This window comes from Paenibacillus rubinfantis (assembly GCF_001486505.1).
GTDB classification, from domain to species: domain Bacteria; phylum Bacillota; class Bacilli; order Paenibacillales; family Paenibacillaceae; genus Fontibacillus; species Fontibacillus rubinfantis.
Genome location: NZ_LN909063.1, coordinates 1 through 57,671, shown reverse-complemented (window position 1 = coordinate 57,671; position 57,671 = coordinate 1). Strand labels below are relative to the sequence as shown.

Annotated in this window: 52 protein-coding genes, 1 tRNA gene and 1 pseudogene (1 of these 54 running past the window's edge); 15 read left to right on the top strand and 39 right to left on the bottom strand. The window is 51.6% G+C overall.

What is annotated here, in order from left to right; all coding sequences use genetic code 11:
• The 6 genes from walK to BN3277_RS05275 all read right to left on the bottom strand — a co-directional run.
• Positions 1 to 1,659, bottom strand: partial view of a cell wall metabolism sensor histidine kinase WalK gene (gene walK / locus BN3277_RS05300; protein WP_059041255.1) — the 5' portion only. Its footprint begins 165 nt before the window's first position; the window shows 1,659 of its 1,824 coding nt (coding positions 1–1,659); its start codon is at positions 1,657 to 1,659; the stop codon falls past the left edge of the window.
• 1 nt (position 1,660) lies between these two features.
• Positions 1,661 to 2,377, bottom strand: coding sequence for a response regulator YycF (gene yycF / locus BN3277_RS05295; protein WP_059041254.1), 717 nt, complete (start codon positions 2,375 to 2,377; stop codon positions 1,661 to 1,663).
• A 172-nt stretch (positions 2,378 to 2,549) separates the two neighbouring features.
• On the bottom strand, positions 2,550 to 4,103 hold the full coding sequence (locus BN3277_RS05290; RefSeq protein ID WP_082691332.1) for a M23 family metallopeptidase: 1,554 nt from the start codon (positions 4,101 to 4,103) through the stop codon (positions 2,550 to 2,552).
• A gap of 239 nt (positions 4,104 to 4,342) precedes the next feature.
• Complete coding sequence (locus tag BN3277_RS05285) at positions 4,343 to 5,065, bottom strand: hypothetical protein (protein WP_059041253.1); 723 nt, start codon at positions 5,063 to 5,065, stop codon at positions 4,343 to 4,345.
• A gap of 175 nt (positions 5,066 to 5,240) precedes the next feature.
• The gene (locus BN3277_RS05280) at positions 5,241 to 6,527 is read right to left on the bottom strand and encodes an adenylosuccinate synthase (protein WP_059041252.1); all 1,287 of its coding nucleotides are present in this window, start codon (positions 6,525 to 6,527) and stop codon (positions 5,241 to 5,243) included.
• A gap of 322 nt (positions 6,528 to 6,849) precedes the next feature.
• A complete protein-coding gene (locus BN3277_RS05275) occupies positions 6,850 to 8,346 on the bottom strand; it encodes an MDR family MFS transporter (RefSeq protein ID WP_059041251.1) in 1,497 nt (498 codons plus the stop codon).
• A gap of 154 nt (positions 8,347 to 8,500) precedes the next feature.
• Between BN3277_RS05275 and BN3277_RS05270 the strand changes: the two genes are divergently transcribed.
• The gene (locus tag BN3277_RS05270) at positions 8,501 to 9,196 is read left to right on the top strand and encodes a helix-turn-helix domain-containing protein (RefSeq protein WP_059041250.1); all 696 of its coding nucleotides are present in this window, start codon (positions 8,501 to 8,503) and stop codon (positions 9,194 to 9,196) included.
• A 125-nt stretch (positions 9,197 to 9,321) separates the two neighbouring features.
• Here the strand turns inward: BN3277_RS05270 and dnaB are convergent, their stop codons facing one another.
• From dnaB to rpsF, 16 genes are all read right to left on the bottom strand, one after another.
• Positions 9,322 to 10,683, bottom strand: a complete 1,362-nt coding sequence (dnaB, locus tag BN3277_RS05265) for a replicative DNA helicase (protein ID WP_059041249.1) — start codon at positions 10,681 to 10,683, stop codon at positions 9,322 to 9,324.
• A gap of 1 nt (position 10,684) precedes the next feature.
• Complete coding sequence (gene rplI / locus BN3277_RS05260; RefSeq protein ID WP_059041248.1) at positions 10,685 to 11,128, bottom strand: 50S ribosomal protein L9; 444 nt, start codon at positions 11,126 to 11,128, stop codon at positions 10,685 to 10,687.
• Entirely contained in the window at positions 11,125 to 13,107 is a 1,983-nt protein-coding gene (locus BN3277_RS05255; protein ID WP_059041247.1) for a DHH family phosphoesterase, read from the bottom strand. Before BN3277_RS05255 ends, rplI begins: the two co-directional genes overlap by 4 nt.
• Before the next feature lie 11 nt (positions 13,108 to 13,118).
• Positions 13,119 to 14,039, bottom strand: a complete 921-nt coding sequence (locus tag BN3277_RS05250) for a DUF2232 domain-containing protein (protein WP_059041246.1) — start codon at positions 14,037 to 14,039, stop codon at positions 13,119 to 13,121.
• A gap of 6 nt (positions 14,040 to 14,045) precedes the next feature.
• On the bottom strand, positions 14,046 to 14,348 hold the full coding sequence (locus BN3277_RS05245; protein WP_059041245.1) for a MazG-like family protein: 303 nt from the start codon (positions 14,346 to 14,348) through the stop codon (positions 14,046 to 14,048).
• 88 nt (positions 14,349 to 14,436) lie between these two features.
• A complete protein-coding gene (locus BN3277_RS05240; RefSeq protein WP_059041788.1) occupies positions 14,437 to 14,862 on the bottom strand; it encodes a CBS domain-containing protein in 426 nt (141 codons plus the stop codon).
• Between the two features lie 184 nt (positions 14,863 to 15,046).
• Positions 15,047 to 16,123, bottom strand: coding sequence for an LCP family protein (locus BN3277_RS05235; RefSeq protein WP_059041244.1), 1,077 nt, complete (start codon positions 16,121 to 16,123; stop codon positions 15,047 to 15,049).
• 306 nt (positions 16,124 to 16,429) lie between these two features.
• Entirely contained in the window at positions 16,430 to 17,470 is a 1,041-nt protein-coding gene (locus tag BN3277_RS05230; protein ID WP_059041243.1) for an ABC transporter ATP-binding protein, read from the bottom strand.
• Positions 17,464 to 18,495, bottom strand: coding sequence for an ABC transporter ATP-binding protein (locus BN3277_RS05225; RefSeq protein ID WP_059041242.1), 1,032 nt, complete (start codon positions 18,493 to 18,495; stop codon positions 17,464 to 17,466). The genes BN3277_RS05230 and BN3277_RS05225 overlap by 7 nt, the downstream gene beginning before the upstream one ends.
• Entirely contained in the window at positions 18,462 to 19,478 is a 1,017-nt protein-coding gene (locus tag BN3277_RS05220; protein WP_059041241.1) for an ABC transporter permease, read from the bottom strand. The genes BN3277_RS05225 and BN3277_RS05220 overlap by 34 nt, the downstream gene beginning before the upstream one ends.
• Positions 19,475 to 20,446 carry an ABC transporter permease gene (locus BN3277_RS05215; protein ID WP_059041240.1) on the bottom strand — a complete coding sequence of 324 codons (972 nt, stop codon included), beginning with the start codon at positions 20,444 to 20,446 and terminating at the stop codon, positions 19,475 to 19,477. The genes BN3277_RS05220 and BN3277_RS05215 overlap by 4 nt, the downstream gene beginning before the upstream one ends.
• A gap of 127 nt (positions 20,447 to 20,573) precedes the next feature.
• On the bottom strand, positions 20,574 to 22,310 hold the full coding sequence (locus tag BN3277_RS05210; protein ID WP_059041239.1) for an ABC transporter substrate-binding protein: 1,737 nt from the start codon (positions 22,308 to 22,310) through the stop codon (positions 20,574 to 20,576).
• A 662-nt stretch (positions 22,311 to 22,972) separates the two neighbouring features.
• Positions 22,973 to 24,391 carry a group II intron reverse transcriptase/maturase gene (gene ltrA / locus BN3277_RS05205; RefSeq protein WP_059041238.1) on the bottom strand — a complete coding sequence of 473 codons (1,419 nt, stop codon included), beginning with the start codon at positions 24,389 to 24,391 and terminating at the stop codon, positions 22,973 to 22,975.
• Between the two features lie 456 nt (positions 24,392 to 24,847).
• On the bottom strand, positions 24,848 to 25,117 hold the full coding sequence (gene rpsR / locus BN3277_RS05200) for a 30S ribosomal protein S18 (RefSeq protein ID WP_009223360.1): 270 nt from the start codon (positions 25,115 to 25,117) through the stop codon (positions 24,848 to 24,850).
• A 21-nt stretch (positions 25,118 to 25,138) separates the two neighbouring features.
• Positions 25,139 to 25,627: a single-stranded DNA-binding protein gene (gene ssb, locus BN3277_RS05195; RefSeq protein ID WP_059041237.1), complete on the bottom strand. Its 489-nt coding sequence runs from the start codon at positions 25,625 to 25,627 to the stop codon at positions 25,139 to 25,141.
• Positions 25,628 to 25,667: 40 nt separating this feature from the next.
• The gene (gene rpsF / locus BN3277_RS05190; protein ID WP_059041236.1) at positions 25,668 to 25,952 is read right to left on the bottom strand and encodes a 30S ribosomal protein S6; all 285 of its coding nucleotides are present in this window, start codon (positions 25,950 to 25,952) and stop codon (positions 25,668 to 25,670) included.
• A gap of 249 nt (positions 25,953 to 26,201) precedes the next feature.
• Here rpsF and BN3277_RS05185 point away from each other — a divergent pair, with 249 nt between their 5' ends.
• The gene (locus BN3277_RS05185) at positions 26,202 to 26,399 is read left to right on the top strand and encodes a YjzC family protein (RefSeq protein ID WP_059041235.1); all 198 of its coding nucleotides are present in this window, start codon (positions 26,202 to 26,204) and stop codon (positions 26,397 to 26,399) included.
• Between the two features lie 364 nt (positions 26,400 to 26,763).
• On the opposite strand, the gene BN3277_RS05180 is transcribed toward BN3277_RS05185, so the two are convergent.
• The 4 genes from BN3277_RS05180 to BN3277_RS05165 form a co-directional block, all read right to left on the bottom strand.
• Positions 26,764 to 26,854 (bottom strand) — tRNA-Ser (locus BN3277_RS05180).
• A 70-nt stretch (positions 26,855 to 26,924) separates the two neighbouring features.
• Positions 26,925 to 27,167, bottom strand: a complete 243-nt coding sequence (locus BN3277_RS05175) for a DUF951 domain-containing protein (RefSeq protein WP_059041234.1) — start codon at positions 27,165 to 27,167, stop codon at positions 26,925 to 26,927.
• Positions 27,168 to 27,202: 35 nt separating this feature from the next.
• The gene (locus BN3277_RS05170) at positions 27,203 to 28,066 is read right to left on the bottom strand and encodes a mechanosensitive ion channel family protein (protein WP_059041233.1); all 864 of its coding nucleotides are present in this window, start codon (positions 28,064 to 28,066) and stop codon (positions 27,203 to 27,205) included.
• Positions 28,067 to 28,127: 61 nt separating this feature from the next.
• Complete coding sequence (locus BN3277_RS05165; RefSeq protein WP_392396619.1) at positions 28,128 to 28,382, bottom strand: putative Se/S carrier protein; 255 nt, start codon at positions 28,380 to 28,382, stop codon at positions 28,128 to 28,130.
• Between the two features lie 129 nt (positions 28,383 to 28,511).
• Here BN3277_RS05165 and yyaC point away from each other — a divergent pair, with 129 nt between their 5' ends.
• Positions 28,512 to 29,120 (top strand): spore protease YyaC, encoded by a 609-nt coding sequence (yyaC, locus tag BN3277_RS24950; RefSeq protein ID WP_082691330.1) that lies wholly within the window; start codon positions 28,512 to 28,514, stop codon positions 29,118 to 29,120.
• Here the strand turns inward: yyaC and BN3277_RS05155 are convergent.
• The 12 genes from BN3277_RS05155 to rpmH all read right to left on the bottom strand — a co-directional run bounded on the left by BN3277_RS05155 (position 29,071) and on the right by rpmH (position 41,057).
• Positions 29,071 to 29,592, bottom strand: coding sequence for a DUF4446 family protein (locus BN3277_RS05155; RefSeq protein WP_059041231.1), 522 nt, complete (start codon positions 29,590 to 29,592; stop codon positions 29,071 to 29,073). The two genes, yyaC and BN3277_RS05155, sit on opposite strands and share 50 nt — an antisense overlap.
• A 28-nt stretch (positions 29,593 to 29,620) precedes the next feature.
• Positions 29,621 to 30,781: an aminotransferase class V-fold PLP-dependent enzyme gene (locus tag BN3277_RS05150; RefSeq protein WP_059041230.1), complete on the bottom strand. Its 1,161-nt coding sequence runs from the start codon at positions 30,779 to 30,781 to the stop codon at positions 29,621 to 29,623.
• Between the two features lie 107 nt (positions 30,782 to 30,888).
• Positions 30,889 to 31,728: a ParB/RepB/Spo0J family partition protein gene (locus tag BN3277_RS05145; protein ID WP_059041229.1), complete on the bottom strand. Its 840-nt coding sequence runs from the start codon at positions 31,726 to 31,728 to the stop codon at positions 30,889 to 30,891.
• Positions 31,721 to 32,482, bottom strand: coding sequence for a ParA family protein (locus tag BN3277_RS05140; protein ID WP_059041228.1), 762 nt, complete (start codon positions 32,480 to 32,482; stop codon positions 31,721 to 31,723). Before BN3277_RS05140 ends, BN3277_RS05145 begins: the two co-directional genes overlap by 8 nt.
• A gap of 241 nt (positions 32,483 to 32,723) precedes the next feature.
• Complete coding sequence (gene noc, locus BN3277_RS05135; protein WP_059041227.1) at positions 32,724 to 33,548, bottom strand: nucleoid occlusion protein; 825 nt, start codon at positions 33,546 to 33,548, stop codon at positions 32,724 to 32,726.
• A 311-nt stretch (positions 33,549 to 33,859) separates the two neighbouring features.
• A complete protein-coding gene (gene rsmG / locus BN3277_RS05130) occupies positions 33,860 to 34,582 on the bottom strand; it encodes a 16S rRNA (guanine(527)-N(7))-methyltransferase RsmG (protein ID WP_059041226.1) in 723 nt (240 codons plus the stop codon).
• 3 nt (positions 34,583 to 34,585) lie between these two features.
• On the bottom strand, positions 34,586 to 36,472 hold the full coding sequence (gene mnmG / locus BN3277_RS05125; protein WP_059041225.1) for a tRNA uridine-5-carboxymethylaminomethyl(34) synthesis enzyme MnmG: 1,887 nt from the start codon (positions 36,470 to 36,472) through the stop codon (positions 34,586 to 34,588).
• Positions 36,473 to 36,559: 87 nt separating this feature from the next.
• A complete protein-coding gene (gene mnmE / locus BN3277_RS05120) occupies positions 36,560 to 37,939 on the bottom strand; it encodes a tRNA uridine-5-carboxymethylaminomethyl(34) synthesis GTPase MnmE (protein ID WP_059041224.1) in 1,380 nt (459 codons plus the stop codon).
• Between the two features lie 810 nt (positions 37,940 to 38,749).
• A complete protein-coding gene (jag, locus tag BN3277_RS05110; RefSeq protein WP_059041222.1) occupies positions 38,750 to 39,484 on the bottom strand; it encodes an RNA-binding cell elongation regulator Jag/EloR in 735 nt (244 codons plus the stop codon).
• The gene (locus tag BN3277_RS05105; RefSeq protein ID WP_059041221.1) at positions 39,481 to 40,380 is read right to left on the bottom strand and encodes a YidC/Oxa1 family membrane protein insertase; all 900 of its coding nucleotides are present in this window, start codon (positions 40,378 to 40,380) and stop codon (positions 39,481 to 39,483) included. Before BN3277_RS05105 ends, jag begins: the two co-directional genes overlap by 4 nt.
• 75 nt (positions 40,381 to 40,455) lie before the next feature.
• Positions 40,456 to 40,806 (bottom strand): ribonuclease P protein component, encoded by a 351-nt coding sequence (gene rnpA / locus BN3277_RS05100; protein ID WP_059041220.1) that lies wholly within the window; start codon positions 40,804 to 40,806, stop codon positions 40,456 to 40,458.
• Between the two features lie 116 nt (positions 40,807 to 40,922).
• The gene (gene rpmH, locus BN3277_RS05095) at positions 40,923 to 41,057 is read right to left on the bottom strand and encodes a 50S ribosomal protein L34 (protein ID WP_009223341.1); all 135 of its coding nucleotides are present in this window, start codon (positions 41,055 to 41,057) and stop codon (positions 40,923 to 40,925) included.
• A 374-nt stretch (positions 41,058 to 41,431) separates the two neighbouring features.
• On the opposite strand from rpmH, the gene gnd reads away from it, so the two are divergent.
• The 10 genes and pseudogenes from gnd to gyrB all read left to right on the top strand — a co-directional run bounded on the left by gnd (position 41,432) and on the right by gyrB (position 52,344).
• Positions 41,432 to 42,331: a phosphogluconate dehydrogenase (NAD(+)-dependent, decarboxylating) gene (gene gnd / locus BN3277_RS05090; protein ID WP_059041219.1), complete on the top strand. Its 900-nt coding sequence runs from the start codon at positions 41,432 to 41,434 to the stop codon at positions 42,329 to 42,331.
• Positions 42,332 to 42,460: 129 nt separating this feature from the next.
• On the top strand, positions 42,461 to 43,132 hold the full coding sequence (locus BN3277_RS05085; protein WP_059041218.1) for a GntR family transcriptional regulator: 672 nt from the start codon (positions 42,461 to 42,463) through the stop codon (positions 43,130 to 43,132).
• A gap of 186 nt (positions 43,133 to 43,318) precedes the next feature.
• Positions 43,319 to 43,651, top strand: a pseudogene (locus BN3277_RS05080) (GntT/GntP/DsdX family permease); the annotation flags it as partial.
• Positions 43,652 to 43,800: 149 nt separating this feature from the next.
• A complete protein-coding gene (gene gntK / locus BN3277_RS05075) occupies positions 43,801 to 45,348 on the top strand; it encodes a gluconokinase (RefSeq protein ID WP_059041216.1) in 1,548 nt (515 codons plus the stop codon).
• A 512-nt stretch (positions 45,349 to 45,860) separates the two neighbouring features.
• Complete coding sequence (dnaA, locus tag BN3277_RS05070) at positions 45,861 to 47,207, top strand: chromosomal replication initiator protein DnaA (protein ID WP_059041215.1); 1,347 nt, start codon at positions 45,861 to 45,863, stop codon at positions 47,205 to 47,207.
• Positions 47,208 to 47,561: 354 nt separating this feature from the next.
• Positions 47,562 to 48,704, top strand: coding sequence for a DNA polymerase III subunit beta (gene dnaN, locus BN3277_RS05065; protein WP_059041214.1), 1,143 nt, complete (start codon positions 47,562 to 47,564; stop codon positions 48,702 to 48,704).
• Between the two features lie 34 nt (positions 48,705 to 48,738).
• Positions 48,739 to 48,963, top strand: a complete 225-nt coding sequence (gene yaaA, locus BN3277_RS05060) for a S4 domain-containing protein YaaA (RefSeq protein WP_059041213.1) — start codon at positions 48,739 to 48,741, stop codon at positions 48,961 to 48,963.
• 57 nt (positions 48,964 to 49,020) lie between these two features.
• On the top strand, positions 49,021 to 50,133 hold the full coding sequence (gene recF, locus BN3277_RS05055; protein ID WP_059041212.1) for a DNA replication/repair protein RecF: 1,113 nt from the start codon (positions 49,021 to 49,023) through the stop codon (positions 50,131 to 50,133).
• A gap of 16 nt (positions 50,134 to 50,149) precedes the next feature.
• Positions 50,150 to 50,398, top strand: a complete 249-nt coding sequence (gene remB / locus BN3277_RS05050; protein WP_059041211.1) for an extracellular matrix regulator RemB — start codon at positions 50,150 to 50,152, stop codon at positions 50,396 to 50,398.
• Between the two features lie 41 nt (positions 50,399 to 50,439).
• Positions 50,440 to 52,344, top strand: coding sequence for a DNA topoisomerase (ATP-hydrolyzing) subunit B (gene gyrB, locus BN3277_RS05045; RefSeq protein ID WP_059041210.1), 1,905 nt, complete (start codon positions 50,440 to 50,442; stop codon positions 52,342 to 52,344).
• Positions 52,345 to 52,425: 81 nt separating this feature from the next.
• Here gyrB and BN3277_RS05040 read toward each other — a convergent pair whose 3' ends face one another.
• Entirely contained in the window at positions 52,426 to 53,217 is a 792-nt protein-coding gene (locus BN3277_RS05040) for a YheC/YheD family protein (RefSeq protein WP_059041209.1), read from the bottom strand.
• 338 nt (positions 53,218 to 53,555) lie between these two features.
• Between BN3277_RS05040 and gyrA the strand changes: the two genes are divergently transcribed.
• Both gyrA and BN3277_RS05030 read left to right on the top strand, forming a co-directional pair.
• Positions 53,556 to 56,078, top strand: a complete 2,523-nt coding sequence (gene gyrA / locus BN3277_RS05035) for a DNA gyrase subunit A (RefSeq protein WP_059041208.1) — start codon at positions 53,556 to 53,558, stop codon at positions 56,076 to 56,078.
• A 212-nt stretch (positions 56,079 to 56,290) separates the two neighbouring features.
• Positions 56,291 to 57,415: an HD-GYP domain-containing protein gene (locus BN3277_RS05030; protein ID WP_059041207.1), complete on the top strand. Its 1,125-nt coding sequence runs from the start codon at positions 56,291 to 56,293 to the stop codon at positions 57,413 to 57,415.
• The last annotated feature ends 256 nt before the right edge of the window (positions 57,416 to 57,671 follow it).

Here is a 57,671-nt window from a genome sequence, read left to right as displayed (position 1 = left end):
ATCGACGCGATAGAAACGTTCAAATATCCGGTCCAGATCCTTCTTCGGAATGCCGATCCCGTTATCCTGCACCGAAATCGCCAGCTGACGGTCCTCGGTCAACCGCGCTTCCAACGTAATGGTGCCGCCCTCCGGCGTATATTTCATCCCATTGGAGATCAGGTTGTCCAGCACCTGGTCAATCTGATCGCGGTCAATCCACGCCGTATCCACATCACTGGCGATAAACAACGTAGGCTTGATCCCTTTCTCCTGCATCTGAAAAGAAAACCGGTCCGCCACATCCTCCAGCATCTCCATCACATTGGTCGGCTGCTTGCGCAGCTCCGCTTCTTGCGAATCGAAGCGGGACAGATGAAGCAGGTCCGTGACGAGGCGGATCATCCGCTCGGTCTGGTTCTGGATCACGGACACGAATCGGGACCCGAGCTCCGGATCCTCCATCGCGCCGTCCTCCAGCGCCTCGGTATAGCTCTTGATCGTTGTCAGCGGCGTCCGGAGCTCGTGCGACACGTTGGCCACGAACTCCCGCCGCGACGCCTCCAGCTTCTCCTGCTCGGTGACGTCCTGGAGGACGGCGATCGTGCCGATGATTCCGATTTCCCGCCGATGAATCGGCGTAAACGTCACCCGGATCAGGAAGACATCCCCGTCTGATCCGATATTTTCGAGGATCGTCGAGTGCATCGTCCCTTGCTCCAGCACATCCTTCTCCTCGTCCGGCAGGTTCAGCAACGACATGATATCGCCCCGGTCGGGCCCCGTATCCGACGTCCCCAGCATTTCGCTCGCGCGCCGGTTCATCAGAATAACCCGTCCAGTCTCATCCGTCGCGATCACCCCGTCGCTCATGTTCGTGAGGATCGAAGCAAGCTTCTCCTTCTCTTCCTCGTTCTGCGCCAGCGCATCGCGCAGCCGGCTCGTCATGTAGTTAAACGCCTTGCTAAGCTGACCGATTTCGTCGTTGCCAAGCACCGGCATCTTCTGATGGAACTCCCCTTCGGCCACCGCCGTGGCGCGCCGGGTTAGCTCCTTGATCGGCGAAGTAATCGTATGGGCCAAAATAACGCCCAGCACCGCCGTCAACCCCAGCGCCAGCAGTATCCCGGAAATAAAAATATTATTAATCCGCTCCATCGTATTATAGAGCTCGCTCATCGACGCCGCGATGTAGATGGCCCCGACGATTTTCCCGCCGCTGACCACCGGCTTGGCCACAACCTTCTTGCGGACGTTATCCTCGTCTATGATATATTCCTCGTTATCGCGAATGCCCTGCAGGGCCCGGCTCACAACCGTCTGCGTATTCTTCGTGCCCACATAATCGGCGTGGGAAGGCTTGGACGTCGTCAGCACCTTGCCGCTTGCATCCAGCACCTGAATCTCCGCCCCGCCGATATTAAACAGGTTATTGACCAGTACGCGCAGATTCTCCAGCGATTCCTCCGCCGACTCTCCGGTCACGCCCAGGTTTTGCGCCGCCAACACGGAGAGCAGCTCCGCCCGCTCCTGCAGTTCCTTCGTGAAGTTGCTGGTCAGCGAGGTCTTCATCGCGCTCACGAAATACACCCCGATCAACTGCATGGCGATCAGGATCAGCAGCACGTAAATGATGATCAGTTTGGCCTGGATCGTGCGAAAAAAAGAGGGCAGATTCATTCTAGAGTCCACCCGCCTTGGAGCTCCGCATCATATACCCCAATCCCCGCCGCGTCAAAATGTATTCCGGCTTGCTCGGATCCTTCTCGATCTTCTCGCGCAGCCGGCGAATCGTCACGTCCACCGTGCGGACATCGCCAAAATACTCGAAGCCCCACACCGCCTGCAGGAGATGCTCGCGAGTCATCACCTTGCCGGCATTCTTGACCAGGTAATGCACAAGCTCGAACTCCCGATGCGTCAGATCCAACGGTTCGCCATTCTTATGCACCGTGTACATATCCGTGTCGATAAACAGCTCGAACAGGCTGATCCCCTGCTTCGTTTCCTCTGCACCTTCGGCCGCCGCGGCCTTCTGTTGACGGCGCATCTGCGCCTTCACCCGGGCCAGCAGCTCCCGCGTACTGAACGGCTTGGTCACGTAGTCGTCGGCGCCCAGCTCCAGGCCCAACACCTTATCGATCTCCCCGTCCTTGGCCGTCAGCATAATGATCGGCGTCTCGAGCTTCGCCCGCACCTCGCGGCACACGTCCATCCCGTCCTTGCCGGGCAGCATCAAATCGAGCAGAATCAGGTCCGGTTGTTCGGAGAACGCCAGCCGGGTAGCTTCAATCCCGTCGAAGGCGAGCACGACCTCGTAGCCCTCTTTTTCCAAATTAAATTTCAAAATATCCGCAATGGGTTTCTCGTCATCCACGACCAGAATTTTTCCTTGCATGAATCAGGTTCACCCCAACTTTCAGCCATGGGCTTTTGCTCCCTCTATCTTACCATATCTAACGCCGCATCAGCTATCCGCCGATCCGGTAACGATTGACAACTCACATTTTGGGGTAATAAGGTCTGAGGCAAAAAAAGCCCGCCTCCCTCAAGGGTGGCGGACTCGCATCTTATAGATATTTCATCGGGTTCTGAATGCTGCCGTTCTTATGAATCTCGAAGTGCAGATGCGTGCCGGTCGAGCGGCCGGTGCTGCCCATGACGCCGATCTTGTCGCCCTTCTCGACGACCTGACCTTTCTTCACGCTGATTTTGCTTAAATGGCCGTACAGCGTTTCATAGCCATTCTTGTGGTCGATGATGATGCAGTTGCCATAGCCCGTCTTCGTCCCCACGAACGAGACAACGCCGTCATCGGCGGCGAGGATGTTGCGTTTCGAGGACACCAGGTCGATCCCTTTATGCGTCCGTCCCCAACGCTCGCCGTAGCTGCTTGTCATCTTGGCGCTGGATACCGGCCAGGCGAATTGCCCGCTTCCTTCACCCAACACAACCTTCGTGCCGCGCACGACGATTTTAGGCGACGATTTCTTCGTCACTTCTTGGCCGAGCCATTCTTCGTCTACGACCATCCCATTTTCCTTCGTAATCCGATATTCCATCGTCTTCAGGCCGCTGGAGCCCGGCGAGATTACCTTGGTCTCCCCCGCCCGCATGCTGGCGTTCTTCTTGACGATGACCTGGGGTTCGGTCACGATCTCCTCCATCACATGCTCAACGGTGCGAACCGTAAGAGCCGGCTGCACTGCCTTTACGTTCAGCAGTGTCCCGATTTGCAGCGTCCGCTCTTCAACCCCCGGGTTATTCGCGAACAGCTCCTTCTGCGACACATCAAAACGGGCCGCGATCGACGAAATCGTGTCCCCTTCCTTCACCTCATACTGAATGGCTTCCTCGTCCCCTTGGAGGATCTTGCGTACGGCTTCCTCGGAGCTCATCACCTTGTTGGGATCCGATTTGACCTCGCCCTGCGCCACGTCTTCGGCAATCTCTACCGTTTCCAACGTCGCGCTGGAAGCCTTTGTCTTGGCTCCCGCCGTTGCGCTGCCGCCGGTCCGTTTCACTTTCGCGGCCAGGGTGCTGGCAGCCACGTCCGGCTCCGGTGCATATTGCGATTTAACCCGCTCCAGAACTTCCCGGGCGGCCTGCTGGTCCTTCACGACGGCGATCACTTTGCCGTCCACCTTCAGCTCTACGCCCTTGGCATAACCGGTCAGCATCCCGTACAACTCGCTCAGGGTTGATTCCGCATCCACTTCGGCTTTGTAGGCCTGCTCCGGTTTGGTGCTAATCCCCTCGGTATGTACCGCCATATCCACATCCGGGTACTTCTGTTTATATTCTTGCTCTTTGCGTTCAATAAGAGCCTGTAATTGCGATTCGCTCGCGATCGTGCCAATTTCCTTCCCGCCGACGTAGACCCGGTAATAAGATACCGTATTGGCCTTCACGTATTGCTGTCCTGTCAAATAGACCGCGCCTGCGATAACAACCACGGCGACCCCAGCCAGGACCATCTTGCGGGATTTCAGAAGATCGGACCATTTTCGTCCGCTCTCCAGTTCGGATCTCTCTGAATCGTTTTCCGGGCGGCTGTGTTGCTCCTGCGTTCGAGAGTTGTCTCCGCGCCACAGCTGCCAACGTTTTCCCGTAAAACCTTTCATACCGATCTCCTTTATTCATCGACTCGATTCGACTTTAAATGGTTTCAAAATTTTAACCTTTTGCCGCTATTGTTTACTTTAACACAGCCCAGCAAAGAATTTCAACTTTGGTCCCAAATGCAAACAACCCGCTGAATAAGCGGGTCCTCACGGTTTTAGCGGCGGTGTAACCGCTTTTTTTAATTTACAATCCTGTGAATGTTAGCGCTGACATTCCCTTTTGACAGGGGATGAAGCGATTATTTTTTTAACAGCTCCATCACCTTGGAATACTCCGTTTTATCTAAATGTTTTGACAGAATTTGCTCGATGTTAATCATTTCGATTTCCGTCAATCCGCCCTCCAGGGCCACGGTCAACTTTTGCATATCCTCCTGCGGCAACTTCTTCATGAGAATCGCAAAAATCTCCTCTTTCTGCTGATCGGGCAGCTCATCCTTCTTTGCAACGAGATCGTCCGGCGTCACCACCACCTGCTGGTCTTCGCCCAACGCATCTCCCGCATTCATTCCGCCCATCACCGGCAAGGCATCTTCCGGCGCGTCGGCCTCCGTTCCGTTGGCATCTGTGTTGGTACCGCCGGTCGGACTTCCGTTCGTCTCCGTCGTCGGATCCTTCGGGCTACCGTTGTTGCTCTGCCCATCGCCTGATGGATCTGTCTTCCCCGAGCCGGTATCGACCGTGCCGGATTTGCCTGTATCGGACTTGCCTGTACCGCTGCCGCTCGAATCGGTATCGGTTTCTCCTTCCGCTTGATCGGTACCCCCTCCGGTCCCGCCAAACCCCAGCATCCCCTTCATAATCCCGCCGATACCAGGAGCCTGCGCGGTTATAGGCAGATTGTAGCTGCTCAATAACGTTTGGATGTACGAATTAACGATGTATCCCGTCGTGGCAACGGTCAATAGGCTAACCGCTACGATCGTTACGACTAATTTCAAGATCCATCCGAGCCATTTCATCGCTTTGTCCTCCTACTGCCTAAGAATCTAGTCTCTCAACCTCCAGTATGGACGGCGAAACCCGATTTCAACCTTAGCTAGGAGCTAAAACTAGAAAAAGAAACCGCCGGCAGAGCGATGTTCCCATCCTCTATCGGCGGCTCAGTGATAGCCTCATAGTCTATCCTTTTGTTTCTTATTCGTAGATCGGCAGCACCTGGTTCGTTTGGCTGCGGTTGCGGCCGACCGAGAAAATCGCAATCGGAACGCCGGTCAACTCAGACACGCGCCGAACGTAATTACGGGTCGTTTCCGGGAGATCCTCCAGCGTCTTCGCACCGGAGATATCCTCCGTCCAGCCCGGCATTTCCTCGTACACCGCTTCGCATTCCGCGAGCATTTTCAGGCTGGCCGGGTAGTGCGTGATGATCTCACCGCGGTACTTATAACCGGTGCAGATTTTTACGGTTTTGAGACCGGTCAGCACATCCAGGGAATTCAGCGACAGCCCGGTCAACCCGCTGACACGGCGCGTATGGCGGACCACCACGCTATCGAACCAGCCCACCCGGCGCGGACGTCCGGTCACGGTGCCGTACTCATGACCGGTCTCGCGGATCAGGTCGCCAACTTCGTCAAACAACTCAGTTGGGAACGGACCATCACCGACACGTGTCGTATACGCTTTGGCCACGCCGATGATTTGGTGAATTTTCGTAGGTCCTACGCCGCTGCCGTTGCAGACCCCGCCAGCCGACGGGTTGGACGAGGTGACGTATGGATATGTCCCTTGGTCGATGTCGAGCATGACACCTTGCGCACCTTCGAACAGCACCTTCTCGCCCGCATCAATCGCTTCGTTCAAAATCACCGACGTATCCGCTACGTACGGACGAATAAATTCCGCGTATTCCAGATATTGTTGCAGCACTTCCTCCACGTCGAGCGGCTGCCCGCCATAAACGGTCTCGATCAGATGATTTTTCTCCTTCATGATCTGACGCAGCTTCGTCTCGAACTCCTCCGCATCCATCAAATCAGCGATCCGAATCCCGCTGCGAGAGGCTTTATCCATATAGGCCGGCCCGATCCCCTTCTTGGTCGTCCCGATCTTGTTCTCGCCCTTGCGCTCTTCCTCCAAAGCGTCCAATACCAAATGATACGGCAGAATCACGTGAGCGCGATCGCTGATCACCAGATTTTTCGCGCTAAACCCGTTCTCCTCCACATATTTGATCTCTTCGATCAACGCGGCTGGATTGATGACAACCCCATTACCGATGACACAACGTTTATTTTGGTTAAAGATGCCTGACGGAATCAAGGTGAGTTTGTACTTCTTGCCGTCGATAAGAATGGTGTGACCGGCGTTGTTGCCGCCTTGATAACGGGCCACCACATCGGCGCTTTCCGCCAAGAAATCCGTGATTTTACCTTTACCTTCGTCTCCCCATTGCGTTCCTACAACGACTACCGTTGACATGTACATTCCCCCGCTTGGTGCGTCAAGCACCTGTATTTGAACATTGCAAAAGACAGCCCTCCGATTGCATCCTGCATATGCAACCCCTAGGCTGATCCGACACTTCATCTTGTTGTACGCGCTAACAAACACGCCGCTGCCGTCAACCTGCGACTGACTGATCTATCGCTTTAACGCAGCAATACCAGTTTAACAGTCTCTATTTTTAAAGTCAAATTAAAAAGCGAACGATTGTCCGGTGCTATTTTACAAATGTTCGGAATTACTGCGGGTATGCGCTTTGAACCTCAAATTCATTGCTTTTTTGCAGCTCTAATCATCGTCACGCGGCGGATTCGGATTCTTTTTTTGCTAAAACCTCCTTCTTCAGAAACCAGCAGACAAAAAAGGCCGCGACGATAAACCAAAGGGATATAGCGAAAATATGCTGAAAGGCACTAACAAATACCGTCTGCACTTGGTTCAGCAACTCCGGGTTCAAGCCTTGGGGAATCCCGCCGCTTGCGATTTGACCTAGCGTATCACTCGAAAACTGGTCGGTAAGCGCGGTAACCCCACCTTTGATTTGCCGGGCGAGCAAGCTGCCAAACACGCTGAGCCCAATCGTCGTTCCGAGAGATTGAAACAGCTGCACTGTCCCGAGGGCAATGCCGCTGTGTTCTTTTTCAACCGATTCCTGCACGATCAGATTATCGGCGCCAAACAGCGCTCCAAACCCGATCCCAAGAACGAAGAACGTGAGAATGACGTACACCACGGTCGTGGTGATCCCGATCTTTGACAGCAGGAAGAAGCTGATGATTGGAAGCGTAAAACAGATGATGAATAAATACCGGTAAGGAAGCTTGGTTATCAGGAACCCGTTCAGAAGGCTAGAGGGTACCACCCCTGCCATAAAAGCGAGCATCAAATACCCGGCCTCTGTTGGCGTTAGTCCCATCACATTTTGGGCAAAAAGCGGAAAAGCGGAGGTGCTCCCCATGGCTCCAAGCATCAAAATGAATACAAGCAGCGACATCACCACCAAGTTGCGGTTCCGGAATAAATGCAGCGGAATAATCGGTTCCTCGGCTTTCGATTCGATGCGGACAAACCAAGCGATCAATAGCCCAGACAACACAAGCAGTCCGAGGATCACCGGGGACGACCATGTAAATCCTTGATTGTCGACGAGGATCGGAGTTAATAACAAGGACAGGAGAGCGAGCACAAGTGTAGCGGCTCCCGCCCAGTCAATTTTTCTGCTTTCGTCACTGCGGGATTCGCGCACCCCAAAGGACAGCAGCATTGCCGCAAGCACCCCAACGGGGATATTGATCAAAAATACCCAGTGCCAGCTGATATGTTCTACGAAATAGCCGCCAACGGTTGGACCCAGCAGCTGGGGCAGGATGAGGAGCGGCCCGATCAGGCTCTGGATTCTGGCCCGTTGTTCCAACGGGTAAGCATCGCCGATCATCGCAAGGGCAATCGGCATCAGTCCGCCGGCTCCGATGCCCTGAATGCCACGCCCTGCCAGCAGCACTCCGATGGAGGGCGCCATTCCACTAATAAGCGATCCCAGAATGAATAGTCCCATGCAATATAGGTAAACGCGTTTGCGTCCATAGATATCGGCGAGCTTCCCCAGAATCGGCATGAACATGGAGGCCGCAAGCATATAAATGCCGGGAACCCAACCATAGAACGCTAGTCCATGCAGCTGCCGAATAATGCTTGGCATGGCCGTCGAAACGACGGTTTCATCCAGCTCGGCAAAGATCAAGCCGGTAAATACACCAATTAACATAAAGCTTTTCTTGTTTTTCACCAAAGTCATTCCCTTGTTCTCCCCTTCACCTCATTTTGTTTACTGGAAACATATATGTTTACAGGAATCAATATACACTCTTGTTTCCTCCTCGTCAAACATGTTTCCAGGAATCTTTCCTGTGATATACTAAGTACAGTAAATCACTAAGGGAGATTCGTTCATGAAACGATCAACATTATACAAAGATGAATTAATTGTTCAGATTATGGGAATGACCGACAAATTACAGAGGCGATTCCAATCGGAGGGCGTGGATGAAGAGCGAAGTTGGATGCTTCAGCAAACGGATAACCCAGCCGTGATCTCCTTCCTGAAACGTGCAACGATGATGATGCTCCATGTCATAGACGCAATCGTTGCGCTGGAGCCGGTCAACGGGATTCGCATTGCCTCGCATTTGGGAATTCCCCGGGGGAGCGTTTCGAAAATTACGAGAAAGCTGGTCCAAGAGCATGTGATTCAAATGGAGTATCTGCCGGACAATAAGAAAAAGATTATGTTTCGCACCACTTCCTTGGGAAAGGAAGTATCCAAAGTTCATCAAGCGCTGCATCGGCACGTCGATATGAACGTTCATGCCTTATTAAATAGGTATACCCCGGAACAATTGACCTTTCTCGCCCAGGTGCAAAGCGATATCCTAAATACATCGTTAGTGAAAGAGGATCTAACGTCCATCAAGGATGATCACCCCCCCGCTGCGGAGAATCCGCCTGAGGCAATGGACATGAGGCAAGCTGCACAAGAGGATCCGATACGGGATCTGATGGACATGCTTCATCAGTTAGATACGGCCAATCTCAGCAAGGCCAAAGATCTGCTGCAGGTCGTATTCTTTGCGGAGCACAACAGATGATTGTTAGATACGATTGAGATGGGAGTAGCCTTTCCGAACATACAAAAAAAGGGTCCACGGCATCCGTGGGCCCTTTCAATTCGTATGAGATGATACCTTAAATCCATATAGCAGTTCTTTACCGCCTAACCGGCAAACGCATCCGCATGCGCCCGCTCATAATTGGCAAACTTGTTGAAGTTCTTCAAGAAAACGAGCTCAACGGTACCCACTGGGCCATTCCGCTGCTTGGCGATGATGATCTCAATGATGTTCTTCTTCTCCGTCTCCTGGTTATAGTAATCGTCCCGGTACAGAAACGCCACGATATCGGCATCCTGCTCGATGGAACCGGATTCCCGAAGGTCGGACATCATCGGACGCTTGTCCTGCCGCTGCTCGACGCCCCGGCTTAACTGAGACAAGGCGATGACCGGCACTTCCAGCTCCCGGCCGATTTGCTTCAGCGTACGGGATATCTCCGAGACCTCCTGCTGCCGGTTCTCGCCGGGCTTGCCCCGGCCTTGAATCAGCTGCAGGTAGTCGATCACGATCATGCCCAGGCCGCGTTCCTTCTTGAGCCGGCGGCATTTCGCCCGGATGTCTGCCACCGTGATCCCCGGGGTATCATCGATATAAATCTCCGCTTCCGACAAGGCGGCAATGCCCATCGTCAGCTTCGACCAATCGTCATCGCTCTTGAAGTCCCCCGTCCGCATGACGCTGGCGTCGAGGTTGGCCTCGGCGCAGATCATCCGCTGTACCAGCTGGGCCGCGGACATCTCCAGACTGAAGATCGCCACGGTCTCTTTGGCGCGCACCGCGACGTTCTGCGCGATATTCAGGGCAAACGCCGTTTTACCTACGGAAGGCCGTGCGGCGACGATAATCAAGTCACTGCGCTGGAATCCCGCCGTCATTCGGTCCAAATCTACGAACCCCGACGGGATCCCGGTGGTCGTTCCGCGATTCTGATGCAGCGTCTCGACGCGATCAAACACTTCCATCAGCACGTCGCGAATCGCAATGAACCCGCTGCCCGAACGGCGGTTGGAAATCTCCAAAATGCGCCGCTCGGCATCGCTGAGCATATCGGCCACGTCTTCGCCGCCGGTATAGCCGTCGCTGACGATTTGCGTCGCCGTGCGGATCAACCGCCGCAGCATCGATTTCTCTTCGATAATCCGCGCGTAATAATCCACGTTGGCCGCCGTCGGCACCGCATGAGCCAGCTTGGCCAAATAACTGACGCCGCCGATCTCCTCGAGCTCGCCGCGATCCTTCAGCTTGGCGGTTAGCGTGACGAGGTCGATCGGCTTGCCTTCCTCGCCCAGTTGAACCATCGCTTCAAAGATCAATTGATGGGGCTTGTCATAAAAATCCTCGGTCCGCACCCGCTCCATCGCGGAAATGAGCGCTTCCGATTGCAACAGGACGGCCCCCAGTACCGCCTGCTCGGCTTCTAAATTTTGCGGGGGGATCCGGTCAAAAAACAGATCTCCGCTCATCTTATTCCTCCGTGACGTGAACCTTAAGCGTCGATTTCACTTCGGGGTGAAGTTTTACCGGCACCTGGGTTACGCCCAGCGTCCGGATCGGATCATGCATTTCGATTTTACGCTTATCCAGCTTCACGCCGGCTTTTTCCAGCGCCTCTGCAACTTGCTTGCTCGTAATCGCACCAAACAAGCGGCCGCCCTCGCCGGCTTTGGCTTTCAACTGGACGGTCATTTCCTCCAGCTTCTTGCCGAGCTGGATGGCATCTTCCTTCTCTTGGGCTTTGCGCTTCAGCTCGGATGCCGTTTGCTGCTCCAGCGTCTTCACGTTGCCCTCCGTTGCCGGGCGAACCAAACCGCGCGGCATCAGGAAGTTTTGTGCATACCCTTCGGATACCTCTTTGATTTCCCCTTTTTTCCCTTGGCCTTTGACATCCTTCAAAAAGATTACTTTCATTCGAATAACCCCTCTTCCTTCTCTATTTCATCCAGGACGGCGAGCAGTCGTTTCTCCGCTTCCGCCTGGGTTCCTTCCAACTGAACCGCGGCATTGGTCAAATGTCCCCCGCCGCCAAGCCGCTCCATGACTACCTGCACGTTCATGCTCCCAAGCGAACGGGCGCTGATTCCAATCAGACCGTCCGGCCGCTCGCTGATGACGAACGAGGCGAGCACGCCCGTCATATTTAGCAGCGTATCCGCCACTTGGGCAATCAACAGCTGCGGGATCTTGCGGTTGGGCTCCGTCACCGCCAAGGCGATATGCCCATGGATCATACGGGCATGCTTGATGATGTCGGCCTTGGCGATGTACTCTTGCAGGTCTTCCTTCAGCAATCGCTGCACCATCACCGTGTCCGCCCCATTGCGGCGGAGGAACGCCGCGGCTTCAAACGTCCGCGAACCGGTATGGAGCGCGAAATGCTTCGTATCGACGGTGATACCCGCGAGCAGCGTCGTCGCCTCCAGCGGGCTGAGCTCCACCTTCTCGTGAATGTACTGCAGCAGCTCGGTGACGAGCTCGCAGGCTGAGGAGGCATAAGGCTCCAGGTAGACCAGCACCGCATCGGCTACGAATTCCTCGCCGCGGCGGTGGTGGTCCACGATGACGACGCGGCTGGCTTCCTCGACCAGCCGAGGCTCCATCGTGATGGAGGCCTTATGCGTATCAACGAGCACGAGCAGCGTGTGCTCGGTCATCAAGTTCATGGCCTGCTCCGGTGAGATAAACCGCCGGAGCAGGGCCTCCTCTTTGCCGATGCGATCCATCAGGCGATCGATCGCCGGGTTCGGGCCATCCAGCACGACGTGGGCCTCGACCTTGTACATATCGGCGGCCTTCAGCACGCCGATGGAGGCGCCGATCACGTCGAGGTCCGGTACGCGATGGCCCATGATAATGACGCGGTCGCTCTCCTGCATCAAATCGCGCAAGGCATGCGCGATGACGCGGGCGCGGACGCGCGTCCGCTTCTCTATGGCGCCGGATTTGCCGCCATAGAAGGACAACCGCTGACCGGCCTTGACGGCGGCCTGGTCCCCCCCGCGGCCGAGCGCCATATCCAAGCTGGACTGGGCGAGTTCGCCCAGCTCGCTAAAGCGCTCGGCACCAAAAGCGAGGCCGATGCTCAGCGTAATCGGCACCTTCAGGTCCGCGGTCATTTCGCGGACCTCATCCAGAATGACGAACCGGCTTTGCTCGAGTTCGTCCAGCGATTTCTGATTCAGAATCATCAGATATCGCTCGGAGGACAGCCGCCGCAGGTACACGCGGTACTGTTTGGCCCATTCCGTGATCGCCGTCGCTACGCGGGCGATCAAGGCGGTCCGCTGCTGGTCGTCCATGCCCTGGGTGGCTTCATCCAGATTGTCCAGCAGCACGATGCCCAGCGCAGCCCGTTCGTCTTCGTATCGGGTGCGCAGCACCGCCAGCTCTGTCATATCGTGGATGTAAATCAGCCGCTCGTTGGCGTCGATGGTCAGCTCGTAGTAACGATCCCCCACCATCATTTCCACGGTGGTCCGGGCGCCGCTTCCGTCCTTCTTGTCGCGGCTAAGCGCCGGAAGCTGGGGCAGCAGCTCGGACAACGGCAGACCCACCACGGAATCTTTGCCGTACATCCCGGCTACGAAATGATTATGCCATTCGACCGTCCGCTCCTCGCTGAACAGCATCAGACCAAACGGCAGCTTGCCGACCGCCTCGCCCTCCACCCGCTTGATCCGGTAGTTCAGGTCGGTCACATAGCGGACCAGCTCTTTCCGGAACTGCCGCTCCGCCCGCAGCATGCTGTAAGTCAACACACCAACGAGACATAAGCAAATCAGCCCCAAAATCCAGTTAAAGTAGGAGATGAAGATGACGAGCAGCAATTGAAGCATGAACATCCATACGGTTTGGTACCCGTACCAACGTTTTTGCAGAATATTAGGCATGCCTTCTCACCCTATCGTCTTGATCTCGTAATCATGTCCCGCAGCGGAAACGCAATGTCCAGAATCCCCACGATCCGCAGCGGTGGAATAAACAGCATCGCCACGATAAGCAGAATCGGAATCACCGGATTCCACTTGCGGTGATAGGCCGCAAAGAAGAAGAAACTTGCCGTTTGCACCATAAAGAGAAATTGCAACAGCGGCATCAGATTCAGCAGTATCGTGCCCATGAACCCCTGCGATACCGCCTCTCCTCCGAACCACTGCAGCAGCACGCCGATGAGATAATACCAAATCAACGAGCGCGGCAGACGCCAATCGCGTACCAGCGGCAGCTTCGGCACCGCATGCCCCAAGCTCGATAATGTAGGCCGGGAGATCGCATGGGCTACCGCGGCAATCACAAGCGAGCAGACGATCATCGTAAACGGAATCATCCGTACCGTCAGGCTGGAGAATTGCTGGCTCATCTCCGGCGACCACACGAGACCTCCGGCCAGCGAGCTGTCAGCGACATTCGTAAACGGAGCCATCGCCGAATTCACCAGTTCCTCGATCGCGGAAGCCAGATTGAAGTCGAAGAAGACCGTGCTGATCAGAAGGATCAGCAAAAATTCCAGCAGAATGGTGCCCGCTCCCGCCATCATCGTACGGAAAGCTGGGCCTCTCTTCTTATATAAATAGCCCATGACAATCGAAGGGATAATGAAATACAGGGCCTGCAGCAGAATAACCGGTCCGAAGATCAGCGAAGCCGCCAGCCAGACCACCGCCACGTGCACGAGAAACACCCTTGTCGATAAAGTCGTGTACAGCAAGATACCCGGCACGATCAGAAAAAACATCGTTATCACGGTAAGCGGAGTTGCAAGTGACAACAGAAGCAGCAAATATGCGGCGCTCCAGGCCACCGATGTCCAGCGTAACTTCAAATGGGTTCACCTCTTACGCATATGTTCTTCCAGGGTAGAAATATCTTGATACCAATCCTCGAGCTGGTGACCCTCCTGCTTATGTTTTCTTAGTTTTTCCAAGATGCTGTCATCCATATCCCGATAGGAAACGCCTAGTCTCCGCCCCAAAATATAACTGCTGACGATCAAGCTGGCAAGACTGTCCGTTACCCGTGTCGTGCTGCCTTCCCATAATGCCTTAAACAAACGGGATACGTGATCGACTACTTCCGTTTTGAGCCATTCAATCACCTTGGCACGTTTGGCCACATCCATTTCCTTTTGCATGGCGGACAGCTTCCACCCTCCCCGAAAAAAGCTTTATTCTTCATTATAGCATAATGCAATCGCGACAAAAGACGCAAACCTTTAGGATTTATTGGGTTTGTGCCGCATTTCGGGTCACGAACTTTTCGCAATATTCGATGATCTGGCTGCGCCGAACGATCCCGATGAATCGCCCCCGGTCATCCACCACGGGCACGAAGTTCTGCACCTTGGCCAGATTAATCAGGTCCTCCATATCCGCGTCGATCCGCACGGGCTTGATGTCCATCTTAAGCGGAACGTCCTTCAGCAGAAATTTTGAAGCGGTCTCAAAATTAATTTTGCCGTTCGAGTTTTTCATGTGCCATAACAGATCGCCTTCCGTAACCGTGCCGACATACGCCCCATCGTGATCGATGATCGGCACCGCCGTATAGCGGTGAAACTCCATCCGCTCCAACGTCTGCCGTAGAGTGGAATCCAGGGTCACCGCCACCACGTCATTTTTCGGAAGCAAAAAAAACGCTATATTCATGAGAACAAAATCCTCCTCATCCTTCATTCAGACTCCCCTATTTGATACGTTTCGAAACGGGATATGTTCCGGGACGAGCTGCGTGAAATCGGCAGCCGGAACACCGGACTGCCGAGGTCAGAAATAAATCTATAAAAGCGGGTTAATCTAAAGTATGATGCCCCAAGATGACTCATTCTTACGATCACGGGTTTGTCGCCGTTTCCTGCGGACCATTTTGCTCCGAATCTGCCTTCTCGGCATCGCGGGATTCCGGTGTAATCAGGGCGGACGCCTCTGTCTCCGGGTTCAGCCAGTTGTCGATCATCTCTTTGGCAAAGTCCACATCCTCTTCATTGGCCTTGTCGTAATAAATGCCATTGATCCGGATTCCTTCGCCCATGATCGTAAATCCGCTAATTTGCGGGGAAGCATCGCCCAGCAGCACTTGCTTGGACAAATCGATAATTTGGCTTGGCGGCAGGTCCGTCTTAAAATTATCGCCCATCAGGTTCATCAATTCAGGAATTTTTGTCACTTGGTTCAGCTTTAACATCCGGTTAACCATGGCGTTCAGGAACACCTGGTGCCGCTTCGTCCGGTTAAAATCGCTGTCCTCGCGGTAACGGACGAAGTTTAGCGCTTCGGTGCCGTCATACAGCGGTTTGCCTGCTTTAATCGTAAATTTCTCGTGGTCGGCCTGCTTATTGACGATATCCTTGGTGATCGGCAGCTCCACGCCACCCAGTTCATCAACGATATCCCGTACGCCTTGAAAATTGATGGCCGCATAATAATCAACCGGATACCCGATGAAGTTCTCCACTGTGTCTTTGGCCATTTTCGCACCGCCAAACGCATACGCATGATTGATCTTGTCTTCCTTATCTTTACCCACAATCTCCGTGTAGGTATCGCGAGGGATCGAGACCAACAGGACCTTGGCATCCTCCGGCCGCACGACCGCATAGATCATCGTATCCGAACGGGCCGTCTCGTTCTTGCGCTGATCCACGCCGAGCAGCAGCGTGCTGAACGGCTTCATCTTCTCTTCCTGTGGCTGTACCGGCTGGGTTGGTTCCTCCTCTAACGGGGAATACGAACGTTCTAACGTCGCCTCCACTTTACCCGCCAGGAATAAGTCAAAGGCCATCACGGCCAGCGGCTTGCGGAACAAATATCCCCCTGCCCCAACCACCAACAAGACGATCAAAGTTATGATGGCTATTTTTCTACGGTTCTTCTTTGGTTTCCTCTTTTGCCTTTTCTGTCGTTCGATCATTGATTTTACGCCTCCATCGCCGGTCTGGTTGATTTGCCCTTGCTTATCTATGTTCTCACCGCTCATCTACTGATCTACTCTACCTAATCTCTCATCTATAAAAACAACTCTACCGCTTCGTACTATAACACATCGGGGAATTCGGGTACAACAATCCGGCACATGCAGATGCTGGTCAGCGAACCAGAACGGATGCAAATAAGGTGTGACGAATAAAAGAAAGAGGCCCGCTCCTCCTTTCGGAGATCGGACCTCTGCATGATCTTTGCATCATTACAAACTTAGTTGCATTGTGCCGCCCGCCGTTTAGGCCATCGCAGTCCCTGGTTGCAGCGGGAAATGACATGCCACCTGGCGTCCAGGGGCAGCCTCTACCAACTGCGGTTCGACTTGGGAGCAACGCTCCTGGGCAAACGGACAGCGGGTGTGGAAGCGGCAGCCGGACGGCGGGTTTGCCGGGGAGGGAACATCCCCCTGCAGGACGATCCGCTCCTGCTTCCGCCCCGGTACCGGCTTCGGAATCGCTGACAACAAGGCGGCGGTATACGGATGAAGCGGCTCCGCAAATAACGTCTCCGTCTCCCCAACTTCCACCAGCTTGCCTAGATACATGACGCCAACCCGATCCGAAATATGCCGGACGACGTTGAGTCCATGAGCGATAAACAGGAACGTCAATCCGAGCTCTCGCTGCAGCTTCATCAGCAAGTTAATGACCTGCGATTGGACGGACACGTCCAGTGCCGACACAGCTTCATCCGCCACAATAAACTTCGGATTCAGCGCTATTGCCCGGGCAATGCCGATCCGCTGACGCTGCCCGCCGGAGAATTCATGCGGATAGCGATTGCGCCGGCTGGCGTCCAGCCCAACCAATTCCATCAATTCAACAACCCGCTCATCAATCTGCTTGGCGGTTAGATTGCGATGCACACGTAAAGGCTCGCCGATGATATCTTTGACCAAAAATCGCGGATTCAGGGAACCAAACGGGTCTTGGAAAATAATCTGCATCTCTTCGCGCAGCTTCCGCAGCTCCTGGCCCCGTAAAGAATGGATATCCCGGCCTTGATACACCACTTCGCCTTCCGTAGCCCCTTGCAGGCGAAGGATAACGCGTCCCAGGGTCGACTTACCGCAACCGGACTCGCCTACCAATCCAAAGGTCTCCCCTTGGCGGATCGCCAAGGATACGTCGTCTACCGCTTTCACTTGACCCACAACCCGGCTTAACAGGCCTTTGTGAATCGGGAAATACTTCTTGATCCCGCGGATATCCACCAAGATCTCCCCTGATTTCGAAGCTCCCGGTCGGTTTACCTTTATATTTGCCGTTTCCGTCACCATGCGGGTTTCACCTCTTCCCTGCTGCTGTGGTCATCGCCTATGTGTACCGGCTTATCTTCATAGAGCCAACATGAGGCGCGATGATCTGCCCCGATCATAAACTCCGGCGGTTCCTTCTGCCGGCAAACTTCCGTTGCATGCGGGCAGCGGGGGTGAAACCGGCAGCCGGAAGGCAACTGACCGATCGGCGGGATCGTTCCCTGGATCGTGTACAATTCTCCCCCCCGTTCCCCTTCAAATCCCGGGATCGATTGGAGCAACCCTACCGTATACGGGTGGCTGGGCTGATTGAAGATGTCCTCTACCGGGCCCTCTTCGACGATCGCTCCCGCATACATCACCGCAACCCGGTCTGCCATTTCCGCAGCTACGCCCATGTCATGGGTAATCAGCAGGATGGACATCCCAAGCTCGGCTTGCAGCTTCCGCAGCAGATCGAGGATCTGCGCTTGGACCGTGACATCCAGCGCGGTGGTTGGTTCGTCGGCGATCAACATCTCCGGATTACAGGCTAAGGCAATGGCAATGACGACCCTTTGACACATCCCCCCTGACAACTCGTGGGGATATTGCTTCGCGCGGATTTCCGGAGCAGGAATGCCGACGAGCCTCAGCAGGTCCACAGCCATGCTCCAGGCTTCATCCGCGTTCTTATTCTGATGCAGCCGCAAGCTTTCGGCGATCTGTTCCCCCACCGTAAACACCGGGTTCAACGCCGACATAGGATCCTGGAAGATCATCGCGACTTGGTTGCCGCGGATATGTCGCATCTCCTCTTGCTTCTTGGTGGTTAAATCCTGACCGCGGAACGTAATATTGCCCTCCATAACCATTCCGCCGGCATAATCGATCAACCTCATGATGGCAAGCGAGGTGACGCTTTTCCCGCTTCCCGATTCGCCTACCAAGCAAACCGTTTGTCCCTTGTCTATGGATAACGAAATCCGGTCGGTGGCCTTCACAACCCCATTCTCCGTCAAAAAGCCCGCCGTCAATTTCCGGATTTCGAGAAGTTTCTCCGCCATTTTGCCAGCCTCCTCCGGGATTTGTTGATATTCTGTCTTGGATCCAGCGCATCGCGGATACCGTCACCGATAAAGTTCACCGCAAGGACGACAATCAAGATACACAAGCCAGGGTATACGGCCTGCATTTGATCAACCAACATAAACTCCTGAGCGTTACTTAACATGAGCCCCCAACTAGTGGCAGGCGGCTGTATGCCTAAACCAAGGTAAGACAAGGCCGACTCGCTTAGAATCGCCGCACCAACCATCAAGGTTGCGTTGACGATAATCGGGAACGTCGAGTTGCGCAGTAAATGGCGGAAAATAATCCCTGTATTGGATACCCCAATGGCGCGAGCGGCCTCCACGTACTGCATCTCCCTTAATTGAAGGAAGTTCCCCCGCACCAACCGTGCGATGCTCATCCAGCTTGTAAATGCCAATATCATAATCATATATTTGATTTCCGAACCAAAGATGGCAAGGACCAAGATGTTAAGGAACAACGTAGGTACCGAGTTCATCACATCAACGATCCGCATAAATACAGTATCGATCCACCCGCCGAAATAACCGGACAGCGCACCGATAATCGACCCGATCACGACAGAAGCAAGCGCCACGGAAAAGCCGATTAATAAGGAAACTCGCGCGCTATATAGAAGCCTCGTGAATACGTCACGCCCCAATTCGTCCGTACCCAACAGATGCCCCTCGGCCCCTGCCGGGAGATTTGGGAACATCATATCGATCTTTGCCGGATCGTATTGGGTAAGCCATGGCGCAAATATAGCGGCCAGAATAAAAATCAGCAACACCCCTAACCCGGTCATCGCGTAGGGATTATGCGAGAACTTCTTCCATAACAGAGCCCAAGGGCCTAACGGTTTCTTGGCCGGAAGCGCGGCTGTCGAATCTCTAAGATTAGGCGCTTGATTCGGTTCAGGAGTTAACGCTCCCGGAGACGTTCTCGGCGATATGGTTACTTTCATATCACTCATGCGGCCTTCGTCCCCTTTCCTCCCAATTTCACCCGAGGGTCGACAATGGCGTACAGAATGTCCGCCAGCAAACTACCAAGAACAACGACGACAGCGGTGACAATCGTAATTGCCATCAGCACGGAGTATTCCCGCGCCGTTGCCATCTCGACATATAGACGTCCCATCCCCGGCCAGTTAAATACATTTTCTGTGAGGGCTGCACCACCCACAAGCAGCGGCAAATCCAATCCTAATATCGTAATGATCGGGATCAGTGCATTACGCAAAGCGTGCCGGAACACAACCTTTCTTTCCTTAACGCCTTTTGCACGAGCCGTACGGATGTAATCTTGCTCCAATACCTCCAACATACTAGCTCGAGCGTATTTAATATAGGAAGCAAGAAAACCAAGAGAAAGCACCGTAACCGGAAGTGCTAAATGCATAAATAAGTCGGCGATACTGCCTTCTTTGCCGCGGCTATGCATGTCCGAAAGCGGGAACCAATCCAGACCGAGGGATAACCATTGCTGCAGCAAGATACCGAACCAAAACGTCGGCATAGCAAAACCTAAATAAGAGATGAAGGAAGCCGTCTGATCGGACAAGCCATATTCTTTCGTACTGTTGTAGATCCCCCAAGGCAGAGCAATTACGAGGGTAAGCAGCCAAGCAGCCCCCATCAGAATTAACGTATTGCCAATCCGCGGCCACAGCAAATCGCCAACAGGGAGGTGGTTCTTGAACGTATGTCCTAAATCGCCCTGAAGCAAATCGCCAATCCATCGGACATATTGCACGATGATCGGTTGATCCAGCCCCATATTACGCTTTTGCTGCTCGAACGCTTCCGGCGATAAACCCGGGGCAAGCATGACTTGGGTCGGTCCGCCCGGTGCCGCATGGATCAGCAGAAAAGTGACGATGGTGATCAAAAAAATGACCAGAACCGATTGCAGCAAGCGTCGGATCAGATATTCTGTCATTGTTTTTCCTCCTACATCAAGATAGGTATAAAACCGGGAAGAGCTTCTTCTCCTTGAAAGGGAGAAGGAGAAAGAGAATGCTCTCTTTCCCCTCCCGCGGTTCTATTTCCTGTATCCGCTCTTCTCCTTAATCGGTTACCCACCATTTAATGAGGTGGAAGTATTGGCCATAGCCCAACGACGGTTCAGGCCGGTCCTCCTCTGCCCAGTGAACTCTTGGTCCTGTTCCGATCGCACTTCCGTATTGATATAGGAAGACGTACGGCAAGTCGGTCGAGATTTCCTTGGCAACTTCCTTATAAATCGCTTGACGTTCCGCTTGGTCTACCGTAGAGTAGCCATCCACCCACAGCTGATCAAGCTTCTCATTTTTGTACCAGCCGCTGTTTTGTCCTGCCGGCGGGAAGTACTTGGAAGAGTAAATGCTCTCCGAATCCGGATCCGGCGTGTTCAAAGACCAACCCAACAGAATCGCTTGATATTTACCAGGCGTCACGTTTTGATCGATCCAAGCCGCAAAGTCAATGCCTTTAGGTTTGACCTCAATGCCAACATCAGCGAGATTTTGTTGAATGATCGCCGAGACTTGCTCACGACGGCTGTTCCCCGCATTGTATTGCAATTCAAAGGAGAAGCGATGTCCATCTTTCTCCAGAATTCCATCCTTACCCGCAACCCATCCGTCTTCCGCAAGCAGCTGCTTCGCCTTCTCCGAATCATAAGCATAATTGACAGCTGCATCTTTCGGGTCAGCCCACGTATCCGGCAGGAACGGAGCGTTGATCAGAGCCCCAACCCCTTTAAGTACGTTGTCAACCATCCCTTGTCGATTCAAGGCATAAGCGATCGCCTGTCTTGTCTTTTGCCCTGCAAACAACCCGTAATTGTCCGGGAAGTTCTTCGAATCAAAGTTGAAGCTGACGTATTCATAAGTTGGTCCCGGCTTCTGGATAATCGCGACATCCTTATTGCCTTTTACAGCTTCGACTTGTGTGACCGGAATGGCACTAATATGGTCCGTGTCACCTTTCAAGATCGCCTGAACCTCGGTATTTTGGTCGGCGTAAATTTTATAGATCACTTGAGCGATATGAGGCTTGGTTGCGCCCCAGTAGTTCGGATCCACATCTAACGTATGGCTTTCGCCTTGCTTCCATGAAGTCCATTTCCAAGGACCATTGGTGACCGTTTTAGCTGGATCAGTACCATAGGCGTTAGCTTGGAGTTCCTTCACCGGGACATCCTTCAGGACATGCGCTGGAACCAATTCAGTGACCAGCGTGTATTGGAACGGAGCATAAACCTGTTTCAATTTAATATTCGCGGTATGATCATCCACTTTTTCAACTTTATCTACCTTATCAAATAAGCTGATACCCGGAGCACCTGCTTCTGGATTTCGTACCGTATCGAAGGTAAAGATAAGGTCGTCTACCGTTACCGGCTGTCCGTCGCTCCATTTAGCGGTATCTTTCAGCTTCACGGTATATGTCAAACCATCTTCTGAAATTTGGGGCAGCTCGGAGGCCAGAGACCATGGTTCTGCTACCACATTCCCTTCCCGATCCAAGTCATACAGCTTGGCGAATAGGAATTGAGCCACATCGCCGGAAGACGTATCATTAATGAAAATAGGATTAAGGCTGACGATATCAGAGAAAGTACTTAACGTAATTGTACCTCCATCCACCGGCTCATTTGCCGCTGGTTCTGTTTCCGGTTCCGTTGTATTCTCTGGAGTTGTGTTCTCTGTAGGAGTCGGCGTATTGGAAGCTGTGTTATTGGTACTGCAACCCGTAAACAAAATACCTACGAGGGATAAAATAAGTAAGATGGACCATAAACTTCTCTTCTTTGCCACCATGTGAGTTGACTCCTCCTTGTTAATTAAGTTGAGAACGAGCATGTTCGCCTAGCTTGATCTTGCTTGGATATACCTTCCAATCTCCCCCTTTTTAGTTCTCTTGTTGCTTCTAACAGTGCTTAAGCCTGGATAAACAACTTACTTACTCACCTTTAGCCCTACTCGCCCTGAAACCATCCCTCAGAATCAGCGACTTGCGTCAACGCTTGTGAAAAAGAGTGACATGGGTTCGATATAAACCATCGGTTAATAAGGGTCTTAAGCCGGTCCCAAGCAAGGGATAAACACCAGTTGAATTATTGTTCATAATACATGTGAAAATATCTCACGTCAATATCTTTTTTAATCGATTGTTGGACCCTTTTAACCCCTTAATTACTAGTATTTTATAGAATTTATGAATATGAAGCGTTTACAAAAAGTTGAACGTTAATTTTTCTTACTCGTACTTCACCACTAGTGTCAACAATTTTCGATTTAATTTTATTGATTTCGTCATTTATCGACGTAATCTTCTATCGATTTAGTGGGAATTTGTCGTAAGCTTACGAATCACCCTGACTTTAGTCCTCTGTATTTGGAGAATCGGGTAGGAGGCTACCCATTAATTGAGTAGCCGACCTCCCACACCACCGTACGTACCGTTCGGTATACGGCGGTTCCTAAGTTTTCGCAGTTACTTGTCGATAATAATCCGAGAAGAAGAGAAATCCTAAGCCCTTGAGGGTGTTATTTCCGAGGGACTTCGAGAGGACGGAGCTATTGGAGATTCTCCAGTAGCCCTTTCTCGTGTTTGCGTATTCCCATGCTTTTTGTCCTTGGATTCCGAGCGATTGCAGTTTCTCGAATTTCGTCCTCACTCGTTTCCACTGCTTCCAGAAGATCATGCGAATCCGCCTTCTCATCCATTCATCCGTGGATTGGAGCATACTTTTCATATCCGCTATTTTGTAGTAGTTGATCCACCCCATGATGTAGCGTCTAAGCTTTTCGGCTCGTTCTTCATTTCCCATCCCGTTGCTTCTGGACGTGAGCTCCTTTACTTTGGCTTTCATCTTGGCAGCGGATTTCGGATGAATGCGGACTCGTGTCTCTCCTTTCCTTTTGTAGAAGGAGAACCCAAGAAATTTAACCTTCCACGCCTCGTCCACCACTGTCTTTTCCCGGTTCACTTTGAGAAACAACTTCTTTTCAATGAAGGGAAGAATGTTCTCCAGTGTCCGTTCCGCGCTCCTTTTGCTTTTGCTGAAGATCAGGAGATCGTCCGCATAGCGCACGAAGCGGTGCCCGCGGCTTTCCAGTTCCTTGTCCAGTTCGTTCAGCATAATGTTGCTGAGAATTGGACTCAGATTGCCCCCTTGCGGTACGCCGATTTCCGTATCCTCGAAGCGGTGCTTCACGACAACGCCGGCTTTCAGGTACTTGTGGATGAGCGAGATGACCCGCCCGTCTTTAATGGTTCGGGATAAGACTTCCACCAATTTGCTTTGGTTAACGGTGTCAAAGAATTTCTCCAAGTCCATATCGACCACGTATTTGTACCCTTCTTCGATGTTTGATTGGCTTCTCTGAATAGCGTTATGTGCGCTTCTCTTGGGTCGGAATCCGAAACTGTTCTCCGAAAACTGTTTTTCGTAGATCGGGGTAAGCACTTGAGCGATCGCCTGTTGGATAACTCGGTCAACAACCGTAGGAATTCCCAGGTTTCTCTTCTTTCCGTTCTCTTTCGGGATTTCTACCCTTCGAACAGGATTCGGACGGTAGGTTCCGTCCAGAATGGATTCCTTGATGGTTTCTCCGTTCTCTCGGAGATATTGTAGAAGTTCATCTACTCCCATCCCGTCGATTCCGTGAGATCCTTTGTTAGTTTTGACCCGCTTGAACGCTTCGTTCATGTTGTCTCTGCTAACGATTTTCTCAAGCAACTCGTCCTTCGACTCGGTTGCGTCGGTGCTGTCGGTTTCAGGTATCCGCTCAGGACTGTGCGCTCCCGCATATTCTCCATGTTCCGCATGTACGTTTTGCGTCGAGCCTTCTCTTCGAAGTTGGCTGCACTTGACTCCTGTTTCGGTACCATTCATTAACCCACACCTCCTTAGGTTCAGCCCTTCCCTCAAGTTGTCGACTAACCGAGGTACTATGGCGTCTGCTGACTTCTCATGATAAATCTTGTTTCAACCATGATTTGAAATTCATCTCCTCACGTCCATGAGACCTCCCACGGTAAGACGCGTAACTTTCATCCCGTATACCCGCCGCATTTACATCCGCGTGTCCGTGCAGTTTATTGGATTTCGTCTTGTTTAGCAGACTCATCCCACTTTGGATGCCTGATGCGATTCGTGTTCCTCAGGCCGGGACTTTGCCTCCAGCTTCCTTCAGATTCCACCTCACGATGGACACCCTTGCTCTTGGCTAATGGTTGGCAACTGCCAGCCCCCATAGCGGACTTTCACCGCCTAGCTACGCGCCATGCGTGGCGCACTAAAAAAACAACCGAACCCTAAGGGTTCGGTTGTCGCTATAGCAGGTCACGCTTATTCCGTTGTGTAAGGAAGCAATGCGATTTGACGGGAGCGTTTAATGGCAATCGTCAAAAGGCGTTGGTATTTCGCGCTAGTGCCGGTAACACGACGAGGCAAAATTTTGCCGCGTTCGCTGATGAATTTCTTCAACAGTTCCGTATCTTTATAGTCAATGTGAGTAATTTTATTCACAGTGAAGTAGCACACTTTACGACGTTTGTTGCGGCCGCCACGGCGTGCCGGTCTTTTGTCGTCTCCGCCTTCTCTTTGTTTGAAGCTCATGCTTTTCAGTCCTTTCCGTTGTTAAAATGGCAAATCGTCATCCGAAATATCGATCGGTTTCCCGTCGTCGGAGAAAGGATCATCCTGATTGCTGCGCGTGAATCCGCCGCCACGGCTGTTGCCGCCGCTGCTACCGCCTCCAAACGGAGACTCTTCCCGCGTACCGCCGCCACCACCTGCACCGCCCTCGCGGTTCGATTCCAAGAAACGGACATTATCGGCAATAACTTCGGTTACGTATACGCGTTTGCCTTCGTTATTCTCGTAGTTCCGTACTTGAATACGTCCTTCCACGGCAGTTAACCGACCTTTACGCAAGTAGTTCGCACAAGTCTCGGCAAGCTGTCTCCAGGTTACGACCGGGATAAAATCCGCTTCACGTTCGCCCCCTTGCGAGGTAAACGGTCTGTCCACTGCAAGCGTAAACTGAGTTACCGCTACACCAGCAGGTGTATATCGCAGTTCTGGATCCCGGGTAAGACGTCCGATGAGAATGACACGGTTCAACAATCAAATCCCCTCCTTCGGGCAATGGTTACTCAAACTTGAATTAGGCTACGTCTTTTGTAATGAGATAACGGATAACCTCGTCGGAAATCTTCAAGATCCGTTCCAACTCGGCAACTACTTCTGGAGTAGCTGTGAAATTCACGAGAACGTAAACTCCATCACGAACCTTGTTAATCTCATACGCAAGCCGGCGTTTGCCCAACACGTCGTGTTTGGTAATTTCACCGCCGTTTTGGATGATGCCTTGGAATTTTTCGACTGTAGCTTGAACAGCTTCTTGTTCAACGTCAGGACGAATAATGTACATCACTTCGTATTTGCGCATCTGATTCACCTCCTCTTGGACTATGGCCCCCAATACGTATTCCGTTTGGGAGCAAGGAGCGAGCGTAAACTCGCACCATAGTAGTATATCAAATCGGAGGCGGCTGTGCAAGAAGCCAATTCTTTTCAGTCCTGCTCCCTTCGCTTTTATGCTTGTCAATAATTATCGGTGGCGCAAGGTACATGAATAAGCCCCTCTGACAAACACTAAGCGTGGATTCCAATGTGAGGCTGAAAGGAGGAACGACGTATGGGTGAACAAACGGAATTTGAAGAAGGCATGCGCGCTCCAAACCCGGGGGTATATGTTGAAGTTGGGGAGGCACGAAGCTTTCATACGCAAATTCAAAATCCAAAGCGGATCACGTTAGAGAAGGGCGAGAAATTCCCCGAGACGTCTAACAAGGACCGCAAGTGGAAAAAGGAAGAAAAAGCTCGGGTGCATTAACCAACTTTTTCCTCAAAAACAGAGGTGTATAAAAAAACGATACCTGCACATAATACAATCGACGGCGACAAGAGAGGTGTGGTTCCGTTGGTCCGTTTAAAGGGTTCCGCAGGAAACAAACCGCAAGGAGATCTTGTTCACGACTTGTAGAAGCGTCAGATCATGAATTAGTGAAGACCCCTCTTCCCTGATTCGTGCTTGCTAAGGCAAACATCGAAGTGTTTCTGTTTGTCGCTGAGAAAAGAAATCCAAAATCAGTTCGCCGTCAACCAGTGGAAGGACCCGTGAGGGTCCTTCTTTCCTTTGGGATCAAATCAAAAAAACTCCTACGCTACGCGTAAGAGTTCATCTTATTATAAATAAATGGCGGAGAGGGTGGGATTCGAACCCACGCACGCCTTGCGACGCCTAGTTGATTTCGAGTCAACCCCCTTGGGCCTCTTGGGTACCTCTCCACAGCAAGAATGATTGTATCATGAATTCATTCCGAATGCAATAGAGGGCATCCTTCATCCCATAAATTACTTATTCACTGGGCGTGACTGGCCCATTTGAATCGGACCCCTCCTGCGCGGGAGCCGCCGAACGAAGCACTTTACGCAGGTTTTTCTCGAACTTGGCCCGCGGCACTAACACGCTATGCTTGCAGCCGACGCATTTGATGCGGATGTCCATGCCCATTCGGATGATTTCCATCTCATTGCTGCCGCAAGGGTGGTTTTTTTTCATTTGTACGATATCGCCCAACTGAAAAGCTTTCCGCTCCATAGCTCATTCCCCCAATCCTATCCTCTTCTTAATTACTAAGCATACATCGCGGCCTGCTCCAACGCTTCTTTGGCATACGTCTGGATTTGCCGCTCGACCTCCGCCCGGATGGCCGGGGGACACTCAACCGCAATCCGAATGACGTATTCGCTTGCTGTTAGCGACTGTATGCCCAGGACGTTGGGAACCTGGGGAATCTGCCCCTGCTCCTCCTTCAAGCGCAACATGGCCCCTTGGAGCAGCTCTACGCACTCCTCCAGCTTCTTCGTGTTGCTGAACGGCAGATCAACCACCGCTAATGCGGTCCCGACAGAGAAGTTTGTCACGTTGGTGATCATTCCGTTAGGAATGATGTGAACTTCCCCCGTCCAACTCACCAGCCGTGTAGAGCGCAATCCGATAATTTCCACAGTCCCTTTGAGATTCCCCGTTTGAATGACGTCACCAACCGCAAATTGATCCTCCAGGATAATAAAAAAACCGGTAATGACATCCTTCACCAAACTCTGGGCCCCAAAACCGATGGCTAAGCCAAGAACTCCGGCTCCAGCCAGCAAAGGTGCCAATTTGAAACCCAACTCACCCAATACCAGCATGACCATAATAAAGTTGCTGGTGATGGAGGTTACATTTTTAAGCAGCTCGCCGACCGTAACTAATCGCCTCGGATTCATCTGAAGCCGGCTTTTTTCTCGTTTCTGCAAAGATCGATCGATCAAGCGAAACACGATACGGACGAACAGCCGGGTTAAGGCAAAAATAAAGATGATCCTAATTCCAGCATAGAGAATATTCGTCCACATATCCATATCTGTAAACCAATTCCATATTTTATCTTTCCAAGTTGTCACCGTATCGGCTGCCTCCTGAAAGACCGCCGGTTCTTCTGCCAGCCGCATATCTATCAATCCTTTTTCAGATTCAGATTTCATCACATAAACAATCGATCCCTCTCAGGGTTTATAGCTTGATGCTATCATAGCCCATCCCCTGTCGGGAGTAAATCCCCCGAATCTCTACCGATTCTGAAGTGATAATCCCTTTCACCGTATCTAACGAGGGTTCCGGAAAGCGAATCGATAATGCGCACCCGGCGGTGATTTCTTTTGGGGTGGGACATAAGTCAATCTCTACTTCTGCGTACTCCAACAGCATTTCGGCCCGCAGTGCCTGCTGAGTTGAATCAAAAGCCATCACCAACCATTCCTCTTCCACTTCGCTTCCCCTCTTTTCCTTAATGAGACTTTGGTACGAGTATATAATAAGCGTTTCTTCCATATACTATCTACTAAATCTTTGAAGTGCGAATCAACGCACTTGATCCTCTTCGGAAAGGAAGATTCCATGTCACAGATTCAACCGACCGTTCCAGGGCAAGAAATTCCTTATTTAAAAATCCCTCATACTGAACCCGGCATTCATTCGGCGATCATCCACCGGTTGCTTCTGCATTTTGGACAGGTTACCCCAGGGCAAGACATCGTTATTGTCTGCATTGGCACGGACCGTTCCACCGGCGATTGCTTAGGTCCCCTGGTTGGCAGCGCGTTGGCCAAATATCGCAGCTCGCACTTTTATCTTTACGGCACTTTAGAAGAGCCGGTACACGCGATGAATTTAAAAGAGACCTTAGAGGAGATCCACTCCCGATTTGTAGATCCGTACATTATCAGCATTGATGCCTGCCTCGGTCAAACGTCCAGCGTGGGTTCCATTCAAGTCGTTCAAGGCCCCCTCCGTCCCGGCGCAGGTGTAAATAAAGAATTGCCGCCGGTCGGCGATATCCATCTTACTGGCATCGTCAATGTCGGCGGCTTCATGGAATACTTCGTATTGCAAAATACACGTCTAAGTCTGGTCATGCGGCTTTCAGAGATTATCTCGAATTGCCTGTATACCGCAATTAAGGAGTGGACCCGGGGGTCGTTTTCCCTTGCCCGGCGAGAGCTATAGCTTCGCGTTCTTCCGGAGAGAGCGCATGCGACGACTCCCCTTTCTCTAATCCCTTGGCGTACACAAAAGAACCATCGCGATTATAAAGACCCGTGAGAACCACGCCATCCTGCTGATCATTCACAAACGCGATCGAGAAACTTAAATCGTTCCCCTTTTCGCCGAATGCATTATAACGTTTGATGGCGATTTTCGATTTTTGTAAAGGCAACCATTTTCGAATTTCAGCCAACTGCTGTCCTTGCTGTTCCTGGAGGTCTTCGATTTTGCCCTGCTGCATTTTTAAATCGATCAACAGGCTTTCCAGATCTTCTACGCCGGCACCCTTCATCATCAGTTCGTATCTTTTCTTCATCTTGCGCAACTTGCTTCCTTGGATCAAATTCCAAATCAACAGCCATAGGATCAGGAGAATTAAACCTCCAACGATCCAGCTTAATTGCTCAAAGATGAGATCATTCCATTCCCGCATGCGACTGTCTACTCCTCTGTGCTTGAAATCAATTGATTAGGTTTAAGATTGCCTGGATCAAAACTTGAAGCTCTGCCTCTGTCGTCATATCCCCCACGCTGGCTCGGACGGCTCCGCCTTGTAAAGTTCCAGCGGTTTGGTGGCCCAACGGTGTACAATGATACCCGGCACGAACAGCGATCCCATATTCCCTGTCCAGCTTAAATGCAATTTCAGAGGCATCACGCCCCTCAATCGTAAACGATACGATACCTGTCCGGGGCTGTCCCAGTTCAGGACCGATCAAATGAACCCCAGGGATTCCCTGTAGTTCCTTCATTAAATATTGCGTGAGTTCCCATTCCCGGCGATGGATTTGCTCCACGCCGCGTTCCAGTACTGTCTCTACGCCGGCGCCTAATCCGGCGATCCCCGGTGTATTTGCTGTCCCAGCCTCGTAACGATCAGGTCGTACGGAGGGTTGTTCGCTTTCCTCCGATTGACTGCCAGTCCCTCCATGTAGAAGCGGCTCTAGGTCAATGTCCGGATGAATATAAAGCCCCCCTGTTCCTTGCGGACCCAGCAAGCTTTTATGCCCTGGAAAAGCAAGCAAATCAATCCCCAGATCCTGCACGTTCACCGGATAACACCCGGCCGTCTGTGCAGCATCCACCAAAATTACAGCTCCATTCGCATGAGCCATCCGGCTTAACTCTTGAACTGGCAAAATACATCCGAGCAAATTTGAACTATGGGAGCATACTAGTAAACGTGTACGGGGGTTAAAAAGTTTCTCCACCTGCCGTAAATCTAATTGACCCTGGCGGTCCACCTCAGCATAATCCACTTGGATCCCTATCGTTCGCTTTAAAAACTCTAATGGACGTCTAACCGAATTATGTTCGACGGTTGTAGCCACAACATGATCCCCCGGCTTTAACCAACCCTTAATTGCTAAATTTAAGGCCGAGGTTGCGTTTGATGTGAACACAATATCATTTGGATTGGAAACTCCAAACAATCTTGCAAGCTTAACCCGGGTGTCGTACAGTACCCTTCCCGCTTGCAGCGCCATCCCATGATTTCCACGTCCGGCATTGGCGGCTGGTCCGTTTAGTATTTCCAACATAACTTCTCCTACCCTAGGAGGTTTTGGCCAAGATGTAGCTGCATGATCCAGGTAGATGACCGATTTCGTTTCGCGCAACAACGATTCCCTCCTTGGGTATCAGATGACAACCAAGAAATGACATACCCTTCTTTCTTAAGCCCTTTCCTGTAGGCTAGCAAAAGGTGGATATGTCATTTCATTTATCATTAGTTCAGCATATCAAGCAATCGTTGCAAATCCTGCTGGCTATAATAGTTGATTTCAATTTTACCCTTATCTTTGTTTGCCTTAATTTTGACCGTTGTCTTATATCGTTCACGCAAGCTCTCTTCGACTTCCTCAATATAAGGATCCCGTTTCTTGCCCGCAGCTTTGGTTTTCTCTTGCTTCTTGCGATCCAGTTGTTGAACCGCATCCTCCAAATCGCGAACGCTCCACTCATGGTCGATACACTGTTTTGCCAACTGTTTAATCGTTGCCGGATCCTTGAGTCCAACCAATGCCCGAGCATGTCCCATAGATAATGTTCCACGTGAAACATAGTCTTTTACTTCCTCCGGTAAGGACAACAATCGTAAAAAGTTAGCAATATGAGAACGGGACTTTCCTACCTTCATCGAAAGCTCTTCTTGCGTTAACTGGAATTGATCCATTAACCCTTGATAAGCTACAGCCACTTCCATAGCATTTAAATTCTCACGTTGCAGGTTTTCAATGAGCGCAATTTCCATGACCTGCTGGTCCGAGAAGCTCCGCACAACCGCCGGGATCGTCGCATTACCACAGAATTGTGAAGCACGGAACCGCCGTTCCCCAGCGATGATTTCATACCCTTTGAGTACGCTGCGTACAATAATCGGTTGAATAACCCCGTGCTGCCGAATCGATTCGGCCAATTCCCGTATAGCCTCTTCATCAAAGGTTTTCCGTGGTTGGTAAGGGTTGGCGCGAAGCTGATTAAGCGGGATTTCAATTACCTTATCATCATCCTGGATGGAAAGCGCGGGGATCAGGGCATCTAATCCCTTGCCCAGACGTTTATTCATAAGATACCACTTCCTTTGCCAACTCAAGATAAACTTCCGCGCCCTTCGAACGAGGGTCATACGTAATTATGGATTGCCCATGGGACGGCGCTTCGCTTAACCGCACATTACGCGGAATAACCGTCTTGTACACCTTCTGTTGAAAATATTTTTTAACCTCTTCAATGACCTGAATCCCCAGGTTCGTTCTAGCATCAAACATCGTTAACAGCACCCCTTCGATTTGCAGGGATGTGTTCAAATGCTTTTGAACCAAGCGTACTGTGTTAAGCAGTTGGCTCAGTCCTTCCAAAGCGTAATATTCGCACTGAATAGGAATAAGTACGGAATCTGCGGCGGTCAAGGAATTGATCGTCAAAATGCCAAGTGATGGCGGGCAATCAATCAAGATATAATCGTATAAATGACGAATCGGTTGTAACGATTTCTTTAGCCTCACTTCACGAGAAATCGTTGGAACCAACTCAATTTCAGCACCGGCCAATTGGATCGTAGCCGGAATGATATGCAAATTTTCGATTTCCGTATGTGCGATTGCTTCCTTTGGATGTACCTCATTAATCAATACATCGTAGATGCAATTCGCCACATCCGCTTTATTAATGCCAACACCACTTGTCGTATTCCCCTGGGGGTCAATATCGATCAGCAGTACCTTTTTCCCAATGGCCGCGAGTCCTGCTCCCAAATTGACGGAAGTCGTCGTTTTGCCGACGCCCCCCTTTTGGTTCGCTATGGCTATGATTTTAGACAATCCAGTTCACCTCAATATAATAGAAGAATCTCTTTGTAGTACTCATGAACGCATTCTAGGCTGCCTCTACAAAAAGACCTAAAGCAATGCGTGGTGAATACACCTGCCGGTCGATCTCAATTCAATACATGTCATGGATTATCCACATGTGGATAATTAAACGATACCGCGTTCGACAACTCCGTCCTAAGCCGAAAAAGAAGCTGACCTGCAACCTCGCGGTTAGGGTCAGCGAGTGAATTTATGAACGTTTCGGAATTTGAATCACAATTTCATAATGATCTTCATGATCCTTCTCTTCCGTTTTGATCTGCAAGCCCGACCCTGTAACCATATCGATCGACTGGCGAATCGTATTTAAGGCAAGTCGAACATCCTTTGTAAAGGAGATCCGTTTCGATGGGGACTTCTTGTTTTTAGCGACTTCCTTGTAGAAGGCGATACGTGCTTCTGTTTGTTTCACATTCAGCTCTTTACTGATAATTTCGCCCAAAACCTTTAACTGCAGTTCTACCGAATCTAAAGAAAGCAAAGCACGCGCATGACGTTCTGTAATTTTCCGTTCCATCAGCGCTGTTTTCACTTCCTCAGGAAGCTGCAAAAGTCTGATTTTGTTGGCGATCGTCGATTGATTCTTTCCAAGTCGTTGAGCCAAGCTCTCTTGGGTCAGCTGATGTAAATCAATCAGGTTTTGGTAAGCCATCGCCTCTTCAATCGAGGTCAACCCTTCTCTTTGAAGATTTTCGATCAAAGCGATCGATGCCGCTTGCGAATCGTTGAAGTCGCGTAAGATCGCAGGAATAGATTCCAGACCTAGCTTTTTGACGGCTCGCCAGCGACGCTCTCCGGCAATAATTTCATACTTCTCATTCCGGTAACGAACGACAATCGGTTGAATCACACCATGCGTACGAATCGTCTGGCATAGCTCATCGATTTTCTCGTCGTCAAAGATCGTTCGCGGCTGATAAGGACTGCCGACAATTTCCTCCACCGGAATTTGTCTAACTTCATCTCCGCTGCTTCGTTCGGTTAACCCAAACAATTTAGAAAATTGTTCTTTCATTCCGTCAATTACCACCTAGTTTCATAGTGACATAAGGCCAAGCCTTACGGATCATCCCCGCGGGATGACATTGCGCTAAACGAAATGCATTGTTCATTAAGCGTTACATACCCACCAAATCTGCTTGGTTTTTAGTATCTAAACCCTTAACAAACCCGATATATCTATTCTACCACTTTTTCCTCTATAATCCTATTCTCTAATTTAGAGAAGTTATAGAAAAGAAGATAGATTTACCGTTCAAAAGACAAAAAAATCTCCTTAGCTATGTTTCACGTGGAACATTTTGCTAAGGAGATATAGGTTAACCCTTATACCAACGGCGTTTTGGCCGGTGTTCCCGCTTTTCTAGGGTACTTTTTAGGCGTAGGTGCTGTCTTTTGGATAATCACCAAATGACGTTCCGATTGATCCAGTGGAAGTTGGAACTTTGGCGTGCGGACCCACTTTCCCTTCAACTCGGATAAGCTGCGGGCCGCTTCCTTAATTTCATCCGCCGGATTACTGCCCTTCATGGCTACAAATAATCCGCCGGGTTTCGCAAACGGCAGACAAAACTCGTTAAGTACCGCCATACGGGCAACAGCTCGAGCGGTAACCAGATCAAAGCCGTCCCGAAGTTCTTCCTGTCGCGCTAAATCCTCCGCACGTCCATGCAGCAAACGGACCTGTGATAATCCCAATTCATTGACCACATGCTGCAAAAACTGGATCCGTTTGTTCAATGAATCCACGATCGTGAGCTGCAAATGCGGGAAACAAATTTTTAAGGGAATGCCGGGAAATCCCGCTCCAGAGCCGATATCCGCCATGGATCCCATCTCCCCCATCGGGACATGAAAAGCCAAGCTGATTGAGTCGTAGAAATGTTTAATATAAACCTGCTCCCGTTCAGTAATCCCGGTGAGGTTCATCTTTTCATTCCATTCAACCAATATTTCATAATAACGTTCGAATTGCTTCAACTGCTCCTCCGATACCTGAATGCCATGAGCCTGAAGCAACGTGCAAAACTGGGCTTGTATTGAATCCAATGGTTACCCTCCTGCAGCCGTGACCCGGTTATAATGCTCTAGATACACCAGCAAAATGGAGATGTCCGCCGGCGTAACCCCCGAAATCCGGGAGGCTTGCCCAATCGAGATCGGGCGAATCTTGGACAGCTTTTGCCGCGCTTCGATGGCCAGACCTTGAATATCATCATAGTTGATCGTTTCCGGAATCTTTTTCTTTTCCATTTTTTGTAATCTTTCAACATGGATCAATTGCTTCTCAATATAACCGGCATACTTGATCTGGATCTCCACTTGCTCCTGCATCTCTTCATCGAGTTCCAACTCGGACGGAGAAATTGAAGCGATATGCGCATACGTCACTTCCGGACGCCGCAAAATCGTAAGCAGATTGCTTCCATCCTGAATGGGCGCGGAGCCAATCGATTCAAGCAGCGGGTTAATTTCAACAGGTCGAATTTTTGTAGCCTTCAATCGTTCAATCTCCTGCTCCACCTTCTGCTTCTTATCCAAAAACCGCGCATACCGCTCTTCCGAGATCAACCCGATTTCATGACCCAGCGGCGTCAGACGCAAATCCGCGTTGTCATGGCGGAGCAGCAACCGATATTCGGCGCGTGATGTCAGCAAGCGATAAGGCTCATTGGTTCCCTTCGTCACCAAATCGTCGATTAGAACGCCAATGTAGCCTTGGGAGCGATCTAGTACAACCGGCTCTTTACCTTGGACCTTACGAGCGGCGTTGATCCCGGCCATAATGCCTTGTCCCGCCGCTTCCTCGTAACCGGAGGTTCCGTTGATTTGCCCCGCCGTAAACAGGCCAGGTAATCGTTTCGTCTCCAGCGAAGGCCATAGCTGGGTTGGCACAACCGCATCATATTCGATCGCATAGCCGGTCCGCATCATTTGGACATTTTGCAGTCCCGGAACGGAGCGCAGCATTTTTAACTGAACCTCTTCCGGCATGCTGGTGGAGAAGCCCTGCACATAATACTCCGACGTATTTTTGCCTTCCGGCTCCAGGAAGATTTGATGCTTTGGTTTATCGCTAAACCGTACGATTTTGTCCTCGATGGACGGACAGTACCGGGGACCGGTGCCTTCAATCACGCCGGAAAACATCGGAGCCCGATCCAGGTTGTCCGTAATAATCTTGTGCGTTTCCTCAGAGGTATATGTCAACCAGCAAGGCAGCTGCTCATTGTCCGATTCTTTGGTTTCATACGAAAAAAACTTCGGCTTCTCATCCCCCGGTTGAATTTCCGTTTGCGAGAAGTCGATCGAGTCCTTATGCACCCGCGGCGGCGTTCCCGTCTTGAAGCGAACGAGCTCAAAGCCCAGCTCCTTCAAGTTTTGCGAGAGGCGCACCGACGGCTGTTGGTTATTGGGACCACTCTCGTACATCAGCTCGCCCATAATGATTTTGCCACGCAGATACGTTCCCGTGGTCAGTACCACCGCTTTCGCGCGATACTCCGCACCGGTCTTCGTAATGACACCAACGCACTGCCCGTCTTCCACGATGAGCTCCTCAACCATCCCCTGAAGCATCGTCAGGTTCGGCTCCTTCTCCATCGTTTCCTTCATGGCATGTTGATACAAGAACTTATCCGCCTGCGCGCGCAGCGCATGTACGGCCGGGCCTTTCCCGGTATTTAACATCCGCATTTGGATGAACGTTTTGTCGATATTGCGGCCCATTTCGCCGCCCAAGGCATCCACCTCGCGTACGACGTGGCCTTTGGCCGGACCCCCAATCGAAGGATTACACGGCATAAAAGCAACCATATCCAAATTAATCGTGACCATCAGCGTCCGGCATCCCATCCGCGCTGCAGCTAATGCCGCCTCGCAGCCTGCGTGCCCTGCGCCAACCACGATCACCTCATAGTTTCCGGCAACGTAGCTCATCTATCTCCAACCTCCTTTACCCTGTACCCTTCAAACTCTATCCGTAACATCATACCATGAACAAGCGCCCCTGATACCAGAGGCCGCTTATTTCCCCAAACAAAATTGCGAGAAAATCTGATCGATCAACGCATCCGGTGCCGAATCCCCAATCACCTCGCCCAGGTGCTCCCATGCGTACCGCACGTCAATCTGCAAAATATCGATCGGAATGCCGCTATCCGCCGCTTCATAAGCATCTGCCAGCGACTGCTTGGCCTTCTTCAGCAAAGCGATATGCCGGACGTTGCTGACATACGTCAGGTCATTCGACTCCAGCTTCCCGCCAAAGAATAGATTGGCGATCGCCTCCTCCAGATGATCCAGCCCTTCCTCCGTTTTGACCGACAATTCGACGATCGCTTCCTCGGAAAAATAACGCCGGACCACCTCTCGATCCAACTGCTGCGGTAAATCAATCTTATTTAGCAGAACGATCGTGGACCGCCCTTTCAGTTGCTCCATCAACGCGATTTCGTCCTCATGCAGCGCCTTGGCGCTGTTGAGCACGAGCAGAATCAGGTCCGCTTCGCTCACCGCCGCTTTGGAGCGCTCCACGCCGATCTGCTCAACGACGTCCATCGTCTCGCGGATCCCTGCCGTGTCGAGCAGCTTCAGCGGAATGTTATTGATCGTCACATATTCCTCAATCACGTCCCGGGTGGTGCCCGGGATGTCGGTGACGATCGCTTTATTTTCGCGGGCCAGGGCGTTCATCAGCGAGGATTTGCCAACATTCGGGCGACCCACGATCGCCGTCGTAATCCCCTCGCGCAAAATCTTGCCCTGCTCCGCCGTCTTCAGCAGCACGTCGATGCCTTCCGACACCTCCGCACACTTCTCCTTGATAAACGTCATCGTCATCGATTCCACATCATGCTCCGGATAATCGATGTTCACCTCGATGTGCGCCAGCGTCTCGATCAGCGTATGACGCAGCTTGCCAATTTGGCGCGACAGCTGGCCTTCGACCTGCTTCAGCGCCACGGAGAACGCCCGATCCGACTTGGAGCGGATCAGGTCGATGACCGCCTCCGCCTGCGACAGGTCGATCCGCCCGTTTAGGAACGCGCGTTTCGTGAACTCGCCCGGCTCGGCGAGGCGAATGCCGCGCTGCTGGAGCAGCAGGTCCATCACGCGTTTGACGGAGATGATCCCGCCGTGCGTGCTAATCTCCACCACGTCTTCCGTGGTGAAGGAGCGCGGCGCGCGAAAGACGCTGACGAGCACCTCTTCGAGCTTGTCGCCCGTCGTCGGGTCCACGATAAAGCCATAGTGTACCGTATGGCTTTCCGCCTCCGGCAGCGCCGTCTTGGCGCGGAACAGCCGCCCCACTTCGGCGATAGCCTCCGGCCCGCTGACGCGGATCACGGCGATGCCGCTTTCACCCACCGCCGTCGATATTGCTGCAATTGTATCGCTAAGCATTTGCTTCACCTCGCATGTTTAATGTCAAAACCATTCGTGATTTTCATAGCTCCGCTGGTCGTATGATCCTACGATCGCTGTTGTTCGCGGATTTCTTGGATTAGACTAAATTCAAAAGTTGTAGAAATCCGCTCACAAAGGCGACCACTCCGTTTCTTCGGATTCATACGCCCCTCTCCGCCCCCAATTCACTTACCTTCACTCGCCATGCTCCACAGTAAGCGCATCTCCGCAGGAGACAGCGCCTCTTTGCACGTTGCCACTCCTCAACCGCACGCAGACTCTCCACGCGCCTACGAAGCATTCGCCCTCACGCCTTGGCTTTGCTCCACAGTAAGCGCATCTCCGCAGGAGACAGCGCCTCTTTGCACGTAGTCTCCCCCATGCGCCGCTGCCACTCCATGATCCCAGCTTCGAAGCATTCGCCCTCACAACCAGCAGGAGCTCTAACGTAGAGGCGGGCCCCGAAGGGGCGAAAAGCGACCTCCACCTCAACGTCCCTCGGGTGCGCCAACAGCAGAAGTCATGAGCAGCACGGTTTACCAGGTATCCCGGGTGCTCCCCAAGTAAGACGTACCCCGAAGGGGGGAAAAGCGCTCCACGCACCAACTATCCAGCGCATCCCCGAAGGGGACAGCGAGCAGGAGCGCCTCTCTCCCTCCCACGTTCCTCCTATTTGCGGGAGCCCAGAGGGCAGCAGGCCCTCGGACACCCTCCCTTACGGTAAGGGAGGGATGGGGAGGGTTGAGCCCATTAAAAAACGCAACAACGTCCCCCAGCTTACGCCGAGCAAACGTCATTGCGTCTCATTCATTTACTGTGCTTCAGAGTAATAACGACCCGCCGGTTGGGCTCTTCGCCTTTACTGTATGTTTTGACCTCCGGGTGATCCTGAAGTTTGGAATGAATCACTTTGCGCTCCTGCGGCGACATCGGCTCGAGCGTAACCTCTTTACGCGTTCGAACGACCCGTCCGGCCAATCTCATGGCAAGCTCCTCCAGCGTTTTCTTCCGGCGTTCCCGGAAATTTTCAGCATCCAGCACGATGCGGATGAAGCTGTCGGAATAACGGTTAGCGATAATATTCGCCAAATATTGCAATGCGTCGAGGGTTTGCCCTCTCCGCCCGATCATTAAGCCCAAATCATGTCCCGAAATGTTAAGTACGGTATGGTCTTTGCCATGGGCGATGTCGACTTTAACGTCCAAGCCCATGTTCTCGCCAACCTCCCGAATGAATGACGCCGCCTCTGCATAGGGATCCTTCTCGCCAGCCGCGGTCTTCTCTTCCATCGCGGAAGCAGAGGAAGAAGACGAACGAGGCGCCGAAGCAGTCCTATTCGGGGAAGGTACTGAAGCAGGGCCAGGAGGTTCAAGCAAAGTAAGTTCAACCTTCGCTTCCTTCACCCCAATCAGTCCCAGGAATCCTTTTGACGGCTGCTCTAACACATTCACGGCGACTTTATCCTCGGTGGTGCCGAGCTTGGCCAATCCTTGTCTAACAGCATCTTCAATGGTTTTTCCCGACGTCACAATTTTATTCATTTCGATTTTTTGGCCTCCTTGGCACCTTTACCGGGATGACCGGCTTTGAGATTGGAGCCGCCCCGCTTCTTCCCGGAACCGGAAGTAGAACCGTCGCCCCCAACTGCCGTAGCGGCAGCCGTAGCCAGAGCTGGATCTTTCTTGCGGTAGATAAAGAAGTTTTGCGCGATCGTGTACAGGTTACTGAAAATCCAGTACAACGGCAACGCAGCGGCAAAATTGTATGCCATGACAAAAATCAAAATCGGATAGACCCACATCATAAACGCCATTGGGCCTTGCATGCCTTGCGGATTCACGTTCGACATCATCTTCGTTTGGATAAACGTCGTCAACGCAGCGACCGCCGGCAGAATGAACAATTTATCAGGTTCCCCGAGCTGCAGCCACAAGAAGGAATGCTCCCGGATCGCCGAGTTGTAATAAATCGAGTTATACAACGCAATGAACACCGGCATCTGAATGATCAACGGGAAGCAACCCGCCATCGGATTGACCTTGTGTTCCTGGAATAGCTTCATCGTTTCCTGCTGTTGCTTCTCCGGATTATCCTTAAATTGTTCACGAATTTTCTGGAGTTGCGGCTGAATGGCCTGCATCGCCTTGGAGCTCTTCACCTGCTTCAGGGTTAATGGCAGGATCAACGTCCGCACGATCAGCACCATCATCAAAATCGCTACGCCATAAGCCCCGTTAAACCATTCTGCAAACGTATCCAGTACAAGCGAGAAATAGTAAACCACATTGGAGGTCCACCAAGATCCGTTTGTCTTCATATCTGCCGTCGTCGTTGCCTGATGTGCATTCGAAGGCGCACAGCCTGCGAGAACTGCAACCATCACGACCGCCAGAAGGAGAAGAAGCCATCTTCTTCGGTTAGTCATCAATCGCGACACTCTAAAACCCCTCTCTTAACCTATCCATTCAACGTAAATCATAACATATTTGAAGGGACAAAGAAACAAGCCTGCCTATCGCCCGGAAGGCCGCAGTAACTGGGCTTTCCGAAGCACGTGGAGCACGCTTTTTTCGAGGTCCTTATATTCCATTCCGACGGCCCCATTCCGCACGATTAAGATCAGGTCGACATGGTCGCGAATCTCCGCCTCATGCAGCCGGACAATCTCTTTTAACATCCGCCGCATCCGATTGCGAACGACGGCGTTTCCGATTTTTTTACTGGCCGAAACCCCCAGCCGAAAGCGTTCGATATCCGGTTTATTGGACCAGTACACCACCAGCTGGCGATTCGCAAAGGACTTGCCAAACCGGTAGATCCGATTGAAATCGGCGCGGTTTCTCAAACGAAGTTGTTTATGCACGAGCTATCTCCTTGATTCGTACTTCTAATTTAGTATAGACCAAACATCGCCGTTACTCTCGCGCAGGCAGGATCGAGTATAAAAAAAAGACCACCGCGGTGGTCTTTACGCACGCTTTACGCACTCAGTACTTTTCTGCCTTTGAGACGACGAGCAGCAAGAACCTTGCGGCCGTTTTTCGTGCTCATTCTTTTGCGGAAACCGTGAACCTTTTTACGTTTGCTCACATTCGGTTTGAAAGTTGGTTTCATCTATCGCACCCCCTTACAGGATTATCATTATCTGTATGTTTACCATTTTCATATCCACAGAAAATGCCTTTATACATTTAACCACACCGCCTAGGAAAAGTCAACCGAACTCCCTTCCCCTTCTTCGGTTCTCGCCGCCCCTTATACACAATCCACAGATTCCATTTTAATATAAATGGACGAACCGGTTTTCCACAGCCTCCCCGAGAAACTCTTCGCATAGAAGTTATGCACATGTGGAAAAGTATTTTTAACTGCTGAGACCGATTAAGAAGCGCTTTCACGAAAAAGGTTTACAGTTAATTGGAATCGGAGTATATTCAAATCATAAGTTGTATACAAGTATACAAAAGTGAAAAGAGGTGCTTCTTTCGATGAAATTGGGCATGGTTGGACTTGGGAAAATGGGTTTCCATCTCGTTCTGAATCTGCTGGAGCACGGACATGACGTGGTCGCTTACGACATGAATCCGCAGTCCGTGGCGGGCGCGGCCGAGAAAGGCGCGGTTCCCGCCGCCAATCTGGAGGAGCTTGTCACGTCTTTGGAAACACCAAGGCTGATTTGGGTCATGGTACCGGCCGGCGGCCCGCTGCGATCCGTAGTTGAGACGTTATCTCCTCTGCTGGCCCCAGGGGATATCGTCATTGACGGCGGAAATTCGCATTACAAGCATTCGCTGGAGTTGTCGGAGCAACTAGCAGCTCAGGGGATCCGCTTCCTCGATGTCGGCACCTCCGGTGGCGTAGAAGGCGCGGAACAAGGCGGCTGCTTTATGATCGGCGGCGAGGAAGAAGCTTTCCGGCTGATGGAGCCAATCTTCCGAGATATCGCGGTATCCGGCGGTTATCTGTATGCCGGTCCGTCCGGCAGCGGCCATTTTCTTAAAATGGTCCATAACGGGATCGAATACGGCATGATGCAAGCGATCGCCGAAGGGTTTGAACTGCTGGACAAAAGCCCGTACGACTACGATTTTGAGCAGGTTGCCCGGGTATGGTCAAACGGTTCGGTCATCCGCAGCTGGCTGATGGAGCTGACGCAAAACGCTTTTGCCAAGGATCCGAAGCTGGAAGGCATTCGCGGGGTCATGCACTCCTCCGGCGAGGGTAAATGGACAGTGGAAACCGCGCTGGATCTCCAAGCGAATGCGCCGGTGATCGCCATGTCGCTGTTCATGCGATACCGTTCACTCCAGGAGGACACGTTCCACGGCAAAGTGGTCGCAGCGCTGCGCAACGAATTTGGCGGACACGCGGTAGAAACGTCCAAATAATTTAGCAATAAAAGTCGACATACCTTCAGCGAGTTTCCCCATTCGGCGAAATTCATGCTATGATCGAAGTATTTAGGTTTCATCGATCATCAAGCGGGATGACATCCCTTGGAATAGGAGAACTATCGCATGCAATACCCTTCTTCCTGGTTAAAAGGTAGCTCGCTCGGCGAATCGATCGCCGCAGAGCTGCGGCTGCAAATTATCGCCGGCACCATTAAGCCCGGCGAAGTCCTGTCGGAGAACCGCATCGCCGCGGATTTCGGTACGAGCCGTTCCCCGGTTCGCGAAGCGCTGAAAACGCTGTCTGGCGAAGGCCTGATCAGCCTCCAGCGCATGGGCGCGGTCGTGAACGGCCTTAGCCTGCAGGACGTCGACGAATTGTACGATGTTCGTTATCTAATCGAAAGCTTTGCCTCACAGCGGGTCGCGGAAGATCCCGAAGCGTTGATCGCCCCGCTTGCGCAAATCATCGACAAAATGGAGCTGGCCGGCAAACACCGGGACATCGTGGAATTCGCTTATCAGGATCTCTGTTTTCACGAGACGATTATCGCCGGAGCCAAGCATACGCGCATCCTGCATCTATGGACCAGCATCCGTCAAATCGTGATGACGGTGATGCTGATTACGACGCGTGAGGTGTTGTCGCAGGACGAGGACAAGATCGATTATGTGATCGGTAAGCACCGCAAGCTGCTGCAGGGATTGAAATCGCGAGACGCTGGAGTTATCGGGCAAAACGTGGAGGAATACTTCGCGGATTCGCACCGCACCCTTCATACGAGTATCCCCCAATAATCAGATAAGGGACGGACGGGATTCCGGGCCCTTTTGGCCGATTTTGTTGTCGACAAGTATACAATAATCAAATTCTTAAGGGTTTGGATCATAATAACAAGGTCCATTCCCATCTCATTTGAAAATGAAAGCGCTGCACTCTCGCGCAATAGCATCCGGTTAAACGAACTATGAGAAGGAATCGCTTTGGATACTCTGTTTGGCATGAGTCATAACCCTACCCTGCTGTTCTGGACACTGCTCACCATCGTCTTCCTGGTCGTCCTGATTTCCAAATATAAATGGAATCCTTTTGTAACACTGCTCATTTCTGCGCTGCTGTTGGGTCTTCTGGCTGGCATGAAACCGCTGGACGTCGTCAGCTCCATCACCGGAGGTCTCGGGGGAACGCTGGGCACGATTGCGATCGTTATCGGTCTAGGCACCATGCTAGGCAAAATGATGGCCGAATCCGGCGGTGCAGAACGTATTGCAACTACACTGGTGGATCGGTTTGGCGAAAAAAGAGTCCACTGGGCCACGAGCCCCAAACCCTGAAGTCGTGGACCGTCATGGAGACGCTTCTGTCCGTCGTTGGACTGGTGCTGATCCTCGGGCTGAGCTTTATTTTCTAAGGTAAAACTCATTACAATGGAAATACGAAAATTGACATAGAGAGAAGGTATGATATGGGTACCGTAACGCATATGATCGGCCTGGATATCGGGACGACCAGCACGAAAGCCGTGTTGTACGAACGCAACGGCCAGGTGATCGCCACGGCTAATGAAGAGTATCCGCTGTATACTCCCTCCGCTTCCGTCGCGGAGCAGGATCCCGAGGAGATTTTTGCCGCGGTGATTGCGGTGGTGGGTCAAGTGATGAAAGCCAGCGGGATTGCTCCCGAGCAAATTGGCTTCGTCTCGTTCAGCTCGGCGATGCACAGCGTCATTCCGCTGGACGGCGAAGGCCAACCGCTAATGCGCTGTCTCACCTGGGCGGACAATCGCAGTGCGGATTGGTCGGAGAAGTTGAAGAACGAGTTGGGCGGCCATGAGATTTACCTGCGGACCGGCACGCCGATCCACCCCATGTCCCCGCTGACCAAGCTGCTGTGGCTGCGCCATGAGCGGCCGGAAACTTTCGCGCAAGCCCGCAAGTTTGTCTCGATTAAGGAATATATCTTCCTGAAACTGTTTGGCGAATACGTCGTGGACCATTCGATCGCGTCGGCCACCGGCCTCATGAATCTGGAGCGCCTCAATTGGGACGAAGAAGCGTTACAAGTGGCCGGTATCACGCCGGAGCAGTTGTCGAGGCTCGTGCCAACGACGCACGTGATGCAAGGGCTGGCGCCAAGTTACGCCAGCGCTATGGGACTTGCTCCCTCCACTCGCTTCGTCATCGGTGCCAGCGACGGCGTCCTGTCCAACCTCGGGGTCGATGCGATCGACCCCGGCGTCGTCGCCGTCACGATCGGCACCAGCGGTGCCATCCGCACCGTCGTCGACCGACCGAGAACCGATCCCAAGGGCCGCATCTTCTGCTACGCGCTGACGGATAAGCACTGGGTGATCGGGGGCCCGGTCAACAACGGCGGCGTGATCTTCCGCTGGGTGCGGGACGAATTCGCCGCTTCCGAGGTCGAGACGGCGAAACGACTGGGGATCAGCCCGTACGACGTGCTGACCAAGATCGGCGCGCGCGTCCGTCCCGGCGCGGACGGGCTGCTCTTCCACCCCTACTTGGCCGGCGAACGAGCGCCCCTGTGGAATCCCTATGCGCGCGGCTCCTTCTTTGGGCTCACGCTGCACCATCAGAAGGAGCATATGATCCGAGCTGTACTGGAGGGCGTAATCTACAACCTGTACACGGTGCTTCTGGCGATGGAGGAACAAATTGGCCGTCCGAAGAAAATTCAGGCAACCGGAGGCTTTGCCCGCTCTCCGCTATGGCGGCAAATGATGGCCGATATCTTCGACCAGCAGGTCGTGATTCCAGAGAGCTTTGAGAGCTCCTGCCTTGGCGCGGTAGTCCTTGGTTTATATGCTTTGGGCGAAATCGATTCCTTTGATATCGTAAAAGACATGGTCGGCGGTACCCATGAACATACGCCGATCCCGGAGCATGCGGCGATTTATAAGCAGCTGCTGCCCATTTACATCCGCATCTCACGCAAGCTGGAGGAAGATTACGAGGCGATTGCCAAGTTCCAGCAGCAACAGGCGGAGCAGTAAATACTCCTTCCTAATAAACGAAACCGACCGTCCATAAAGGACGGTCGGTTTTTATTTTGCTGTGAAGGAAACGAAACTAACTCTCTATTTCGGCGGGTTGAATTATGCACACCAAATTTCGAAGTTTAGGTTTTCTTGTAAGTAAGTTGTGAATAATTTTTTTGGGATTGTGGAGCTCCCTGTCGAATTTTAAACAAATTATAAACAATATGTAGTGGTGTGCATGATAATTATGCACAAGTTATTGAATTTGTGGATAAAAGCAGAGAGCTCATTGAAAAACAGGCCTTCTTTTGCTATGATTATATTGTTTTCGTTGTGAATATCTCTGTTTATCCGCTGATTTATTAACAGGCTGTGGATAACATTGTGAACAATTCGAAAATTTATCGGTTTAGAATTATTATACTTTACTTAACATTGGGGATAAAATTCCCCTTTATTTATGTTTTTTCGACTTCTTTCTGCATGGCTTAAGCCACAATTGGAAGATTTAAAAGGAGTGACAGTCTGTGGACAGCCATACTTCGGAAATATGGCAACATATCTTATCTATTATTAATACTAAACTGAGTAAGCCGAGCTTTGACACCTGGTTCAAAGCAACCAAGGTGGTTTCCTTGACCGATCAATCGATCGTGATCTCCGCTCCGACCACGTTCGCGGTGGAATGGCTGGAGAGCCGCTATACCAAACTGGTGGCCACAACGGTTCTTGAGGTGATCGGCAAGCAGGTCGACGTTTCTTTCGTGATCGAGGAATCGGCCCCGCCCGAGCAAGCTCAGGTTTATAAGGAACCTCCCGCTCCTGTCCCAAGCGAGGAAAGCGTTTCCCATATGCTTAATCCGAAGTATACGTTCGACACGTTCGTCATCGGCTCCGGCAACCGGTTTGCTCATGCCGCCTCCCTCGCGGTCGCCGAGGCGCCAGCGCGGGCGTACAATCCGCTGTTCCTCTATGGCGGTGTGGGACTTGGCAAGACGCATCTGATGCATGCGATCGGCCATTACATTTTGGAACACAGCCCCAGCAGTAAAGTCGTGTACATTTCCTCCGAGAAATTTACGAATGAATTCATCAACTCCATCCGGGACAACCGCGCGGAAAGCTTCCGCAACAAATACCGCAACATCGATATTTTGCTGATTGACGACATTCAGTTTCTCGCCGGCAAGGAATCGACCCAGGAGGAGTTCTTCCATACGTTTAACGCGCTGCATGAAGAGCGCAAGCAGATTATCATCTCCAGCGACCGACCGCCGAAGGAGATTCCGACGCTTGAGGAGAGGCTTCGCTCCCGGTTTGAATGGGGCTTAATCACCGATATTCAGCCGCCGGATTTGGAGACGCGGATCGCGATTTTACGTAAGAAAGCCAAGGCGGAGAACCTCGATATCCCTAACGAAGCGATGATGTACATCGCCAATCAGATCGATACGAACATCCGCGAGCTGGAGGGTGCATTAATCCGCGTCGTTGCTTACTCTTCCTTGATCAACCAGGATATTACGACCCATCTGGCCGCCGAAGCGCTAAAGGATATCATTCCTTCCAGCCGTCCGAAGATGATCACGATTCAGGACATTCAGCAAAAGGTCGGCGATTACTACAATTTGAAGCTGGACGACTTCAAAGCGCGTAAACGAACCAAAGCAATCGCGTTTCCGCGGCAAATTGCCATGTATCTCGCCCGAGAGCTAACCGATTTCTCGCTGCCGAAGATCGGTGACGCGTTTGGCGGTCGAGACCATACAACGGTCATCCATGCGCATGAGAAAATCACCCAACAGTTGAAGGCGGACCAGGAGCTATTCAAAATCGTCAACAACATTACCGAAAAAATAAAAAGTGCTACCTGAATAAGGGATAAGCCTATGCACATGATATTCACATGTGGATAGGCTTCATTTCATATTTTTTTGGTTGTTATCCACATATTCAGTGCCCCTACTACTTCTTCTAATCTATTAAAGATATATACATCTTCATAAGTCGCGGACAAGCCACCGGTTCGAGTAGGCACTGCAAAGCCGCTCTTGTCCAACTGAAGAGGAAGTAAGCTTGAAGCGCCTCAAAACCGTACATACCCTAAGGTTATGCTTCGGAGGTGGAGATTATGACGAGCTGATCTGCTTCCGGGGGAATGAAGTAAGTTAGATTGCCATGCTAATCATAGAAGCCTAGGCTTCATAAAACGTTTAGGAGTTGAATTTATGAAAATCCGTATTTTAAAACATGATCTCAACGAATCGATCCAACACGTATCCAAGGCGATTTCAAGCCGGACGACGATTCCGATTTTGACCGGGATCAAGCTGGACGTGAACTTCCAAGGGATGACCCTGACCGCCAGCGATACGGACATCTCCATTCAAGCCTTTATTCCGGCTGAGGATCAGGAGAAGCAAATCGTACAGGTCGAGCGTCCAGGCAGCGTTGTTCTACCGGCGAAGTTCTTCGTAGAGATCATCAAGAAGCTGCCTTCCTCCGAAATCGAAATGGAAGTGCAGGACGGGTTCCAAACCTTTATCCGTTCCGGTTCCACCGATATCCAAATGGTGGGTCTGGATCCGGAGGAATTCCCGGTGCTGCCTAGCATTGAGGAGAACCAGGTAATTTCAATTCCCGGCGATTTATTGAAGAACATGATTCGGCAGACGGTATTCTCCATCTCCACGAACGAAACCTCACCTATTCTGACAGGTGTCTTGTGGAACTTGGCGGATAACCAATTCAAATTCGTCGCAACGGACCGCCACCGTTTGGCCAGCCGCATTGCGGGTCTGGACGACGCTGATGGCGTAAGATTCAGCAATATCGTGATAGCCGGCAAAACGCTGAACGAGCTCAGCAAAATCATTCCTGATCAAAATACGCGCGTCGAAATCGTCGTTGCCGATAATCAAGTGTTGTTCAAAATTGATCGCGTGTTGTTCTATACCCGAATTCTCGACGGGACTTATCCGGATACTTCCAAGATTATTCCGACCACTTATAAAACAGAACTCGTCCTGGACACCAAGAAGTTAAGCGATTCGATCGACCGCGCTTATTTGCTGTCCCGCGAGGAGAAGACAAACATCGTCCGCCTGCAAACTATGGAAGACGGCACGATCGAGATTTCCTCCAGCTCCTCCGAGCTGGGGAAAGTAACGGAACAGCTGGATGTCGCCCAATTTACGGGGGATCCGCTGCGCATTTCCTTTAACTCGAAATACATGTTGGACGTGCTGAAGGTCGTAGAAAGCGAGCAGTTGCACATCGGATTTACGGGCGCGATGAGCCCGATCATTATCAAGCCGGTGGATGACAGCCAAAGCCTCTATCTGATCCTGCCATACCGCACGACGAACTAGTCAGCTTTTGAAGATAATAAAGGAGCCAACGCCAATGAAAATAATTTCCATCTCAAGCGAATATATTAAACTAGATTCTTTCCTGAAGCTGGCGGATTGCGTGTCCACCGGAGGCATGGCAAAAGCGATCTTGCAGGAAGGCGCCGTGAAGGTCAATCGCGAGCCGGAGGAGCGTCGGGGCCGGAAGCTGTATCCGGGCGATATCGTAGAGGTGGAAGGCTGCGGCTCTTTTCAGGTGGCGGGAGAAGAAGCTCCCTGAAGGGCCCTGCCCGGGCCGAACCGCCGGGAATCGGCGGAAGATGAGGGGGCTTAGAACGTGTTTGTAAATCGTTTATCGCTGCAAAACTACCGGAATTACGGCACCCTTGCGTTGGAATCCTTCGGTGCAGTGAATTTGATCATCGGGCGCAACGCCCAAGGGAAGACGAACCTGCTCGAGGCCCTGTTCGTGCTTGCGCTGACGAAGTCGCACCGGACCGGCAAAGACAAGGAGCTGATTTCGTTCGGCAGCGACCATGCGGTGGTGTCGGCGGAGGTAGAGAAGAAGTACGGCGCGGTCCAACTGGAGCTTCGACTTACGTCGCAAGGCAAGAAAGCGAAGCTGAACGGATTGGAACAGCGGAAGCTGAGCGATTTTATCGGCGCGATAAACGTCGTGATGTTTGCTCCCGAGGATTTGGAGATCGTTAAAGGAACCCCCGGGGTACGGCGCCGGTTCCTTGACATGGAGATCGGACAGGTTCAGCCCAGCTATCTTTATCATTTGCAACAGTACCAGAAGGTGCTGGTCCAACGTAATAATTTGCTCAAGCAGGCTTGGGGCGCCGGCCCTGAACTGACGACGATGCTGGACATATGGAACGAACAGCTAGTCGAACATGGTGTTAAAATTATCAAAAAACGGAAACAATTTATAAGTAAACTGCAAAAGTGGGCGGAGCACATTCACGAGGGGATCACCGGAGGTGGCGAAACCTTGAAATTGGCTTATCTTCCATCGTTCGGCGATGCCGAGGAAGAAGATGAAGCTGTCCTATTGCGGCAATTTATGATAAAGTTATCACAAATGAAAGATCAGGAAATTCGCCGCGGCATGACGCTTTGCGGACCGCACCGCGATGATCTGTCGTTTATTATCAACGGCAACGAAGCGCAGGTCTACGGCTCCCAAGGCCAGCAGCGGACGACGGCATTATCGTTGAAACTGGCGGAGATTGAACTGATTCATGAGGAAATCGGCGAATACCCCATCCTCCTTTTGGATGATGTATTGTCCGAATTAGACCCGTACCGCCAAACCCAATTGATCGAAACGTTTCAGAGCAAAGTGCAGACGTTCATCACGGCTACAGGGATCGAAAGCATCAATGCGAGCCGGCTACAGGACGCCAGCATTTTTCATGTTCAGGAAGGACAAGTCCAAGGTTAAGGACGGAGGGAAACCGATGTATATCCATTTGGGAGGAGAAAAGGTGATTCTTTCTTCGGAGTTAATTGCCATTTTCGATATCACGATCGAGAAATCTTCAAAAATATCCAAGCAGTTCCTCAGCCATGCGCTTGAGGCAAAGAACGTGGTGCGCATCGGCGAAGAGGAACCGAAGTCGATCGTCGTGACCCAAAACGAGATCTATTACTCGCCGATCTCCTCCGCTACGCTGAAGAAGAAAGCGAACGTGATTTTGGCGGTTTAGCCTTGAGTTTGATTCTAGAGAAGTAGGTGAAGGCATTGTCAATGAACGAACAAACATATGACGAGAGTAATATTCAGGTGCTTGAAGGCTTGGAAGCGGTACGCAAACGGCCGGGGATGTACATCGGCTCGACCAGCGTCCGGGGTCTTCATCACCTGGTATGGGAAGTCGTAGACAATAGTATCGACGAAGCGCTGGCCGGCTATGCGAACAAAATCGACGTCATCGTTCATCCTGATAACAGCGTAACGGTAGTGGATAACGGCCGGGGGATTCCGGTCGGCATGAACGAAAAGCTGCAGAAGTCGACGCTGGAAGTCGTCATGACCGTGCTCCATGCCGGGGGGAAATTCGGCGGCGGCGGATACAAGGTATCCGGGGGCTTGCACGGTGTGGGTGTGTCCGTTGTTAACGCGTTGTCGACGAAGGTCATTGTGGAAGTTAAACGGGACGGACATATCTATCAGCAGGAATACCATCGCGGCGTCCCTCAATACGATGTTCGAGTCATTGGGGATACGACGGAAACAGGAACAACGACGAGATTTTATCCGGATCCGGAAATTTTCACGGAAACGACCGTTTTTGATTACAATACGCTGTTGACGCGGGTTCGGGAATTGGCCTTCTTGAACAAAGGCATTAACATCACCATTACCGATGAACGTACCAATCATAATGATTCGTTCCATTACGAGGGCGGCATTATGGAGTATGTCCGGTTTTTGAATAATAACCGTGAAGTGCTTCATGAGGATCCGATCTATGTCGAAGGACAACGGGACATGATCCAGGTTGAAGTCTCGCTGCAGTATAACGACAGTTACACGGAAAATATTTATTCGTTCGCGAACAATATTCATACGCATGAGGGCGGGACGCATGAGTCCGGCTTCAAGAGCGCTTTGACCCGGATCATCAACGATTATGCCCGCAAGTCCGGCATGATCAAGGAGAATGATTCGAACCTGACCGGGGATGACGTTCGCGAGGGCTTGACGGCGATCATTTCCGTTAAAATTCCGGAACCTCAGTTCGAAGGACAAACGAAAACTAAGCTGGGCAACAGCGAAGTGCGCGGCATCGTGGAATCGCTGTTTGCTGAGAAACTGCAGGAGTTCATGGAGGAGAATCCTTCCGTATCCCGGCGGATCCTGGAGAAATCGCTCCAAGCTTCGCGGGCACGGGAAGCCGCTCGTAAAGCGCGCGAGCTGACGCGCCGGAAGAGTGCGCTGGAAGTCAGCGCCTTGCCAGGCAAGCTGGCGGACTGTTCCTCCAAGGACGCTTCGATCAGCGAACTGTATATCGTCGAAGGGGACTCGGCGGGCGGATCGGCGAAGCAAGGGCGGGATCGTCACTTCCAGGCGATTTTGCCGCTGCGCGGGAAGATTCTGAACGTCGAGAAAGCACGTCTGGACCGGATCCTCGGCAATGCGGAGATTCGGGCGATCATCACGGCGCTGGGCACCGGGATCGGCGAAGAGTTCGACATCGCGAAGGCACGGTACCACAAAATCATCATCATGACCGATGCCGACGTCGACGGCGCGCATATTCGCACGCTGCTGTTGACCTTCTTCTTCCGTTACATGCGCAAGATCATCGAGGCGGGCTACGTTTATATCGCGCAGCCGCCATTGTTCAAAATCGAACGCAACAAAGTGGTTCGTTATGCCGGCTCCGAGAAGGAACGCGATGAAATCATCGCTGAATTTGGCGAAGGCGTGAAAGTAAACGTACAGCGGTACAAAGGTCTCGGCGAGATGAACGCGGAACAGCTCTGGGAGACCACGATGGATCCAGAGAGCCGTACGATGCAGCAGGTCTCGATTTCCGACGCCATTCAGGCGGACGCGATTTTTGATACGCTGATGGGCGATAACGTTGAACCGCGGCGCGATTTCATTCACGAGCATGCGAAATATGTTAAGAATCTCGATATCTAAGCAAGTCCAAGATACGATATAAGAAAAGGCTGTTCTAAACTAGCCGGGGTTTCCCTCGGCAGCATGGGAACAGCCTTTTTCCTATTTCGCTTTAGCGTTTTTGTCTTTTAACCGGCCGTAAGCGACGGCGTAACGTCGAATTTTTTGGTAGACCTCCTTCGGGTGCAGCAATTTGAAGGGGAAGAGCGCCGGCTTCGTATTTACTTCCAGAATCCAGATTTGATGCTGCTCGTCAATGGCGATGTCCAGGCCGATTTCCTTGATTTTTGGAAACCTGCGGGCCAATTGATGCGCCGCCTGTACGCCTACCGATTTCATTTCCTTGTATTTCTCGGCAAATTCCTTGGGCGTCAAATAAGAGCTGAGCAAATCCTCGATCAGCATCACGCTGCCGCCTCCATGATAGTTGGTGATGACCTTCTGCTGGGCGGCGATTCGTCCGATAAAGCCGGTAGTTTCCCACGTCTTGCGTGGCGTCAGCTGTACGAGGGCACGAATATCAAACCTGCGGCGGCGGTACGTGAGCAAACGGATCCCCTTTTGGATCAGGTAAGGCTTTTGTCCGATTTTGCCGGTCAGCGCGGTGTGAAGCTCCTCTACCGTCGGGTACAGCTCGGATTCGATTCCGTGCCTGAGCTTATACTGGAGCGGGCTTCCCGGGTTCAGATCATCCGTCCAATGTTCAATGCTCATGACGCCGATGCCATAGGTGCCGTGATCCGGTTTGACGAAGACATAGCCGTATGCCTCCAGCATATCCCGGAGATGCTCGAAGGAGTATTTTCGCGTATCCGGAATGTATGGACGAAGGGATTCCTTCTGGCGGATCACTTTCGTTTTCTCCCACTTGCTTGCGATACGTTGGATCGTCAAATCGTTTATCCTTCCTTTCTTTCGGACCGGGGCCGGTCCGTTCTCATCCGTGGCGAAAAACATAGGACAGAAGAGAAAATCAATGGTATAATTATAAGATATGGGGATTTTATAAGCTTTTTCAGCGATTCAAAGAAAATGCCTATATCCGTAGTGTATGAACGTAGGATTCGATGGGAGTGGACACATCCCTATTTTTTTGCTGTCTATATGGATCGTGTAGAAAGCCGGTCACGTTTAATTGAGCTTGATTTGTGAAAGTAATATAATGAAAGTGGCGGTTTTTCGGGCTTTTTCCCATACGAAGGCACGTGGATAGATTATGAAGGAGGTCCAGCATGGCGGAAGAAAAATTCTCTCAAATCATAGATCGGGACATCAATGTGGAAATGCGCGAGTCCTTTATGGATTATGCCATGAGCATTATTGTCAGCCGTGCGTTGCCGGATGTGCGGGATGGTCTGAAGCCGGTGCATCGCCGCATTCTCTATGCGATGTCGGATTTGGGGATGCATCCGGACAAACCGTTTAAGAAATCGGCGAGAATCGTCGGTGAAGTTATCGGTAAATATCATCCCCACGGGGATTCTGCTGTTTACGAGACGATGGTGCGGATGGCGCAGGATTTCTCGATGAGATATATGCTCGTCGAAGGCCATGGCAACTTCGGTTCGGTGGACGGCGATATGGCTGCTGCGATGCGGTATACCGAAGCACGGTTATCCAAAATCGCAATGGAAATGCTGCGTGACATCAACAAAGAAACGATCGATTTCATGCCGAATTACGATGGGGAAGAGCATGAACCGGTTGTGCTTCCTTCCCGTTTTCCGAACCTGCTGGTGAATGGGGTATCGGGGATCGCGGTCGGGATGGCGACGAATATTCCTCCGCATAACCTAGGGGAAGTCATCGACGGGGTCCATGCTCTGATTGAGAACCCGGACATTAGTTCGCTGGAATTGATGGATTATATTAAAGGCCCGGATTTTCCAACGGCCGGTTATATTTTGGGGCGCTCGGGAATCCGTCAGGCATATACGACGGGACGCGGCTCGATTACGATGCGGGCCAAGACCACGATTGAGGAGCACAACAACAAAGCGCGGATCGTCGTGGAGGAGCTTCCTTATCAGGTTAATAAGGCACGTTTGGTTGAGAAAATCGCCGAGCTCGTTCGCGAGAAGAAAATCGACGGTATTACCGATTTGCGTGATGAATCGGACCGCACGGGGATGCGCGTCGTCATCGAGCTTCGCCGGGACGTCAATCCGAACGTCGTACTGAACAACTTGTTTAAGCATACGGCGCTGCAAAGCTCGTTTGGCATTAATATGCTGGCGATCGTCAACAATGAACCGAAAATTTTGACGTTGAAGGACGTTCTGAGTCATTATCTCAAGCACCAGGTAGAAGTGGTTCGCCGGCGTACGGAATTCGATTTGAAGAAAGCCGAAGCCCGGGCGCATATCCTGGAAGGCTTGCGGATTGCCTTGGATCACATCGATGAGGTCATCGCCTTGATCCGGGGATCCAAATCGGACGAAGAAGCCCGTGAAGGCTTGATGACTCGTTTTGGACTCAGCTTCGAGCAAGCGCAAGCGATTCTCGATATGAGACTCCGCCGGTTGACCGGTTTGGAGCGCGAGAAGATCGAAGACGAATATAACGAATTGCTGCAGAAGATCGCCGAATATCGCGAGATCCTGGCCAATGAACATCTCGTGCTGAAAATCATCGGCGAAGAGCTGCAGGAAATTCGCGAGAGATTCGCGGATGAACGCCGTACGGAAATTACAATCGGCGAAGAGAGCATCCTGGATGAGGATTTGATTCCTCAAGAAGAAGTGGTCATCACGATTACACATACGGGCTATATCAAACGATTGCCTGTCACAACGTACCGCAGCCAGAAGCGCGGCGGACGTGGCGTAGTTGGGATGGACACCAAAGATAATGATTTCGTGGAGCATCTGTTCGTTACGAACTCCCACCATTATCTGATGTTCTTTACCGACCGCGGTAAGGCTTACCGGTTGAAGGCTTATGAAATTCCGGAGCTGGGCCGTACCGCAAGGGGGACGCCGATCATCAACCTGATCCAGATCGAGCAAGGCGAGACGGTCAACGCGGTGATTGAGGTCGAGCGGTTTGATGATGACAAGTATTTGTTCTTTGCCACGAAGCAAGGCATCGTGAAGAAGACGCCGATCGAAGACTATATCAATATCCGCAGAGGTGGCTTGATCGCCGTGAACCTGCGCGAGGACGATACGTTAATCGACGTGAAGCTGACCGACGGCAACGAGGAAGTCATCATGGGGACGGCGCAAGGCATGTCCATCCGCTTCCCGGAAAGCGACGTGCGCTCCATGGGCCGGGCGGCAACCGGGGTCAAAGGCATCACGTTGGATAATGACGATGAGGTCATCGGCATGGACGTAGTTGTTCCTGGCCAAGACGTGTTGATCGTCACCGCCAAAGGTTACGGCAAGCGGACGCCGGTTTCGGAATACCGTATCCAAAGCCGCGGCGGGAAAGGAATCAAGACGATTAACGTGACGGATAAGAACGGCACAGTTGTCGGGCTGAAGGTCGTGAAGGATGAAGAGGACCTGATGATCATTACCGCAAGCGGTACGTTGATCCGGACGAGCATGGAGGGGATTTCCACCATGGGCCGGAATACGCAAGGCGTGAAGCTGATTAACATTCGCGAAGACGATTCTGTGGCGACGGTTTGCCGTTCGGATAAGAGCGAGGAAGAGGACCAAGAGGGAGACAACGAGCTCTCGCAGGACCAAGACCAAGCTGTTGACGGCAATGACGCGGTAAACGAACAGGATGGCGCTGAAGAATAATCCTACAGCATTAAACAGGACTCCCGGACTCTCGGTTCGGGGGTCTTTTTTTGCCTTCTTTTTGCCTTCTTTTTTCCTTCTAAAAAGAAAGATTGCTTGCCATTTTGCCTGCGTACTATAATAAGAATAGCGGTCTCTAGTTCTTTGTTCCTAGAATATGTAAAATTAAAGAGACTCGGAAACTTAGTCTTACCCTAAGGAGAGAATAAAGGATGGTTAGTATCTCAATCGCGGATGTCAAACCGGGAGTTAAGTTAGTGAGTCACGTTTATAGTCCATTGGGCGGTCTTTTGCTGCAAAAGGGCAAGGTTTTGCTTCCGAGAGATTTGGATATCCTACGCGCCTTTATGATCCGGCAGGTGGACGTTGAGGATTTTGCGGTTCCCGGGCGGAAGGGAGCAATCGAGGCCTCGGAATTGGCGAAGCCAGCATCGAGCGCAGCAGTGCCAACAGTGGCAGTGACGGCGGCGGGAACGGCCAAACAGGAAGGGATCAGCCCTCTGACTTCGTTACATCGCGAGTATGATCGGATGTTGCATTTGACGAAAAGCGCGTTTCAATCCGTGTTGGCTGCGGAATTGCCGATTTATGAGCTTCGTCATCAATTGGAGGAGCTCGTGCGCCAGTTGAAGCATTATCATGTACTGACGTTTATGCCGCGCAATATAAACGAATACGATTATATGTATCATAATGCCATCCTCACCTCGCTGACCTCCTATCAGTTGGCCCAGTGGCATGGGTTGCCCCAGAAGGATTGGATGCAGGTGGCTTTTGCCGGGTTATTGCATGATATCGGGAATACGAAAATCGATCCGGCGATTTTATATAAGCCTACCCAGCTGTCGGCGGACGAAGCCGAGGAGATGCGGATGCACACGACTTACGGCTATCAGCAGCTGCGCAAAACAGCCGCGATTAACGAGGGCGTTCGGCTGACTGCGTTGCAGCACCATGAGAAGATGGATGGCACCGGCTATCCGTTCCGGTTGACCGGCGATAAAATTCACATCTACGCGAAAATCGTAAGCGTTGCGGATATTTTCCATGCCATGACTTTGAATCGACGTTATCGTAAAGCGAAATCGCCTTATTTAGTTCTGGAGGAGATTCGGTCTGAGGCGTTTGGTAAACTGGATCCCGGCGTTGTCCAAACCTTCGTTGATAAGGTTACCCAGTTCCATCAAGGGACGCGGGTGCGCTTAAGTAATGGGAGCGAAGGGGAGATTGTATTCTCTGATCGCAACCATCCTACGCGGCCCATGGTATCGGTCCAAGGGCAAATCGTTAACTTGGTCGTGGAGCGACAGCTTCATATTGTGGAAGTTGTTTCCTAGGGTTGATTTTTGAGATCGATTTGGGGTATATTATTATTTACCCGCTGAGGTGTGCAAGATGATGAATTCGATACTGGAATTCATTGCTTAAATAAAAAGTCTTGCAAGATACGCCCAGAGGTGATATACTATAAAAGTTGTCGCCGATAAGACGATAACGAAGTTGATCTTTGAAAACTGAACAACGAGTGAGTAATAAATGAGATTTTAAATCTCGTCAGTTTTGAAATGAGCAAGTCAAACACTTTATTGGAGA

Coding starts and splice junctions, on each gene's coding strand:
- rpsR (WP_009223360.1), bottom strand. CDS start 25,117: ATGAGCTTCAAACAAAGAGAAGGCGGAGACGACAAAAGACCGGCACGC.
- BN3277_RS05290 (WP_082691332.1), bottom strand. CDS start 4,103: ATGAAAGGTTTTACGGGAAAACGTTGGCAGCTGTGGCGCGGAGACAAC.
- BN3277_RS05240 (WP_059041788.1), bottom strand. CDS start 14,862: ATGAATATAGCGTTTTTTTTGCTTCCGAAAAATGACGTGGTGGCGGTG.
- yaaA (WP_059041213.1), top strand. CDS start 48,739: ATGAAAATAATTTCCATCTCAAGCGAATATATTAAACTAGATTCTTTC.
- BN3277_RS05175 (WP_059041234.1), bottom strand. CDS start 27,167: ATGGAGCGGAAAGCTTTTCAGTTGGGCGATATCGTACAAATGAAAAAA.
- mnmE (WP_059041224.1), bottom strand. CDS start 37,939: ATGCTTAGCGATACAATTGCAGCAATATCGACGGCGGTGGGTGAAAGC.
- noc (WP_059041227.1), bottom strand. CDS start 33,548: ATGAAAGAACAATTTTCTAAATTGTTTGGGTTAACCGAACGAAGCAGC.
- BN3277_RS05275 (WP_059041251.1), bottom strand. CDS start 8,346: ATGACTTTGGTGAAAAACAAGAAAAGCTTTATGTTAATTGGTGTATTT.
- BN3277_RS05145 (WP_059041229.1), bottom strand. CDS start 31,728: ATGAATAAACGTCTGGGCAAGGGATTAGATGCCCTGATCCCCGCGCTT.
- rplI (WP_059041248.1), bottom strand. CDS start 11,128: ATGAAAGTAATCTTTTTGAAGGATGTCAAAGGCCAAGGGAAAAAAGGG.
- dnaB (WP_059041249.1), bottom strand. CDS start 10,683: ATGAGCGGAGATCTGTTTTTTGACCGGATCCCCCCGCAAAATTTAGAA.
- rpmH (WP_009223341.1), bottom strand. CDS start 41,057: ATGAAACCAACTTTCAAACCGAATGTGAGCAAACGTAAAAAGGTTCAC.
- BN3277_RS05285 (WP_059041253.1), bottom strand. CDS start 5,065: ATGAAATGGCTCGGATGGATCTTGAAATTAGTCGTAACGATCGTAGCG.
- BN3277_RS05220 (WP_059041241.1), bottom strand. CDS start 19,478: ATGAGTGATATGAAAGTAACCATATCGCCGAGAACGTCTCCGGGAGCG.
- BN3277_RS05030 (WP_059041207.1), top strand. CDS start 56,291: ATGGTTAGTATCTCAATCGCGGATGTCAAACCGGGAGTTAAGTTAGTG.
- BN3277_RS05215 (WP_059041240.1), bottom strand. CDS start 20,446: ATGACAGAATATCTGATCCGACGCTTGCTGCAATCGGTTCTGGTCATT.
- BN3277_RS05245 (WP_059041245.1), bottom strand. CDS start 14,348: ATGCAAAAGGAAATGGATGTGGCCAAACGTGCCAAGGTGATTGAATGG.
- mnmG (WP_059041225.1), bottom strand. CDS start 36,472: ATGAGCTACGTTGCCGGAAACTATGAGGTGATCGTGGTTGGCGCAGGG.
- remB (WP_059041211.1), top strand. CDS start 50,150: ATGTATATCCATTTGGGAGGAGAAAAGGTGATTCTTTCTTCGGAGTTA.
- BN3277_RS05255 (WP_059041247.1), bottom strand. CDS start 13,107: ATGCCTAATATTCTGCAAAAACGTTGGTACGGGTACCAAACCGTATGG.
- BN3277_RS05170 (WP_059041233.1), bottom strand. CDS start 28,066: ATGCGGCTGGCAGAAGAACCGGCGGTCTTTCAGGAGGCAGCCGATACG.
- BN3277_RS05235 (WP_059041244.1), bottom strand. CDS start 16,123: ATGATCGAACGACAGAAAAGGCAAAAGAGGAAACCAAAGAAGAACCGT.
- BN3277_RS05155 (WP_059041231.1), bottom strand. CDS start 29,592: ATGCGGGAATGGAATGATCTCATCTTTGAGCAATTAAGCTGGATCGTT.
- gyrA (WP_059041208.1), top strand. CDS start 53,556: ATGGCGGAAGAAAAATTCTCTCAAATCATAGATCGGGACATCAATGTG.
- BN3277_RS05185 (WP_059041235.1), top strand. CDS start 26,202: ATGGGTGAACAAACGGAATTTGAAGAAGGCATGCGCGCTCCAAACCCG.
- rpsF (WP_059041236.1), bottom strand. CDS start 25,952: ATGCGCAAATACGAAGTGATGTACATTATTCGTCCTGACGTTGAACAA.
- gntK (WP_059041216.1), top strand. CDS start 43,801: ATGGGTACCGTAACGCATATGATCGGCCTGGATATCGGGACGACCAGC.
- yycF (WP_059041254.1), bottom strand. CDS start 2,377: ATGCAAGGAAAAATTCTGGTCGTGGATGACGAGAAACCCATTGCGGAT.
- BN3277_RS05210 (WP_059041239.1), bottom strand. CDS start 22,310: ATGGTGGCAAAGAAGAGAAGTTTATGGTCCATCTTACTTATTTTATCC.
- BN3277_RS05085 (WP_059041218.1), top strand. CDS start 42,461: ATGCAATACCCTTCTTCCTGGTTAAAAGGTAGCTCGCTCGGCGAATCG.
- gyrB (WP_059041210.1), top strand. CDS start 50,440: ATGAACGAACAAACATATGACGAGAGTAATATTCAGGTGCTTGAAGGC.
- BN3277_RS05280 (WP_059041252.1), bottom strand. CDS start 6,527: ATGTCAACGGTAGTCGTTGTAGGAACGCAATGGGGAGACGAAGGTAAA.
- BN3277_RS05230 (WP_059041243.1), bottom strand. CDS start 17,470: ATGGTGACGGAAACGGCAAATATAAAGGTAAACCGACCGGGAGCTTCG.
- jag (WP_059041222.1), bottom strand. CDS start 39,484: ATGAATAAAATTGTGACGTCGGGAAAAACCATTGAAGATGCTGTTAGA.
- BN3277_RS05270 (WP_059041250.1), top strand. CDS start 8,501: ATGAAACGATCAACATTATACAAAGATGAATTAATTGTTCAGATTATG.
- yyaC (WP_082691330.1), top strand. CDS start 28,512: ATGTCACAGATTCAACCGACCGTTCCAGGGCAAGAAATTCCTTATTTA.
- gnd (WP_059041219.1), top strand. CDS start 41,432: ATGAAATTGGGCATGGTTGGACTTGGGAAAATGGGTTTCCATCTCGTT.
- BN3277_RS05225 (WP_059041242.1), bottom strand. CDS start 18,495: ATGGCGGAGAAACTTCTCGAAATCCGGAAATTGACGGCGGGCTTTTTG.
- ltrA (WP_059041238.1), bottom strand. CDS start 24,391: ATGAATGGTACCGAAACAGGAGTCAAGTGCAGCCAACTTCGAAGAGAA.
- dnaN (WP_059041214.1), top strand. CDS start 47,562: ATGAAAATCCGTATTTTAAAACATGATCTCAACGAATCGATCCAACAC.